General features: G+C 71.0%; 50 protein-coding genes and 1 riboswitch (1 of these 51 running past the window's edge). Of the genes, 21 read left to right on the top strand and 29 right to left on the bottom strand.

Annotated features, from left to right (window positions below; translation table 11 throughout):
* The 3 genes from BLQ63_RS13120 to BLQ63_RS13110 all read right to left on the bottom strand — a co-directional run.
* Positions 1-333 carry the 5' portion of a hypothetical protein gene (locus BLQ63_RS13120; protein ID WP_143014872.1) on the bottom strand. The gene continues 783 nt to the left of window position 1, outside the view, so 333 of the gene's 1,116 nt are visible here — the first part of the coding sequence; the start codon lies at positions 331-333; its stop codon lies off the left edge, out of view.
* Positions 312-1,439: a hypothetical protein gene (locus tag BLQ63_RS13115; RefSeq protein WP_091035120.1), complete on the bottom strand. Its 1,128-nt coding sequence runs from the start codon at positions 1,437-1,439 to the stop codon at positions 312-314. Before BLQ63_RS13115 ends, BLQ63_RS13120 begins: the two co-directional genes overlap by 22 nt.
* Positions 1,440-1,634: 195 nt before the next feature.
* Positions 1,635-2,855 carry an MFS transporter gene (locus tag BLQ63_RS13110; RefSeq protein ID WP_218125240.1) on the bottom strand — a complete coding sequence of 407 codons (1,221 nt, stop codon included), beginning with the start codon at positions 2,853-2,855 and terminating at the stop codon, positions 1,635-1,637.
* 255 nt (positions 2,856-3,110) lie between these two features.
* On the opposite strand from BLQ63_RS13110, the gene BLQ63_RS13105 reads away from it, so the two are divergent.
* From BLQ63_RS13105 to BLQ63_RS13090, 4 genes are all read left to right on the top strand, one after another.
* Positions 3,111-4,898, top strand: coding sequence for a serine/threonine-protein kinase (locus BLQ63_RS13105; protein ID WP_091035117.1), 1,788 nt, complete (start codon positions 3,111-3,113; stop codon positions 4,896-4,898).
* Positions 4,899-4,966: 68 nt separating this feature from the next.
* Entirely contained in the window at positions 4,967-5,761 is a 795-nt protein-coding gene (locus tag BLQ63_RS28435) for an FHA domain-containing protein (protein WP_091035114.1), read from the top strand.
* A 71-nt stretch (positions 5,762-5,832) separates the two neighbouring features.
* Positions 5,833-6,213 carry a DUF1304 domain-containing protein gene (locus tag BLQ63_RS13095; RefSeq protein ID WP_091035111.1) on the top strand — a complete coding sequence of 127 codons (381 nt, stop codon included), beginning with the start codon at positions 5,833-5,835 and terminating at the stop codon, positions 6,211-6,213.
* Between the two features lie 46 nt (positions 6,214-6,259).
* Positions 6,260-6,802, top strand: a complete 543-nt coding sequence (locus BLQ63_RS13090) for an RNA 2'-phosphotransferase (protein WP_091035108.1) — start codon at positions 6,260-6,262, stop codon at positions 6,800-6,802.
* A 50-nt stretch (positions 6,803-6,852) separates the two neighbouring features.
* Here BLQ63_RS13090 and BLQ63_RS13085 read toward each other — a convergent pair whose 3' ends face one another.
* On the bottom strand, positions 6,853-8,316 hold the full coding sequence (locus BLQ63_RS13085) for an MFS transporter (RefSeq protein ID WP_091035944.1): 1,464 nt from the start codon (positions 8,314-8,316) through the stop codon (positions 6,853-6,855).
* Between the two features lie 200 nt (positions 8,317-8,516).
* Here BLQ63_RS13085 and BLQ63_RS13080 point away from each other — a divergent pair, with 200 nt between their 5' ends.
* Complete coding sequence (locus tag BLQ63_RS13080) at positions 8,517-8,906, top strand: winged helix-turn-helix transcriptional regulator (protein WP_091035104.1); 390 nt, start codon at positions 8,517-8,519, stop codon at positions 8,904-8,906.
* Between the two features lie 78 nt (positions 8,907-8,984).
* Here BLQ63_RS13080 and BLQ63_RS13075 read toward each other — a convergent pair whose 3' ends face one another.
* Both BLQ63_RS13075 and BLQ63_RS27820 read right to left on the bottom strand, forming a co-directional pair.
* On the bottom strand, positions 8,985-9,311 hold the full coding sequence (locus tag BLQ63_RS13075) for a hypothetical protein (protein ID WP_091035100.1): 327 nt from the start codon (positions 9,309-9,311) through the stop codon (positions 8,985-8,987).
* Positions 9,304-9,633, bottom strand: a complete 330-nt coding sequence (locus BLQ63_RS27820; RefSeq protein ID WP_143014871.1) for a hypothetical protein — start codon at positions 9,631-9,633, stop codon at positions 9,304-9,306. The genes BLQ63_RS13075 and BLQ63_RS27820 overlap by 8 nt, the downstream gene beginning before the upstream one ends.
* 335 nt (positions 9,634-9,968) lie before the next feature.
* On the opposite strand from BLQ63_RS27820, the gene BLQ63_RS13065 reads away from it, so the two are divergent.
* Positions 9,969-10,811, top strand: coding sequence for a Scr1 family TA system antitoxin-like transcriptional regulator (locus BLQ63_RS13065; RefSeq protein ID WP_091035092.1), 843 nt, complete (start codon positions 9,969-9,971; stop codon positions 10,809-10,811).
* Entirely contained in the window at positions 10,783-11,037 is a 255-nt protein-coding gene (locus tag BLQ63_RS13060; protein WP_091035088.1) for a DUF397 domain-containing protein, read from the top strand. The genes BLQ63_RS13065 and BLQ63_RS13060 overlap by 29 nt, the downstream gene beginning before the upstream one ends.
* 345 nt (positions 11,038-11,382) lie before the next feature.
* On the opposite strand, the gene BLQ63_RS13055 is transcribed toward BLQ63_RS13060, so the two are convergent.
* The 11 genes from BLQ63_RS13055 to BLQ63_RS29650 form a co-directional block, all read right to left on the bottom strand.
* Positions 11,383-11,706 carry a hypothetical protein gene (locus BLQ63_RS13055; RefSeq protein ID WP_091035085.1) on the bottom strand — a complete coding sequence of 108 codons (324 nt, stop codon included), beginning with the start codon at positions 11,704-11,706 and terminating at the stop codon, positions 11,383-11,385.
* Between the two features lie 306 nt (positions 11,707-12,012).
* Positions 12,013-12,966 (bottom strand): phosphotransferase enzyme family protein, encoded by a 954-nt coding sequence (locus BLQ63_RS13050; protein WP_177154921.1) that lies wholly within the window; start codon positions 12,964-12,966, stop codon positions 12,013-12,015.
* 200 nt (positions 12,967-13,166) lie between these two features.
* A complete protein-coding gene (locus BLQ63_RS13045; RefSeq protein WP_091035075.1) occupies positions 13,167-13,856 on the bottom strand; it encodes a hypothetical protein in 690 nt (229 codons plus the stop codon).
* Between the two features lie 81 nt (positions 13,857-13,937).
* The gene (locus BLQ63_RS13040) at positions 13,938-14,735 is read right to left on the bottom strand and encodes an inositol monophosphatase family protein (protein ID WP_091035072.1); all 798 of its coding nucleotides are present in this window, start codon (positions 14,733-14,735) and stop codon (positions 13,938-13,940) included.
* Positions 14,736-14,900: 165 nt separating this feature from the next.
* Positions 14,901-16,781, bottom strand: a complete 1,881-nt coding sequence (locus BLQ63_RS13035; protein ID WP_091035067.1) for a glycoside hydrolase family 127 protein — start codon at positions 16,779-16,781, stop codon at positions 14,901-14,903.
* On the bottom strand, positions 16,778-17,596 hold the full coding sequence (locus tag BLQ63_RS13030; RefSeq protein WP_091035062.1) for a carbohydrate ABC transporter permease: 819 nt from the start codon (positions 17,594-17,596) through the stop codon (positions 16,778-16,780). The genes BLQ63_RS13035 and BLQ63_RS13030 overlap by 4 nt, the downstream gene beginning before the upstream one ends.
* A 3-nt stretch (positions 17,597-17,599) precedes the next feature.
* A complete protein-coding gene (locus tag BLQ63_RS13025) occupies positions 17,600-18,463 on the bottom strand; it encodes a carbohydrate ABC transporter permease (RefSeq protein WP_091035057.1) in 864 nt (287 codons plus the stop codon).
* A 14-nt stretch (positions 18,464-18,477) separates the two neighbouring features.
* Positions 18,478-19,782 carry an ABC transporter substrate-binding protein gene (locus BLQ63_RS13020; protein WP_091035053.1) on the bottom strand — a complete coding sequence of 435 codons (1,305 nt, stop codon included), beginning with the start codon at positions 19,780-19,782 and terminating at the stop codon, positions 18,478-18,480.
* A 108-nt stretch (positions 19,783-19,890) separates the two neighbouring features.
* Positions 19,891-22,536 carry a beta-L-arabinofuranosidase domain-containing protein gene (locus BLQ63_RS13015; RefSeq protein ID WP_143014870.1) on the bottom strand — a complete coding sequence of 882 codons (2,646 nt, stop codon included), beginning with the start codon at positions 22,534-22,536 and terminating at the stop codon, positions 19,891-19,893.
* Entirely contained in the window at positions 22,536-23,996 is a 1,461-nt protein-coding gene (locus BLQ63_RS13010) for a family 43 glycosylhydrolase (protein WP_091035050.1), read from the bottom strand. Before BLQ63_RS13010 ends, BLQ63_RS13015 begins: the two co-directional genes overlap by 1 nt.
* A 25-nt stretch (positions 23,997-24,021) precedes the next feature.
* On the bottom strand, positions 24,022-28,098 hold the full coding sequence (locus tag BLQ63_RS29650; RefSeq protein WP_091035047.1) for an Ig-like domain-containing protein: 4,077 nt from the start codon (positions 28,096-28,098) through the stop codon (positions 24,022-24,024).
* 289 nt (positions 28,099-28,387) lie between these two features.
* On the opposite strand from BLQ63_RS29650, the gene BLQ63_RS13000 reads away from it, so the two are divergent.
* The 3 genes from BLQ63_RS13000 (at position 28,388) to BLQ63_RS12990 (ending at position 34,013) form a co-directional block, all read left to right on the top strand.
* Entirely contained in the window at positions 28,388-29,416 is a 1,029-nt protein-coding gene (locus tag BLQ63_RS13000) for a LacI family DNA-binding transcriptional regulator (RefSeq protein WP_218125238.1), read from the top strand.
* Between the two features lie 62 nt (positions 29,417-29,478).
* Positions 29,479-30,618, top strand: coding sequence for a low temperature requirement protein A (locus BLQ63_RS12995; protein ID WP_177154920.1), 1,140 nt, complete (start codon positions 29,479-29,481; stop codon positions 30,616-30,618).
* Positions 30,619-30,740: 122 nt separating this feature from the next.
* Positions 30,741-34,013, top strand: a complete 3,273-nt coding sequence (locus tag BLQ63_RS12990) for a phosphodiester glycosidase family protein (RefSeq protein ID WP_091035039.1) — start codon at positions 30,741-30,743, stop codon at positions 34,011-34,013.
* 40 nt (positions 34,014-34,053) lie between these two features.
* On the opposite strand, the gene BLQ63_RS12985 is transcribed toward BLQ63_RS12990, so the two are convergent.
* Positions 34,054-34,629 carry a DNA-3-methyladenine glycosylase I gene (locus tag BLQ63_RS12985; RefSeq protein ID WP_091035034.1) on the bottom strand — a complete coding sequence of 192 codons (576 nt, stop codon included), beginning with the start codon at positions 34,627-34,629 and terminating at the stop codon, positions 34,054-34,056.
* A gap of 142 nt (positions 34,630-34,771) precedes the next feature.
* Here BLQ63_RS12985 and BLQ63_RS12980 point away from each other — a divergent pair, with 142 nt between their 5' ends.
* Entirely contained in the window at positions 34,772-35,428 is a 657-nt protein-coding gene (locus BLQ63_RS12980) for a GNAT family N-acetyltransferase (RefSeq protein ID WP_143014869.1), read from the top strand.
* A gap of 59 nt (positions 35,429-35,487) precedes the next feature.
* Positions 35,488-36,312: a class I SAM-dependent methyltransferase gene (locus BLQ63_RS12975; protein WP_091035025.1), complete on the top strand. Its 825-nt coding sequence runs from the start codon at positions 35,488-35,490 to the stop codon at positions 36,310-36,312.
* 8 nt (positions 36,313-36,320) lie between these two features.
* On the opposite strand, the gene BLQ63_RS12970 is transcribed toward BLQ63_RS12975, so the two are convergent.
* Both BLQ63_RS12970 and BLQ63_RS12965 read right to left on the bottom strand, forming a co-directional pair.
* Entirely contained in the window at positions 36,321-36,941 is a 621-nt protein-coding gene (locus BLQ63_RS12970; RefSeq protein WP_091035021.1) for a VOC family protein, read from the bottom strand.
* 63 nt (positions 36,942-37,004) lie between these two features.
* On the bottom strand, positions 37,005-37,793 hold the full coding sequence (locus tag BLQ63_RS12965) for a TetR/AcrR family transcriptional regulator (protein WP_091035009.1): 789 nt from the start codon (positions 37,791-37,793) through the stop codon (positions 37,005-37,007).
* Positions 37,794-37,872: 79 nt separating this feature from the next.
* On the opposite strand from BLQ63_RS12965, the gene BLQ63_RS12960 reads away from it, so the two are divergent.
* The 4 genes from BLQ63_RS12960 (at position 37,873) to BLQ63_RS12945 (ending at position 43,459) form a co-directional block, all read left to right on the top strand.
* Positions 37,873-39,768, top strand: coding sequence for an ABC transporter ATP-binding protein (locus tag BLQ63_RS12960; protein ID WP_091035936.1), 1,896 nt, complete (start codon positions 37,873-37,875; stop codon positions 39,766-39,768).
* A 2-nt stretch (positions 39,769-39,770) separates the two neighbouring features.
* Positions 39,771-41,609: an ABC transporter ATP-binding protein gene (locus BLQ63_RS12955; RefSeq protein WP_245680969.1), complete on the top strand. Its 1,839-nt coding sequence runs from the start codon at positions 39,771-39,773 to the stop codon at positions 41,607-41,609.
* 220 nt (positions 41,610-41,829) lie between these two features.
* Positions 41,830-42,240 carry a YciI family protein gene (locus BLQ63_RS12950; protein WP_091035004.1) on the top strand — a complete coding sequence of 137 codons (411 nt, stop codon included), beginning with the start codon at positions 41,830-41,832 and terminating at the stop codon, positions 42,238-42,240.
* 13 nt (positions 42,241-42,253) lie between these two features.
* On the top strand, positions 42,254-43,459 hold the full coding sequence (locus BLQ63_RS12945; protein ID WP_091035929.1) for a DUF6596 domain-containing protein: 1,206 nt from the start codon (positions 42,254-42,256) through the stop codon (positions 43,457-43,459).
* A gap of 135 nt (positions 43,460-43,594) precedes the next feature.
* On the opposite strand, the gene BLQ63_RS12940 is transcribed toward BLQ63_RS12945, so the two are convergent.
* From BLQ63_RS12940 to BLQ63_RS12920, 5 genes are all read right to left on the bottom strand, one after another.
* Complete coding sequence (locus BLQ63_RS12940; protein ID WP_091035000.1) at positions 43,595-44,215, bottom strand: MBL fold metallo-hydrolase; 621 nt, start codon at positions 44,213-44,215, stop codon at positions 43,595-43,597.
* Between the two features lie 79 nt (positions 44,216-44,294).
* On the bottom strand, positions 44,295-44,855 hold the full coding sequence (locus tag BLQ63_RS12935; protein WP_091034996.1) for a riboflavin biosynthesis intermediates N-glycosidase: 561 nt from the start codon (positions 44,853-44,855) through the stop codon (positions 44,295-44,297).
* A 46-nt stretch (positions 44,856-44,901) separates the two neighbouring features.
* Complete coding sequence (locus BLQ63_RS12930; RefSeq protein ID WP_091034992.1) at positions 44,902-45,699, bottom strand: energy-coupling factor transporter transmembrane component T family protein; 798 nt, start codon at positions 45,697-45,699, stop codon at positions 44,902-44,904.
* A 58-nt stretch (positions 45,700-45,757) separates the two neighbouring features.
* On the bottom strand, positions 45,758-47,197 hold the full coding sequence (locus BLQ63_RS12925; protein WP_091034988.1) for an ABC transporter ATP-binding protein: 1,440 nt from the start codon (positions 47,195-47,197) through the stop codon (positions 45,758-45,760).
* 4 nt (positions 47,198-47,201) lie between these two features.
* Positions 47,202-47,804, bottom strand: a complete 603-nt coding sequence (locus BLQ63_RS12920; protein WP_091034984.1) for an ECF transporter S component — start codon at positions 47,802-47,804, stop codon at positions 47,202-47,204.
* A 37-nt stretch (positions 47,805-47,841) separates the two neighbouring features.
* Positions 47,842-47,944, bottom strand: a riboswitch (TPP riboswitch).
* A gap of 108 nt (positions 47,945-48,052) precedes the next feature.
* On the opposite strand from BLQ63_RS12920, the gene BLQ63_RS12915 reads away from it, so the two are divergent.
* Positions 48,053-48,457, top strand: a complete 405-nt coding sequence (locus BLQ63_RS12915) for an MGMT family protein (RefSeq protein WP_091034980.1) — start codon at positions 48,053-48,055, stop codon at positions 48,455-48,457.
* A gap of 99 nt (positions 48,458-48,556) precedes the next feature.
* Here BLQ63_RS12915 and BLQ63_RS12910 read toward each other — a convergent pair whose 3' ends face one another.
* The gene (locus tag BLQ63_RS12910) at positions 48,557-49,153 is read right to left on the bottom strand and encodes a DUF1349 domain-containing protein (RefSeq protein WP_091034975.1); all 597 of its coding nucleotides are present in this window, start codon (positions 49,151-49,153) and stop codon (positions 48,557-48,559) included.
* A 56-nt stretch (positions 49,154-49,209) separates the two neighbouring features.
* On the opposite strand from BLQ63_RS12910, the gene BLQ63_RS12905 reads away from it, so the two are divergent.
* The gene (locus BLQ63_RS12905) at positions 49,210-51,339 is read left to right on the top strand and encodes a RecQ family ATP-dependent DNA helicase (protein ID WP_091034970.1); all 2,130 of its coding nucleotides are present in this window, start codon (positions 49,210-49,212) and stop codon (positions 51,337-51,339) included.
* A 173-nt stretch (positions 51,340-51,512) separates the two neighbouring features.
* Here the strand turns inward: BLQ63_RS12905 and BLQ63_RS12900 are convergent, their stop codons facing one another.
* A complete protein-coding gene (locus tag BLQ63_RS12900; protein WP_177154919.1) occupies positions 51,513-52,298 on the bottom strand; it encodes an SGNH/GDSL hydrolase family protein in 786 nt (261 codons plus the stop codon).
* Positions 52,299-52,480: 182 nt separating this feature from the next.
* Positions 52,481-53,266, bottom strand: a complete 786-nt coding sequence (locus BLQ63_RS12895) for an SGNH/GDSL hydrolase family protein (protein WP_091034960.1) — start codon at positions 53,264-53,266, stop codon at positions 52,481-52,483.
* Between the two features lie 179 nt (positions 53,267-53,445).
* On the opposite strand from BLQ63_RS12895, the gene BLQ63_RS12890 reads away from it, so the two are divergent.
* A complete protein-coding gene (locus BLQ63_RS12890; RefSeq protein WP_143014868.1) occupies positions 53,446-54,006 on the top strand; it encodes a hypothetical protein in 561 nt (186 codons plus the stop codon).
* A gap of 28 nt (positions 54,007-54,034) precedes the next feature.
* Here BLQ63_RS12890 and BLQ63_RS12885 read toward each other — a convergent pair whose 3' ends face one another.
* A complete protein-coding gene (locus BLQ63_RS12885) occupies positions 54,035-54,973 on the bottom strand; it encodes a DMT family transporter (protein ID WP_091034953.1) in 939 nt (312 codons plus the stop codon).
* A gap of 183 nt (positions 54,974-55,156) precedes the next feature.
* Between BLQ63_RS12885 and BLQ63_RS12880 the strand changes: the two genes are divergently transcribed.
* Together BLQ63_RS12880 and BLQ63_RS12875 are read left to right on the top strand one after the other, a co-directional pair.
* Positions 55,157-55,822: a hypothetical protein gene (locus tag BLQ63_RS12880; RefSeq protein ID WP_091034948.1), complete on the top strand. Its 666-nt coding sequence runs from the start codon at positions 55,157-55,159 to the stop codon at positions 55,820-55,822.
* Positions 55,823-56,085: 263 nt separating this feature from the next.
* Positions 56,086-56,705 (top strand): sugar-binding domain-containing protein (locus BLQ63_RS12875; RefSeq protein ID WP_342673937.1); only part of this gene is annotated, 620 nt, incomplete at its 3' end.

Here is a 56,705-nt window from a genome sequence, read left to right as displayed (position 1 = left end):
GAACTCGCGGGTCCGGCGCAGGTCGCCGCCGCTGAGTTCGGGGAGGCCGAGCCGGTGGTGGGAGTGCCAGAGCCCGACGGCCTGGACGCCGAAGTGGTGCAGGACCAGCTGCTCTATCTGCCAGTGGAACTCGGGGTCCTGGGCGAACAGCGTGACGTGCCGTTCGGCGTTCGGGCCGGGTCGCGTGGCGAGGTGGATGGTGGGGTTCCCGCGGTCGGACCACAGGCCGAAGAGGCTGCCTCCGGTCTCGATCTCGGGATGGTCGGCGGTCTCGTCGGCGATGCAGTCGATCTCGGAGCCGTAGATCCGGATCAACGCCCGTTGCTGTTCCACACTGCCTCCACGATGTCGATGATTGAGCATTCGGGCGACCAGTCCTTCTCGGCGATCTCGATCTCCACGCCGTCGACCGCGACGGCGAGGGGCGCCGTGCGCGGATAGTCGGCGGCGAGCACGAATCTGACGTCGAGGGGGCCGGAGGCGTGCAGGCCGATGAGGCCGTTGGGGAGTTCTTCGGCCTCGACGCCGAAGCCCTTGACGACGAGGCGGCCGGACTCGGATTCGATGCGCCGCCAGGCCGCGCCGTTCGCGGCGGCGGGCGGCTCCGAGGCGACCGGGGCGGCGCCGTCGAGGCCTTCGAGGAGCGTTCCGACGCCGCTGCGGGCGAACAGGTTGGGCGACAACCCGGTTCGCAGGTGCCAGTAGGCGTCGACCGTGGCGAGGAGGAACGCGCTGACGGTGGTCGCGATGACCTCTGCGGGATCGCGGTCGGGCAGTGCGTCGAGGTCGATGCCCTGCCACGACGGCAGGTGGCCGCCGAGCGGCGCCGTGCCGCCCCCGTCGCGGTGGTAGCGGGCGATGGGGAACACCAGTGAGGGCGAGCCGTCGGCCGCGTTGAAGACGGTGGAGAGGACGGCGTTGGCGGTGACCGCCCCGCCGGAGACGTCGAAGAAGACGATGATCGCGGGCTTTCGCGTGAATTCCATGGCCGCAATCGATTTCGCGCCCAGTGCGCCGTCGACGATTCTCCCCCGCGCGACATTGCCCGGCGACAATCCGGACTGCAATTGCAGATACTCGGAGAGATCACTCAATCCGGTGAGCAATTGTCCGACTCGCCGGGGTACGTCCGGGCCCGCCGGCTCGCCGCCGGGCGGCATTGCGGAGACCAGGGCGATCGGGACCTCGGAGCCGTGCAGGGGCACCGACACCTCGGCCGCGCGCACGGGGGCGGCCGGCGAGGCGACCCGGCCTTCGAGCCGGAGGCGGTGCATTCGCAGCTCATGCTGGTACTCGCTGTCCCGGTCAGTGTGCGCGAGCTGGACGCGGGCGGACTCCACCCGAGACACCATGCGGGCCTCGGCCCAGACGCCGACCATCTTGGCGACGGCGCCGGCGAGTCCGCCGATGAAAGGACCGAGAACGACTTCGATGACCAATTGCAGTCCAAAGGGGGGCGACAATGCGGACACACTGGAAAATGATCTTGAGGAGGGATGAGCGCGGGCGGTCGAATGGGCGCCGACCCATTCAAGGCATTCGGCTCATGGTAACACCGGCACCCCGGTAGGAGGCGACCTCAATTAGCGCCCCGCATTGGACGGGCCGATGCGGCGCGAATGGATCGGAGTCGACTACCGGGGTCGCTGATGCGCCGAGCGGCGTTCGATCACGGTCGAGACGGCGGCGACGGCGAGCGCCGCCGCTCCCAGCGCCACGCCGATCCACACCGGGGCGACGAGCCCGTGCCCGCCGTCGATCGCCACGCCGCCCAGCCAGGCCGACAGCGCGATGCCGACGTTGAAGGCCGAGGCGTTCGTCGAGGACGCGAGCAGCGGAGCCTCCTTCGCCGCGTCCATGATGCGGGTCTGGAAGACCGGGACCATCGCGAAGCTCGCGGCGCCCAGGACGAACACCATGATTACAGCCGGAACCTGGTGGTGCACGGCGAAGGCGAACACGATCAGCGCACCGATCGCGGCGGTCATGGTCCCGAACATCGCGGGCGTGAACGCGCGGTCGGCGAGGCGGCCGCCGAGCAGGTTGCCGATGGTCAGGCCGATCCCGAAGAGCACCAGCAGCCACGGCACGACCGACGCGTCGAAGCCGGAGACGCGGGTCAGCATCGGCTCCAGGAAGGTGATGGCCGCGTAGGCCGCGCCCCAGCCGAGCATCGTGGTCGTCAGGGTCAGCCACACCTGCGGGCGGCGGAAGACGGCGAGTTCGCCGCGGAGCCCGCCGCCGGGCTCGTTCGCCCGTGCGGGCACGAACGCGACGATCGCGAGCAGCGCGACCGCGCCGATCACCACGATCGCCCAGAACGCGGCCTGCCAGCCGAGCCCCTGGCCCAGCGCCGTCCCGAACGGCACGCCGGCCACGGTGGAGACGGTCAGGCCGGTCATCATGAGCGCGATGGCGCGCGAGCGCTGCTCGGGGGCGACCAGGCTCGCGGCCATGATCGGGGCGACGCCCATGTACGCGCCGTGGCACAGGGCCGCGACGACCCGTCCGGCCATGAGCACGCCGTAGGTCTGCGCGACGGCGGCCAGCACGTTGCCGAGGAGGAACAGGCTCATGAGCACGATGAGCAGGGTCTTGCGCGGCAGGCGAATCCCGGCGGCGGTCATGAGCGGCGCGCTGATCGCGATCGAGGCCGCGTACCCGGTGACCAGGAGCCCGGCGGTCGGGATGGACACGTCGAGGTCGGCGCCGATCGGGCCGAGCAGGCCGACGACGACGAATTCGCTCAGCCCGATGCCGAACGCGCCCAAGGCGAGTGCACCGATGGCCAGCGCCCTGCGCCGCTTCGGATACGCGGCCTGGGTGGGCGGGGCCGGGGTGGTCTGGGTGGACACGCGGGGGTCCTCTCGGCGGAGCGGTCGTCCTGTGGCTTCGGGCGCCTCCGGGAAGGCGCGCCCGGTCAATACTCGCCCGTCCGGACACTTACGTCCAAGTCTTTTACGAATGGTCAGCGAGAGTCCCGTGCGCCGCAAGGGCCCGGTGCGACGGGCCGGGCCCTCACGCTCGGAGATGAACCGGTTCGCTTCGGTGCATTAAGGTGGAGGCCGTCACACGGGGATGATTCGGGTTTTCGGTGAGCGGAGAGTCGGTTGCGCGCTGGGCAGGTCGTGGGCGATCGGTATCGGTTGGAAGAACGCCTGGGCTCGGGAAGCCAAGGCGAGGTCTGGCGTGCGGTCGACCTCCGGCTGAGCCACCGGTCCGTCGCGCTCAAACGCGCACTGGTCGGCGGCGACCCGGCCGCGGCTGCGAAGGTCAGGCGCGAGGCCGAGACGCTCGCGCACATCAGCCACCCCAACGTCGTCACGGTCTACGACACCGTGGACGAGGACGGCGACTGCTGGATCGTCATGGAGTTCGTCCAGGGCCACACCCTCGCCGAGCTGGGAACGGTCTCGGGCGAGACGGCGGCCCGGTACGGGGCCCAGCTCGCCGGCGGCCTGGCCGCCGCGCACGCCGCGGGCATCCTCCACCGGGACATCAAGCCCGCCAACGTGCTGGTCACCGACCAGGGCCACGCCAAGCTCGCCGACTTCGGGATCGCGCGGCGCCTCCACGCCGAGCCGACGCTCACGGGCACCGGCGCGGTCACCGGCACTCCCGGATACGTGGCCCCCGAAGTCGCCCGGGGCGGGAAGTTCACGGCCGCGGCCGACACGTTCTCCCTGGGCGCCACCCTGTTCCACGCCGTCGAAGGGACCTCGCCGTTCGGGGAGGGCAACCCGCACGCGCTGCTGTGGCGCACCGCCCAAGGCGAACGCATCCCGCCGAAGCGGGCCGGGGCGCTCGCCCCGGTGCTCGACCGGCTGCTCCAGACCGAGCCGAAGCGCCGGCCGCGACTCGACGAGGCGAGCCGCGCGCTCGGCGAACTGTGCGGCGATCCGACCATCGGGGCCGTGCCGCGGGCGAGGCGCCCGCGGCGGTGGGTGTGGGCCGGCGCCGCCGCGGCGGCGCTCGTGGTCCTTGCCGCCGCGGGGTGGATCGCGCTGCGTCCCAGTGAGGCGGCGACCGACCCGCCCGCCGACGGGGTCGCGGTGAACCTGATCGGCGACGAGGCCGGTGCCGACCCCTGCGCGCTGCTCGACGCCGAGGCGCTGAGCGCCCACGGCGAGACCCGGTTCAACACGGACAACGGCAACTTCAACCGCTGCGACCTCATCATCGACAACCCCGCCGGCGACGTCGACGTCATCGCGTACTTCTACGAGACCACCGCCGACCCCGAGTCGGGAATTGCGGAGATGGTCGGGTCGATCGGCGTCCTGCGCCATGAGCCCGTGCACGAGGAGTGCGACCGGACCCTGGTGCTGCCGGACGGGAACTACCGGGTCGCTATCTCGGCGGAGCAGGAGTCCAGCGGCGAGAACGACCTGTGCGCGGTGGCCGAGACCGCGGTCGACGGCGCCCTCGCCGTGCTCCAGGAGAACCAGGTACCTCGTCGGGAAAGCGAGCCGGAGGCCGATTCGCTGTTCCACACGGACGTCTGCGGACTGCTCGACGACGAGGCGCTCGAACACTTCCCCGGCGTGGACGCGGACCATCCGGCGCGGGGCTTCGCGGGCTGGGAGTGCTTCTGGTCCAGCACCACCAGCGAGATCGACGTGAAGGTGGAGTTCGACCGCGACGAGCCGCCGAGCATGGACGACGGGGAGTACTTCTCGTTCTACGGGCGCGACGCGTTCAACGAAGAGGACCACTGGGGCGATGACACCTGTCTGGTGAGCGTCGTCCACCGGCAGTTCGCGAGCCCCGACCAGGACGGCACCATCACCGCCGAGTACGTGCGCATTCAGGCCAGGGGCCCCGAGCCGCTCGATGAGCTCTGCGCGGTGGCGCTCGGCCTCGCCGAGCCGCTGGCGATGGCGCTGCCGGACGTGTAGGACGCGTTCGGGACCACTCCCGAGCGGCCGTGCCAGGCTTGGCGCGTGGAAGCTCAACGGAGGTCGACATGAGTGACATCCCCCAGGTCGAAGGCCTGGAGCCGCTGCCGCCGAGCCATGCGAGCCTGGCGTTCGGCGTCCCCGACTCCGCCCCGGGGACGATCTACGCGCTCTCGGTCTCGGGCGGTGTCCGGTTCCGCCCCAAGGAGGAGCGGGAGATCCTGTTCGGCCGCAACCGGCCCGACGTGCACGTGTGCGTGGGCGAGGACGACCGGCGCGTCAGCCGCTGCCACGGGCGCCTCGCGCGCCTCGGGGACCACTGGTGGCTGGCGAACACCGGGCACCTGCCGTTCCAGCTGCCGGGCTCGCGGACGCTGTTCCCCGAGGACGAGCCGTTCCCGCTCCAGACGGGGTACACGCCGGTGTTCATCAGCGGGACGGCGCGGCGCCGGCACCTGGTCGAGCTGTACGTGGCGGGCGCCGACGGCCGGCTCCCCACGCCCGCACCGGACTCGGCGACGCTCAAGGACCGGCCGTGGAAGCTCAACACCGCCGAGCGGCTGGCGCTGGTGTGCCTGGCGCAGCGGTACCTGATGCACGAGGCGTATCCGCAGCCCGGCTCGTGGAAGCAGGTCGCCGACGAGCTCACCCGGCTGGAGGTCGAGGGGGCCTGGCGGCCGAAGAAGGTCGAGCACCTGGTGGTGGGGGTGCGCAAGCGCCTGTCGGCGGCGGGCGTGCCGGGCCTGACCCGCGAGGAGGTCGGCGAGCCGGTCGGGAACATGCTGAACCACAACCTCATCGGCGAGCTGCTGCGCACGCGGACGCTGGTGCCGCCGGATCTGCGCATCCTCGGCGAGGACTGAAGCTGAGCTGAAGCGCGGGCTGAATCCGGGACGGCCCGACGCCGCGCCCGCGGATCGGGAAGACTGCTTCCATGCTGATCGCAGTTCAAATCACGGCCGGGCTCGCCGGCCTCCTGCACGTGTACATCTGGGTGATGGAGAGCCTGCGCTTCCACGATCCGAAGGTGCACCGCAAGGTGTTCCGCGTGGAGACCGCGTCGGTCGAGACCGTGGCGCCGTGGGCGTACAACCAGGGCTGGTACAACCTGTTCCTGGCGGTCGGGGCGCTCGTGGGCGTCGCGGTGGTCCGCGCCGAACCCGCCGTGGGGTGGACCTTGATCGTCGCCTCCTGCGGTTCGATGCTGGCCGCCGCGCTGGTGCTGGTCCTGCGGGACCGCGCCATGGCGCCGTCCGCCCTCAAGCAGGGGCTGTTCCCCCTGCTGGCGCTGCTGCTGTCGTTGACGCAGTTGTAGACACCCGTTGCTACGCTGGCGATCCCCCTCGCAATTGGAGTTCGATGTGGACGATAAGCGGATCGTCAAGGTCTCGAAGTACCTCTCGCGGCATCTGCGCCACGATCCGGGCCGGATCGGGATCACCCTCGACGAGCAGGGCTGGGTCGACGTCGACGTCCTGCTGAAGGCCCTCGAGGACCGGAACTTCCGCGTCTCCCGGGAAGAACTCCAGGAGGTCGTGGACCGCAACGACAAGCAGCGCTTCGCGTTGCGGGACGGGCGCATCCGGGCGAGCCAGGGGCACACGATCGACGTGGACCTCGGCCTGGAGGCGGTGGAGCCGCCGGCGGTGCTCTTCCACGGGACGACCGCCGGCTACGTCGAGGCCATCCGCGAGGAGGGCATCAAGGCGATGGACCGGCACGACGTGCACCTGTCCCCCGACCGCGAGACCGCGGTGAGGGTCGGGTCGCGGCGCGGCAAGCCCGTGGTGCTGGTGGTCGACGCCTACCGGATGTCGCAGGCGGGGCACGAGTTCCGCCGCTCGGAGAACGGCGTCTGGCTGACCGGGCACGTCCCGGCCTGGGCCGTCATGTTCCCCGGATAGCACGCCGAGAGCCGCCGTCCACTGCGGACGGCGGCTCTCGGCGTACTCGGCTAGAGGACGGCGGCCGGGACGGCCTCGACGTTCTCGGCGTCGGCCGCTTCGGGCTTGCGGGCCTTGATGACCGTGATGACGATGACCAGCGCGATCAACGCGAACGCGGTGCCGACCAGGTACCCGGCGCGGAAGCCTCCGGTCAGCGCCTCGGCGGTCGAGGCGCCCTGGTCCTGGAGCGCGCCGCTGCGGGCGGCGACCACGGTGCTCGCGACCGCCAGGCCCACCGCGCCGCCGACCTGCTGCGCGGTGTTGAACAGCCCGGAGGTCACCCCCGCGTCCTCGGGCCGGGAGTCGGCCATGCCGAGGGTCATGAGCGCGGGCATCGCCAGACCGAAGCCGAGCGGCGCGGTGACCATGCCGGGCAGGACGTCCACGAGGAACGAGCCGTCGGCGCGCATCTGGGCGAACAGCAGGAAGCCCGCGGCCATGAGCGACAGGCCGACCAGCAGCATCGGGCGGGCGCCGAAGCGCGTCAGGAGCCGCGGCGAGACGGCCATGGAGACCACCGCGATGACCACCGGCGCGGGCAGGAACGCCAGGCCCGCCGCCAGCGGCTCGAAGCCGAGGACCTGCTGGAGGTACAGGACGGTGAAGAACATGAACCCGAACGCCGAGCCGACCATGAGCGCCTGGGCGATGTTGGCACCGGAGACGTTGCGCGAGCGCAGGATGCGCGGCGGGATGAGCGGCGCGGCGGCCTTGGCCTGGCGCACGGCGAACCCGGCGAGGAGCAGGGCCGCCAGGGCCCCGAGGCCGATCGTGCGGGCCGAGGTCCAGCCGTAGCGCTCGGTCTCGACCAGCGTGTACACGGCGAGCATGAGGCCGGCGGTCACCAGGGCGGCGCCGAGGACGTCGGCACCGGCGCGCAGGCCGACCCCGCGTTCGGCGGGCAGGAGTTTCCAGGCGAGGACCGCGACGAAGATCCCGAGCGGGAGGTTGACGTAGAAGACCGACTCCCAGCCCAGGGTCTCGGTGAGGACGCCGCCGATGACGCTGCCCAAGGCGCCGCCCCCGGCCGAGGCGAAGCCGTACACGCCGATGGCCTTCACCTGGTGGTGCGGTTCGGGGAAGATCGTCACGATCATGCCCAGCAGTCCGGCGGCCGTGATCGCCCCGCCGATGCCCTGGACGAACCGGGCGCCGAGCAGGAGGCTCTGGGAGTCGGCCAGCGCGGCCGCCACGGAGGCGGCGACGAAGAGGGCGAGGCCCGCCAGGAACACCTGCTTGCGGCTGATGAGGTCGCCGAGCCTGCCGGCGAGGAGCAGCAGGCCGCCGAAGGGGATCACGTAGGCGTTGACGGTCCATACGAGGTTCGCCTGGCTGAACGCGAGGTCCTCGCGGATGGCCGGGAGGGCGATGGTCACGATGTTCTGGTCCAGGACGATCATGACCTGGGCGGCTGACAGCGCGATCACCGCGAGCCAGCGGGATCGGAGACTGCGGACGGGTGCGGTCGACATGACGGTTCCTTCGGGAGCGGTCTTCATGGGGAACTATTTGTTCCTGGGACCATCATGTGTTCCAATTGAACGATCCGTAAGAAGGCACTTTCATGTGCCAGGGGGGACATCGATGTTCCTGTCCAGGTCAGTCGGCCTGGAGCTGGGGTGTGAGCTGCGACACCGGTCCGTTTCGGCGGCCGACGAAGGGAAGCGGAGCGATGAGCGACGACTGCGTCATGCCCCTGTCGGACGTGCAGGCCGAGGCCTGCCCGATCGTCCAGATCATCGACCGCGTCGCGGGCAAGTGGTCGGTGTCGATCCTGGTGGCGGCCACGAGGGGGCCGGTGCGCTACACCGAGTTGGAGCGCAGCATCCCCGGGATCAGCCGCCGGATGCTCACGCTGACCCTGCGCAACCTGGAGCGCGACGGCCTGCTCGAGCGCACCGTCTACCCGACCGTGCCGCCGAAGGTCGAGTACCGCGCGACCGAGTCGGCGCGCGGACTGTACGGCCACCTCACGGGCCTGCTGGAGTGGGCCGAGCAGCACCGGCCCGACATCATCGAGGCGCGGATGGAATACGACCGGGCCCAGGCGCTCGCGGCGTAGCAGTGCCGGACGATCCACCACCCTGGATCGCCCGGCACTGTTCTTCGGGGGGAGTTCAGCGGCCGCTGCCCTGCCGAGTCAAGCGGTGTCGGGGTTCGCGATGAGCGCCTGGCACTGGTCCATGATCCAGGGGCACCACTCGTCCCCGTTCCATCTGCCGTTCCACTCCGGGGAGTCCTCGGGGTCGTCGGTGAACCGGCAGCACTCGCGAGGTCCCGCGCCGTCCTCGACGTCGAGCAGGTACTCCGTGACCTTGAACGCGCGGGCCGGGAAAGGATCGAGCCGGTACAGCGTGAATACCGCCGGGCCCCTGTGGAAGCTGCCGAGATGGCCGTCTATGCCGGGCTTGCCGTCGGAGCGCAGGTTGTAAGGGCCCTCCTCTGCCGGGATCGCGGTGCTAGCCATCGCAGAACCGAACCGTTCCGGGCGCCGGGTCGAAGATGTGGTGGCCGGAGTAGAAGGCCCGGAAGGCCTGCTCCTCGATCCAGATCTTCGTCTGCGGTTTGAGACCGCGCCAGAACCGGCCCCAAGTCGCTTTCAGCGCACCGGAGTTGAGGCCGGAGACGACCAGTACGACGTCGTCGCCCTGCGCTCCGGTGATCACCTGAAACGAATCGGGCGCGTCGACGCTGGAGGCGCGGACCGTGTAGGACCGGTACTCGTCGCGGAACGTCCCCCGATCGAGTGAACCGAAATCGGGCTGACGAGCCCTCTGTTGACTATTCATTGGCTTTGCTCCCCTATGGACTCTGTCGGGTTGCCGACAGTTCGGAACCCGAAGATCGTGCGAAAAATCGGGAAGCACGACCCCCGGGCTCCCTCACCTCACCGGAAGACTCCAGAACCATTCCCGGCATCCATGAATCTAGGGGGTATTTCCGCAGGTCACAAGAAGAGACTCGGTCACCCAGAGAGGGAAGCGGAGCCGGGGTAGTGGAGTTTTTGGTATCCATTTCCTCCACTATCCCCACTCCCCCAGCGACTCTCCGCAAGTTCCTTCGTTGATCGAGTTGTGCCATAGTGATTGTCCGACTACGCCGAATAGAGCCGGGGGCAGACAAGATGATCGAGGATTCTGGTAGGTGGTTCCTGAGGACGATGGCTCGACAGGGCCGCATCGCCATAGGGAAATCACAGCGGGAAGTCGGCATCAATGTCGATCGGTCGAAGGACACGATCCTCGACTGGGAGAAGGGAACGACCGACATCCCGCCATCTTCGATCGACGCCCTTGCCGAGGCCTGCGGCTTGAGCAAGGAGACCGGCGGCTACATGAAGGAGGTGGCACGGGCCCGCAAGGCCGGTGTCCCAATCGAGGCAGATATGCGCTTCAATGCCATATTCCTCGCACTGGCTGAGGCGAACGCAGGGTACATCTTCAAGGCCGATGCACTGCTCATCCCGGGACCTCTCCAAACTCGGGACTACTACTACCTAGTGGTCAGCCGAACCGAGCCTGGCGCCACCCAGGAGTGGCTCGACGGCGGATGGGTTTACAAGGACGCGCGAGCAGAAATGCTTGAACAGCGAATGAAATTCGCCGTCCGCCCCCGAGCACACTTCCTGATCGGAGAAGCGGCACTACTTCACATCCTGCGGATCTCAAAGGAGCTGTACCAGGCGGTAATGGCACACCTGCGCCGGTGGGCCCGCAAGCCGGGCGTCTCCATACGCATCCTTCGCGAACCCGTGCCCCCGCGAAACGGAAACTTCAGCATCTACACAGAGGGGAACATCCCGCTCTCCTGCCCGCCGACCGTATATACCGAAATCGCAGACTCCAGCTGGCTCATCAACGATCCCGAACGCATCGCGAGCTACGATGGCATCCGCAAACTCCTGTGGAACTTGGCGATACGGATCGAGGACTACCAAGATGACGACTGGCGTTACCATCTGGCGTAAGAGCACTCGCAGCGGTGTCGGCAACAACAACGACTGCGTCGAGGTTCGCCGGGCGTGGCGCAAGAGCACCCGCAGCGGTGCCAACAATGACACCGCCTGCGTCGAGGTCGCGTTCTGCGCCGACGATGCCGGCTTCCACCTGCGGGACTCGAAGCTCGACACCGACTCCCCGGTGTTCGACCTGACGCCCTCCGACTTCACCGCCCTGGTCAAGGCCGCGGGCTGACCCCAACGACGAACGAGAGGAGGGGCCACCGCCGAGCGGTGGCCCCTCCTCTCGTGTTGGGGCACTGCGAGGTCGGGAGGATCAGGCGAACTTCCACTGGCAAGTACTCCGGTCGCGGTTGCCGCAGATCGGATAACGGACTTGCCGAAGGCTGCGCAGTGCCTCGCAGTGACGCCTCATCCTCATCGCCGTCGACCTCTGCCAACGCCAGCGCACTGCCGCGCATCTCCTCGCCTGGAGCCGGTGGCGACGGCGGAAGAACAAGGCCGCCAGACAAAACCACTACCGCCGCCGCAACCGGCCAGAACCATGACCCTCCCGAATCACGAACGGAGAATCAACGCATCACTCGATCCCGAGCCACAGTTCGTAGACCGTGCGGTTGTTGCGCTCCGCCGTCCGGCACTGATAGAGATAGCCCTCGGCCTCGTAGATCTCGCCCTGAGTCAGGCAGTTTGTGCGGACGATGTAGTAGGCCTCGTAGAACCACCGCACCTGGGTCGTGTAGTCGCCGGTGACAGACGAAGACGTTTCGGCTTGCTCGACGGCGGGGGCCGCCGAAGCGGTGCCGGCGACGGTGAATCCCGTGAGGGTCGCCGCCATCGCGAGTCCGGCGAGCGTCGCCGAGACCCGTCGCACGCTTTCCTTGAGGACGCTGTTCGTTGACATCGTATTCCTTCCGCTGCAAGCGTTATGCATGCTGCTGTTTCAGGAGAAGGGCCGTATTGGAGATTCGGCCGATCTCCCGGAGCGCGACCACCGAGACGGGCCGCCGCCACTGCGATCATTCTGGTGGCGGGAGGAGGCGTGAACAAGGTGGAATACCGGCGGGACAAAGGCAGGAACTTCCGGACGAACCACTCCTACGCGTCGAACTCTCCGGCAGGACTCACACGACCCCCGGAGCCGCAACGAAACAGACCCTCACTCTCCGCGAAGATCAACTTTCACGATGGAGCACTGGGCGACCGACCGCTAGAGCGCCTCGGCGACGCCGATCGCGAGTTCGCGGTGGGACCGCGCCATGTCGGTCAGCTTCGCCCGCAGGTCCGCCATCCACTCGGCTTCGTCTTCTCCAGCGGTGCCGAGCGCGTTGTCGATGCGGAGGATCGAGCAGGCCGCGTGCGCTCCGGCGAACAGCCGCAGGTTCGCCAGATCAGCGCCGTCGAGCGGCCATACGCTGCGGTAACCGGCGATGAACTCCTCGGACAGCTGCCGGTGCTCCGCTGCGGGGAGCCCGTCCGGTCCGGTCAGGTCGCGCAGGGCATAGGCGATGTCGGCGGCGTACCAGGAATGGGCGGCCTCGTCGAAGTCGAACGCGGTCGCTCTTCCCTCATCCCAGGCCAGGTTGTCGAGTTCGAAATCGCCGTGGACGACCCCGAACCGGGAGCCGTCGCGAGGCAGCTCGGCGATCCGGTCGGCCAGGTGCGAGGCGGCCTTCACCAGTGCCGGGTCATGGGCGAACCGGTCGGGGAACTCGGCCAGTTCGGCGAACGCCTCGGGCAGGTCGGCATCGATCCCGGCCATGCTCGCGTGGACGGCCGCGAGGGCGGCGCCCCAGGACCGGGCGCGGTCCACGTCCAAGTCCTCGGCGTCGAACTCCTCGCCGGGGGCGGTCTCGACCACCATGGCGTGCATCGGCCCCAACGCCGTCGGCACCGTCGCGGTCAGGGCCCCAGTCCGGGCGGGGACCGGACGCACCACGGCCGCGCCGCCCGCAGCGAGCCGGTCCATCAGCGAGCTCACCGCCGCGACCGGGCCGGCGCCCAGGTAGGCGTCGGGCACGAACCGCAGGTAGCGCTTCCCTTCCGGGTCGGGCAGGACGAACACGTGCGAAGCGCTGGAGCGCCACCACTTCGCGGTTCCGGCCGGGTATCCCCATGCGGCGGCGACCTGGTCGGCGACCGGGCTCTCCCACGCAGGCGTCACGGTTCTCTTCAGGCGATCGATCTCAGTCAATGGCATCATCACTCGCCAGTCTGGCCACGCAAGCCCACCCGCGCAACTCGATTCCGAGCCGCCGACCCGGAAGCCGCTCATGTCCGCCTTCTCCGAACCCGGCCCGCGCTCGGCCCTCACCGCCGCAGCTGCGGTCGTCTTCGCGCTCACCACCGCCGCACCGGCGCCGATCAGGCGACGGTTCCCGGGTCTTCTTCGGAGTCTTGTCGCTCGGCGTCCCTGGCCTCTTCAGCCTCCTTGGCTTTCTCGGCGTCCTCCTTGAGGATCTGCTCGTGCGCGTCCGGGTGATGCACGCGCAGGAACTCAAGGTGCACCTCGGCCTGCTCGAGGTCGCCGTAGTGCCTCGACAGCATGACTCCGGAGATGTGCGGCCCGTCGCCCGCAGGGTCGAGCTCGAGGGCCTGTCTCAGGTGGAACCGGGCCGCGCTCTCCGTGACCTCGTCCAGGCACCACCAGGCCAGGAGCGCGTGGAACACCGCCCCCTCGGGATGGTGCACCAGCGCCTCGCGCAGCAGCACCGCGCACTCGGCGTTGCGCTCCTGACCATGGAGAATGCCGGCGTGGATGAACAATTTCATCTCGTCGGCCGGGGCATCGGCCCGCACCGCCTCGATCAGCGCGATCGCCTCGTCGCCCCGATCGCTCTGCCCGTAAGCGAAGGCGACCAGCTCAGGGTCGACCACCCCGGGCCCGTGCTCGGCGATGGCGGCGTCGACGAATTCGGCGAGGTCGGTCCCGTCCTCGGGGTCGGCCGACAGCAACCGCTTCTCGATCGTGCGCCGGATCTGCTCCGGCGGGGTTCGACGGGCGGCCCGCTTGAACGGGTCGCCGCGTCCGCGGCGTGAGCGTCGCGTGGTCATGCGCGGGACTCCTCAACTGATGCAAGGGCGTACAAGTCCCCACAACATAACCTCAGCGCGTGGCTCAGCGCGACCCCAACATCACCCGCGGGCGGTGATCTCGTCCAGCAGGGCGCGGTGGATGCCGGGTCCCGCCGCGACCACGGAGACGGCCCCGAGGCCGTAGTCGACGCCGTCCATGTCGGTGACCAGCAGACCCGCCTCGCGGGCGATCACGGTCCCGGCGGCGACGTCCCAGAGGTTGATGCGGTCGTGCCACACCCCGTCGAGGCGCCCGGCGGCGAGCCAGCACAGGTCGAGCGCGGCGGTGCCGAGCATCCGGATGCGCTGGACCTTCGGCACGAGCTTCTGGAGGACGACCAGGCGGCGCTGGTTGCGCCGGTCGGCGTCGGGCCCGACCGCGAAGTCCCCCAAGGCGACCACGGCCGAGGAGAGCTCGATGGGTCCCGTCTCGGCGAGCGGCTGCTTGTTCAGGGCGGCGCCGTGGCCGAGGGCGGCGCTGAAGCGCTCCTCGGACATCGGGGCCTGGACGACGCCGACGACCGGCATCCCGTTGCGCGTCAGCGCGAGCGAGACGCCGAACATGGGCGAGCCGTGGGCGAAGTTGATGGTCCCGTCGATGGGGTCGAGCACCCATTCGTAGTGGGAGTCCTCGTCACCGGTGCGGCCGCGCTCCTCCCCCAGCAGCGGGATGTCGGGGGTCTCGCGGGCCAGGAACTCGCGGACGGCGTCCTCGGCCGCGTAGTCGAGGTCGGTGGCGAAGTCGCGGTCGCCCTTGCCGCTGATGGCGCGCTCGCGGCCCAGTCCGGCCCGGATCGCCTCGACCGCCGTCTCGGCCGCGCGCTCGGCCGTGCCCAGGAAATCCAGCAGCTCGCTCATTATTCGGTTCCTCGTCTCCGTCTGACCCACCCGACGGACCTCATACTAAGGGTGCAAGACCAAGCAGCCCTTGGACTCCCGGTGCGACTTGCGCACCGGTCATTTCGGCGGGACCGGAACGGACCGCCGGTGCGCCCCGAAATGGGGCGCACCGGCGCAAACGACTCAGCCCAACGGGAGCCAGACTCGCATCGAGGCGGGTCCGCGAGTGGCCCGCAGCCGGAACGGGACGAGCGGGATGTCGGCGGTCTTGCCCTCGTCGTCCGGGGCCGCCGGGCCGTAGGGCCAGCCTGCCGCGTCGCGGTCGTGGACGCGGGCCGACACGTGGACGCGGCCGTCGCGCACGACCGGCGCGGCCGCGGCGTCGACGGTCAGCTCGGCGACGTCGGCCCCGCCGGGCAGGTCCACCGATTCGGCGCACAGGACCAGCGGCCCCTGCTCGACCGCGGCGCAGCCGCGCACGCCGTCGATCCGCGGGTCCGGCAGCGTCCACCGCGGTTCGACCGGCAGTTCGAGCCGGATCTCGTCGCCGGCGGCGAAGTCGGCGGTCACGACGGCGGGCCGGCCGGCCTCGACGTCGCGGACGGTCCCGTCCGGTCCGGTGAGGCGCGCGCCCTCGGCCCAGGGCGGCACCCGCAGCGAGAGCGCGCGCTCGCCGCCGTCGTTCGCCTCGATGCGCACGATCACGTCGCCGTCCTCGGGATAGACCGTGGCGACGGAGAGCGCGAACCGCGCGCCGTCCACCACCGTGTCGATCACGGCCGGGGTGAACTGGTGCAGCTGCACCCCCGCGTCGTCGACCGTGGCCACATAGGACGCGAACTGGGCGAAGGTGCGGGCCAGGTTCGTCGGGCAGCAGGAGACGTCGAACCACGGCGCGCGCTGCCCGCCGGCGGCGCGGTGCGACAGCTCCCCCGCGACCGGCGGCTCGTCGGCGGTGCGCTGGTGGAGCGGGTTGGCGTAGAAGAACGCCCTGCCGCCGGGGTCGACCGCGCCGGACAGCACGTTCCAGGCGATGCGCTCGATCATGTCCGCGCAGGAGGCGTCGCCGGTGGCGAGCAGGAGCCGCCACGCGGCCTGGACCGCCGCGACCCCGGCGCAGGACTCGGCGTAGGCCCGGTCGGGCGTCAGCGCGAAGTCGGCGCCGAACGCCTCGTCGGTGTACTGCGAGCCCATGCCGCCGGTCAGGTGGGTGCGGCGCGACACGGCCCGGTCCCATTGGCGCCGAACGGCTCCCAGCAGCATGTCGTCGCCGGTGGCGACGGCGACGTCGATCGCGCCCGAGGCGAGGTACAGCGCCCGCACGGCGTGGCCGCGCAGGACCTCGGCGTCGCGGACCGGCACGTCGTCCTGGAAGTAGACGCGGCCGAAGCCGCCGTCGGCGAGCGTGTGCGTGCCGCGCCGCTCGATGAACAGCCGCGCCTGCTCCAGGTACCTCGCCTCGCCGGTGGCGCGGCCGAACTCGGCCAGCGCGACCTCGATCTCCGCGTGGCCGCAGACCTTCTCGATGCCGCCGGGCCCGAAGGCCTCGCAGACGTGGTCGGCGGCGCGGCGGCACAGGCGCGTGAAGTCGTCCTCGCCGTGGCAGCGCAGCCGCGCCACCCCGGCCTGGAGCAGGTGCCCGTAGCAGTACAGCTCGTGGCCCTCCTCCAGATCGGTGTAGCGCGGCCGCCGGCCGGGGTGGCCGAACATGGTGTTGAGGTAGCCGTCCTCCTCTTGGGCGGCGGCGATGCGCGCGGTCAGGGCCCTGAAGCGCTCCTCCAGGCCGGGGTCGCCGGTGCGGCCGATCTCCCAGGCCATGGCCTCGGCGAGCTTGTAGACCTCGGAGTCGGAGAACTCGCGCCCGGACCGCTCGAACGGCCCGCCCGCGGCGGCCTTGTCGAAGTTGGCGATCCAGCCGAGCTCCTCGAGCCAGTGCAGGCAGTGCCTGATGGTGTGCTCGGCGTTGACCGCCTGGCGTTCGGCCCAGTGGCCTGCGGTGAGGCGGACCTCGTCGAGGCCCAGCGGGCGCAGCGTCCCGCGTTCGGGCACCACGGGTGTCTTCATCCTTTGATGGCTCCTGACATGAATCCTCGGACATAGTGGCGTTGGAGCAGTGCGAACAGCACCAGGCACGGCAATGCCATCACGACCACGCCCGCCTGCGTGGCGCCGAAGTCGACGGCGCCCATGGACTGCTGGCGGAGGTTGGCGACGGCCACCGGCAGCACGGCCTTGTCGGCCTCGCTGACGAGGATGAGCGGGGCGATGAAGTCGTTCCACGCCGCGAGGAACGAGAACAGGCCCACGGTGATCAGGCCCGGCCGGACCGCGAAGAGCATGATGCGGGTGAGGACGCCGAAGGTGCCGGCGCCGTCGCACATGGCGGACTCCTCGATCTCCTTGGGCACGGCCTCGAAGGAGATGCGCATCATGAACACCGCGAACGGCAGCTGGTAGAGGGTCAGGACGAGGGCGAGTCCGATGAGGGTGCCGCGCAGGCCCATGTCGCCGAGCATCGAGTAGAGCGGGATCAGCAGGGTCGAGTAGGGGACCATGAGGATCGCGAGGGTGAGCAGGAAGAGCGTGTCGCGGCCCTTGAAGGTGAAGCGCGCGAACGCGTAGCCGCCGAGGATCGACAGGGCGAGGGTGAAGGCGACGGTCAGGACCGAGACGTAGGTGCTGTTCCACAGGTACCGCAGGAGTCCGGCGTCGTAGTCGAGCAGGGCGGTGTAGTTGCCGAAGCCGTAGCCGTCCTGCTGGCCGGTGGCCCCGTGCGGGGCGACCGAGGCGTAGCCGGTCCAGACGAGCGGGAACAGGAACAGGACCGACAGGCCTCCGGCGAGGACGTAGTAGGAGGTGGTCCATGCGCGGGATCGCATCGGCTAGTGGTCCTTTCGCAGGGCTCGGAACTGGGCGAGGTTGAGCACCAGGAGCGCGGCGAGCACGACGACGGAGATCGCCGCGGCCGCGCCGAGGTCGAAGCGCTGGAACGCCTCCCGGTAGATCAGCTGCACCACCGTGACCGTGGAGTTGTCGGGGCCGCCCTTGGTGAGGATGAAGAACTGGTCGAAGGCCAGGAGCGAGCCGGTGACCGAGAGGATGAGCACCAGGCCGAGCGCGGGGCGCAGCAGCGGGACGGTGATGTGCGCGAAGGACTGCCAGCGGCTCGCGCCGTCGAGGCGGGCGGCCTCGTAGACGTCCGGGGGGATCGACTGGAGGCCCACGAGCAGGATGATCATGAAGAACCCGGCGAACTTCCAGACGATGAGGACCACTGTGGACCACAGTGCGGCGGTGGGCGTGCCGAGCCACGAGACCGGCTCCAGGCCGAAGAACTCCATGAGCGGGTCGAGCGGGCCGATCGCCGGGCTGTAGAACCCGAAGAACAGCAGCGAGGCCGAGGCGAGCCCGAGGGTGGTCGGCAGGAAGTAGGCGCTGCGGAAGAACCCGCTGCCCTTGCGGCGGTCGGCGACGATGAGCGCCAGCAGGAGCGACAGTCCGATGAGGAGGACGACGACGATCCCGGTGTACTTCAGGGTGAAGCCGACGGCGGGCCAGAACAGCGGGTTGTCCGCTATGGCCTCGTAGTTCGCGGGCATGTTGAGGCCCATGTCGCCGGACAGCAGCGGCCAGTCGGACGCGGACATGCGTCCGACCAGCAGCAGCGGCGCGACGAAGAAGACCAGCACGAACAGTGCCACGGGGGCGGCGTAGGCCGCGCCGGCCAGCTTGCGCGAGTATCGCATCGAGTTGTGGTTCCTTAGCTCGCGAGGGAGGCCGTGACGTCCTCGTTGAGGGCGGCCAGGTCGGCGTTCGCGTCGCCGTAGACCGCCTCGCGGACCAGCGGGAGCCAGGGCCCCTGCGGGTCGTTGAAGGTCTGCCCGAAGTTGAGCGAGTACGGGGTGCGCCCGACCTGGACGAGGTCGTTCATGACGACCGCGTTGGGGTTGGTCGCGTAGTACTCGTTGTCGGCCAGGTCGGTCCGGGCCATGACGTCGCCGTTGGCGGCCAGGAGTTCGACCTGCTGCTCCTCCTCGAGGCTCCAGCGCAGGAAGTCCCAGGCCTGGTTGGCGTGCTCGGAGTTGGCGCTGATGCCGATCGAGTCGCCGCCGACGAACGTGGACTGGCCGCCGGTGAGGCCCGGGATCGGCGCGACGCCGATGTTCATGTCCTCGGGCATGAGGCCGAGCATGGTGGAGGGCATGGGCATGACGCCGATGTTCCCTTCGGGGAAGCGGCCGGTCCAGGTCGCGCCGGTCTCCTCGTTGTGCCCGGCGGCCACGATCCCGTCCTCGACGAGGCCGCGGTAGGTCGCGTAGACCTCTTGGGCCTCAGGCGAGTTCAGGAGGGATTCGGTGCCGTCCTCGTTCATGACCTCGGCGCCCTCGGCCCAGATCGTGGGCCACCAGGTGAAGACGAAGCAGCCGCCGCAGTTGCCGCCGAAGAAGGTGCCTTCGACGTCGCCGCCGAGGGCGTCCACCGCGCGCGCGTGCTCGGCGAACTCGGCCAGGGTGGTCGGGGGCTGCTCGGGGTCGAGCCCGGCCTGCGCGTAGAGGTCCTTGTTGTAGAACAGGACCGAGAGGTCGAGGGTGTGCGGCACGAGGTACCGGCGGCCGTCCGCGGTGCCCACGTCGAGGTGCGAGGGCGCGAGGGTGTCCTTGAATTCGAGCGAGTCGATGCGGTCGGTGATGTCGAGGTAGGCCCCGGCGGTGGTGAAGGTCGGGGCGAACACCACGTCGAGGGCGAACAGGTCGGGCAGCTCCTGGTTGCCGGCGGCGGTGCCCACGCGGGTCTGGTAGTCGTCGGTGGGGATGACGGTGAGTTCGATCTGGTTCTCGTGGCTCGCGTTGTAGGCGTCCACGAGGGCCTGGGACTGGGCTTCGGTGGCGGCGCGGGTCCACATGGTCAGGGTGGTGCCGTCGTCCACGCCTTCGAGGACGACCTCCTGGTCGGGCGCGCCGCCGCCCTTGCCGCTGCAGGAGGCGGCCAGCAGCGCGGCGGCGCTGAGGACGGCGACGGCCGAGGCCGCTCGCCTCACCCGGTTCGGGCGGTTCGGGAATCTCATTGCCTGCTCCTTACGGATCGAGGGGTTCGGGGCGCGGGCTCAGCGCCGGCGCCGTCTGTCACCGCGATCTGGTCACGCTCATGGTCGCGGTGGGGTCGGGGCGCCGCTTCAGCGTCGGCGCCAGTAAAGGTGGTAGGGCTCGCGGTTCCCGAGGTGGAAGGGCGCGAACGTGTAGCCGTCGGCGGTGAAGTGGAGCGGTTCGCCCGTCGGCTCGAAGGCCTCCAGGTCGTCGCCGACGGCGAGGTCCACGAGGCCGGTGGCGAGGTCGTCGCCGACCGCCTCGTGCTGGAGTGCGAGCAGGGTCGGCCCGCAGTAGACGGACTGGACGCCCGGGTCGTCAAGGGCGGCTTCGGTGTGGAGGCGCAGCGGGATCGCGATGTCGACCTCGTCGCCGCCGCGCCAGTCGCGGTCGAGCACCGCGTAGGTGCCCGGCGCCGCGTCGAGGTCCTGTTCGCGGCCGTTGACCTCGACGCGGAACTCCTCGGCCCAGGACGGGACGCGGAGCTTCAGGGCGAAGCGGGTGCGGCGGCGGGCGCGGACCGTGAGGCGGACGGCGCCGTCGAAGGGGTAGTCCGTGCGCTGCTCGACGGTGACGTTCTTCTCCGACCAGTCGAGAGTGGACGGCATGTAGAGGTTCACGAAGAGCGCCTTGCCGTCCGCAGCGGCGAAGTAGACCGAGTCCTGGTATTTGGTGTGGTTCTCCATGCCCGTGCCGCCGCAGCAGGTCCCGGTGTTGCCGAAGTCGCGCCACCGGCCGGGGCGGACCGGCGCGAAGTAGGTGACCTCGGGGTCCTCGGTGCTGTCGGTGTCGCGCCGGGACCCGAGGATCTGGTTGTACAGGGCCCGTTCGTAGTACTCCATGTACTTCGCGTCGCCGGTGTGGAAGAACAGGTTCCGGGCGAGCTTGAGCAGGTTGTACACGCAGCAGGTCTCGGCGTGGTTCGCGTCGTTCGGGTACTGGTAGAACGACCCGGCGATGACGCCTCTGGCGCGGAAGATCTCGCCGACCCCGGTGCCGCCGTGGGCATAGGCGCGGTGGGGCACGACCATGTCCCAGAAGTTCGCGGCGGCCGTGCGGTAGCCCTCGCCCGCGCCCTGCTCGTGCATCCGCAGATACCCGGTGAACTGCGGGATGTGCTGGTTGGCGTGCTTGCCGTCGAGGAGGTCGGTGCCCCGGGCGGTGGCCTCCAGGAGGGCGGTGTTGTCGAACAGCCTCGCGGTCTCGAGGAACTCGGGCCGGTCGGGGTGCAGGGCGGCCAGCGCCGCCATGGACTCGTTCATGCCGCCGTACTCGCCCGCGATGTAGATCGACCACATGCGGTCCAGGCGTTCGCGGGGCAGGGCGACGAGTCGCGAGTGGACCCATTCGCCCATGCCGGTGGCAAGGTCGAGGGCGTCATCGCTGCCCGCGAGGCGGTGGGCGTCGAGGAGGCCGGCCATGATCTTGTGGCAGGTGTAGTAGGGCGCCCAGATCCCGGCGTTGCCGCCGTAGGTCGCGAACTCCTCCAGGCGCAGGAACTGCGTCTCGGGGTAGGCGGCGAGGAAGCCGGGGTGGCGGCCTTCGGGGCCGATGAGGCGGGCGTCGTTGCCGTTGCCGGAGGCGTCGGCGCACACCGGTCCGGGTTCGTCGTCGAATCGGTAGGCGGCGAGGTCGCCGCTCCCGCCCTCCAGGAGCGCGGCGACGTCTTCGGCTCCGAGCGCGGTGCCGAAGACGTGGAACTCGTCCACGTCGGCGGCGAGGTACTGGACGCTCCCCTGCGGGTACTGGCCGCGGCCGATCCAGTGGTGCGCAAGGGTGCCGAGGTCGGCGGGGGTGAGCGAGGCCGGGCCCGAGGCGGCGAGCGCGCCGTCGACGTACAGGGCCGCGGTGGTGCCGTCGAGCGTCACCGCGAGGTGGGTCCACTCTCCCGCCGGGATCGGCGAGGTCGCGGTGACGCGCTGCTCGGCGCCGGGTCCGCCGGTGGTGATGGCGAAGCGCGGGAACGGGTTCGCGTTGTCGGCGCGGAGGGTGAGGTAGAGGTGGCGGTCGGCGTCGGCTCCGAAGTCGAAGACCTTGACGTCGTTGAGGAGCGGCGCGGGGTCGGCGTTCGGGTCGGGCAGTTTCGTGCGGTCGACGGTGCCGGGTTTGAGCCGGACGGCGACGGTGAGGGCGCTGTGGCCCTCGACGAGTCCGGCCGGGAGCGCGAGGTGTTCGGCGTGGCCCAGGGGCGAGCCGGTGAGGCGCACGGCGGTGCCGGTGTGGCCTTCGACGCGGGGCGTCGGTTCGGCCGCCGCGGCGGCGAAGGCGTCGCGGGCGTCGGTGAGGCCCTTGACGAGGTGGTCGAGTTTGCGTTTGTAGACGCGTTTGCCGGTGCTCGCCCAGGCTTGGGCGAGCATGGACAGGAAGTGGCCGCTGTAGTGGCCTCGCAGGTAGCCGGTCTCGTTGTCCCAGCTGCCGGGCGGTTCGGCGCCGTCGGGGTTGGGGAGGCCGGCGGCGGCGCGGAAGTTGTAGAGCATCCGGTCGGGGCCGGCGAGTTCGCCGCGGTCGGCTTCGTAGCCGCGCGCGTAGGCGAGCATGCGGTCGCGTTTGGCGGTGAAGATCGAGTCGTCGAGTGCGACCTGGTCGAGGCCGAAGGGCCGGGCGGTCCACGAGTCGGGGGTTGCGGGATCGGCGGCCGCCGGGGCGGCCCCCGCCGGGCCCTGGTGGAGGAACCCGGCGGGGGCCGTGGACGCCAGGGCGCCCAGGCGAAGTGCGTTGCGGCGGTTCAGGTTCATCAAGCGGCTCCCCTGGTCTGCACGACCTTCTGGATCGTGCCGTCGGCGTTGAAGGACAGTTGGTCCATCGCGACCGAGCGGCGGAAGTTCCCGCCGCCGGGCGCGTCCGCGGTGTGGTAGACCATCCACCACTGGCCGTTGAACTGCATGATCGCGGGATGGTTGGTCGTGGAGGTGACCTGTCCGAGGACGACGCCGCGGTGCGTCCACGGGCCGGCCGGGTTGGTGGCGGTCGCGTACCGGATGCACGCGTAGGAGGAGCTCGTGACGCAGTCCGAGCCCGCGTTCGAGGCGTAGGCCATGTAATACGTGCCGTTGCGCTCGAACATCCAAGGGGCCTCCCAGAAGTCGGTCAGGCCCTGCGGGGTGGTGACGGCGCTCGCGAGGGAGGTCATGTTCTGGTTGAGCTTCGCCATGCGCGGCTGCCAATACGAGCCCCAGTAGAGGTAGATCTGGCCGTCGGAGGCGCGGAAGACCGTCGGGTCGATGTTGAGCGCCGAGGAGTTCGGGGTCGAGTCGGAGATGAGCGGGGCGCCGATGGCGTCCTCGTACGGGCCGAGCGGGTCGTCCGCCACGGCCACGCCGATGTTCATCCAGCCGTTGTCGGTGTTGCCGTCGACCGAGACGAACCAGTAGTAGCGGCCGTCCGGCCCCTGCTCCACTTCGGAGGCCCAGGCGTTGGCTCCCGCCCAGTCGAAGACGTCGAGTGAGAGCCGCGCGCCGTGGGCGGTCCAGGCGGAGGCGCTGTTGGTCGGCGCGGTCGAGGAGAAGGCGTGCCACTCGTCCATGACGAAGGACTGCTGTCCGGCGGCGGCCTCGTCCCGCCCGGTGAAGAGGTAGGCGGTGTCGCCGACGACGAGCGTGGCCGGGTCGGCGGTGTAGATGTTCGTGACGATCGGGTTGCCCGTCTGGGCGGCCGAGCCCTGGCCCCAGACCTTCCATTCGAGGACGCCGACGGACCCGGCGCCGCTCTGGAGGACCGCGCGGACGGCCGTGGTGGTGACGGCGTTGAAGTTCGTGTGGTTGTACTGGTTCGCGTTGAGGCCGTAGGCGCTCGCGCCGCCGACGGGTGTCCAGGCGCCGTTGTTGAGGTATTCGATCCGCCAGCTGGAGGGGAGCCGGACGCCGCCGGGGCCGCCGTTCACGGAGTCGTCGAAGAAGTACAGGTCCGAAGAGGACACGGTGACGGGGCTCGTCCAGGTCAGCTGCACCCATTGGGATCCGGTCTGGGGCCAGGTGCCCCAGCGCGGGTTCTGGGTGTCGTTGGAGCCGGGCGGCTCGATCCCGTCGTTGATCGCCGCCAAGGACTCCCACGAGGAGGTGTACGAGGCGGAGGGGGTCGCCGATCGGGCGACGTTCACGGCCTGGGCTTGGGCCGGGGTCGCGATCTGGAACAGGCTCCAGGCCAGGGCCGCGGCCAGCGCGGCGGCGAAGGTTCTTCGGATGGCGGTGCGGTGCATGGTGTTCTCCTTGTGCCGGTGGAGATCAGGTGACGGTGACGGTGGCCTGGGCGCGCAGTGAGGTGCCCGCGACCGCGCCCTGGACGGTGAAGGTGCCGGGCGCGCCGTACTGCGAGGGGTCGATGTCCTCCCAGGTGACGGCCGTCGAGACGTTGTCCTTGGAGCCGTCGTTGTAGACGGCGGTGACGGTGGGCGGCAGGGAGGGCGCGGTTCCGGCGGTGGTGGTGACCGCCTCGGTCTCCAGCGCGGTGACCTCGACCTGGTCGTGGAGTCTGACGTGGACGGTGGCCTGGGCGGGGAGCACGAGGCCGGTCACGAGGCCGCCGACGTCGAAGGCGGTGGCGGGCTGGGCCACGTCCTCGTCGGTGATCGGCCCCCACACGACGGGGAGGTCGACGCGGGTGCCGTCGGCGTACACGCACGTGGCGGTGGCCGGCAGTGTCGGCACGGTCCCGGCGGTGGTGGGCTGGTGGACCGGGCGGACGCTCTCGGGTGCCTCGGCGAAGGCCTTCCATTCGAGGACGCCGACGCTGGCGCCGCCGCTCTGGAGCACGGCCCGCAGCGCGGTGGTGGTGACGGGGTCGAAGGCGACCTGGTTGTACTGGTCGGTCGCGGTCCCGTAGGCGCCTTCGGGTTCGACGTCGGCCCACTGGTCGCCGTCGCGGTACTGGAGGCGCCATTCGGCGGGGGCGAGCACGCCGCCGCCGTCGTCGAAGAAGTACATGTCTGAGGCGTCGAGGCGGACGGGCGCAGCCCATTCGAGCTGGACCCACTGCTCGCCGGTCTCGGGCCAGGTGCCCCAGCGGGGGTTGGTGCCGTCGTTGGAGCGCGGCGGGTCGATCCCGTCGTTGACGGCGGCGGCGTTCTCCCACGGCGAGGTGTAGGAGGCGGTGGCGGTCGCGAAGAGGGCCGCGTTGGTGCGGTCGTCGGGTTCGGCGATCTCGACGGTCACTGTGGACTCCGAGTCGGCCGCGCCGTCGCCTGCATCGAGCTTGAGCGCGTATGTGCCCGGCTCGGTGAACGTGGCGATGGTGCTCGACGCGGCCGAGTCCTCGAAGACGACGTCGCCGGGGCCGTCGACCTGCGACCACTGCGCGGTGAGCGAGCCTTCGAGCGGCAGGCCGTCGTCCTTGACGGTGCCGGTGAGCAGCGCCTGCATGGGCTGGCGGAACGCGAGGTCTTGGCGGGCCAGGGCGTAGGGCGCGGTGTTGTCCGGCGGGTCGGCGTCGTGCCCGGTGCTCATGACCTGGACTTCCTTGAGGCCCGTGGCGTGGGCGTCCTGGTGGTCGACCAGGACCCTGATGCGGTCGGTGCTGACGCCGGGGAACTGGACGAGGTTGTAGTTGGCCTGCGGTATCGCCGGGGTCTTGGCCTGGTCCTCGACGGTGACCCAGCCGGTGCCGTCGTGGTACTGGATCTGGTAGACCGCCGGTTCGGCCAGGCCCGTGGCGGATCTGTCGCGGTAGAAGTAGAGCCGGACTTCGTCCACTTCGGTCGCCTGGTCGAGTTCGACTTCGTACCAGTCGGTCTCGTTGCCGGAGCCTTCGCTGCTCCAGATCGGGTCGCTCCAGGTGGCGCCGTCGACGGCGGCCGCGGTGGCGCTTCCCGCGGCGGTGTGGGAGGCGGTCGCGGTCTGTCCCGCGGCGAGGTTGGGGGCGTCGCCTTCGAGGTCGGCGCCGGCCTTGGCGAAGACGTCCACGACGCGGCCGTCGAGGGCGACGTCCTCGGGCGCGGAGAGGTCTTTCATCTTGTAGGACTTGAGGACTCGGCCGCCTTCGGTGAACTTGACCTTGCCCGTGTCGGGGTCCCAGACCGCCGGGACGAGGCTGTCGAGGGTGAAGGCGCGGCTGCCGTCGATGTAGACGGAGTAGCCCTCGGGGACGCCGGGGTAGTGGACGGTGCCGTCGCCGGGCTCGTCCCAGACGATCGTGAGGTCCGCGTCGCGGTAGCGGAGGTTGTTGACGGTGAAGTGGTCCCAGCCGATGTCGATCGGCGAGAGCTCGATCCTGTCGTCGGTGCGGGGGCGCAGTCCCGCCACGTCCTCCACATAGGTCCAGATGCTGGAGCCGAGGGTGGTGTGGTGGATCCAGGACCGGTAGTCGATGGACTCGGCGCCGGGGTTCCAGTCCGCCCAGAACTCGTTGGAGTCGGGCCAGGCGGTGTCGCCGTCGATGTAGGTGGACCAGGCGTTCCAGTACAGGAGCTTCTTGTAGTCCTCGGTGGTGATCGCGTCGGTGTCGTAGTCGCGCAGGACCGAGGAGAAGAGTCTGAACTGGACGGTCGAGTTGATCTGGGAGAAGTTGTTGGAGCCGGGGTTCCCCTGCTCGGCGGCCTCGGCCTTGTCGGCCTGGTTCGCGGTGTAGAAGGGGAAGACCGGGTACTCGGCCGGGTCGGCGAAGAGGCGCAGCGCCTCGGTGTAGGGCGCCTCGTTCGGGACGGCGCCGACGGAGAACGGGTAGTAGTTGTTGATCTCCTTCCACGGCACGTGGTCGCCGGACTCGACGTGGACGTGCTCGAACAGCTCGGTCTCGGGGTTCCACAGGACGTCGGTGATGGCGTCGGCGATGGTCTGCGCGAGCCCGCGCATCTCCTCGGCCTTGGCGGTGTCGCCGGCGAGTTCGTAGGCCTCGGCGGCGGCCAGGGCCCCGGAGTACTGGTAGGCGGACTCGGCGCGGTCGAGGTTCCCGTCCCTCCAGTGGAAGGACACGGCATCGGCGTCGTTGCCGGTCATGGCGCCCCAGTCGTACTCGATGAGGCCGTTGTCGTCGGAGTCGAAGGTCTCCAGCTGCCCCTTGACGTCGCCTTCGGCGTAGCGGGCGAGGTTCTCGGCGATGTCGACCGGTCCGCCGTGGATCTGGTAGGAGCGCCAGGCGGCCTCGGAGATGTACTGGGTGTAGGAGTTCGACCAGTTCTCGGGGTCGCCGGGGTTGTCCATGAAGCGCCCGCCGCCGGAGGACTCGCCGGTGGAGACCCAGGGCCCGTAGGAGTAGGCGGGGTCGCGCAGGTACTTCAGGTCGTCGATGAACATCGGGACGGTGAGGGCGATGGCGTTGTTGTAGCCGGTGACGCCCTCGATGGAGGTGGGGAACTGGAAGTCGTTGCCGGGGATGTCCGCGTCGAGGTAGTTGTAGCGCATCAGCCACCAGCGGTAGTAGACGAACTTCTTGTGCGCCTCGTCGGGGAAGTCGAAGTAGGGCAGGTTGTCGGCCCACCACTGGTTGTACGTCTGGACGTGCTCGGCGAACGCGTCGCCAGCCGCGACGGCGCGGTAGTGGTCGTACTCGGTGCGCGAGGCCGGGATCTCCTCGGCGATCATGCCGAGCTGGACCTTGAAGGTCGCCGATTCGCCTTGGGCGAGTTGGAGTTCGCCGGTGAGGGCGCCGTCCTCGGGGGCGAGGCCGGTGCCCGAGAGGCGCGGGAAGACGGTGGTGAGGCGCTCGGACCTGGAGTTCTGCACGTCGAGGACGCCGGTGAGCTCGTCGCCTTCGGCCTGCCAGGCGAAGTCGGACTCGACGCGCAGCGGCACGGTCGCGGTCGGGCCGTCGTTCGTGACGGTCACGTTGGCGACCGCGACGTTGGCGTCGGTGATGAACTTCTGGACCTCGGCGGTGAGGTCGCCGCCCTCGTGGACGCTGGTCCAGTGGCTGGGGGTCTGGCGGCGCTCGGCCGCGACCTCGGTGAAGTCGCCGTCGCCGATGTTCACGGTAAAACCGTCAGTGTTCGAGGCGCGGTCGAAATACGGGTCGTAGTAGGCGAACTCGCCGCCGAAGCCGATCACGTCGGGGTCGTGGACGCGCATGAGCAGGGCCCGGCCGCGGGTCATGAGCCACTGGTCGCCGGCGGGGTCGGCGCCTTCGCGGGCGAGGAGGCGGTCCATCCAGAAGTCGGTGCCGTCGGCCTCGGCCGCGAACATGACCGGCATCATGCCGTCGACGGTGTAGGGGGCCGGCTCCGGCGGGACGGCGTCGCCGCCGGTGAACTCGGGGTAGCCGATCGTCTGCTGGGCCGCGGCGGGGGCCTGGACGGTGAGCGCGCCGGCGAGTCCCGCGGCGAGCGCGACCGAGGCGGCGAGGATTCGGGTGGTCGGGGGGCGTTGCGACATTGCGAGCCTCCGAGTCGTTCGGGTGCGCGGGGGTGCGCCGAAGTGCCGGGATCCGAAAGCATCCGAAAACCTTTTCGGTACGGCCGTCGCCAACGATGCTAGAGGTCGCGGACACGAGATGTCAATGCATCGATGTCATTCAATTCCGAGCGAGGCACAGACCTGCGACGTCATCACCGAAAGCCGGTGCAGCGGCATTTCGGCTCGTCGGATACAGTCGACCCGCGGCCCGCCGAAACTGCTTTCGGCCGTCATTTCGCACCGGGCCCAGCCGACGAAGGAGGACGACGTGGCCAGATCCCCGGCACCGCGCGGCACCCGCACCGCCACACTGTCCGATGTGGCCCGGCTGGCGGGCGTCTCCGTGGCCACCGCCTCCAAGGCCCTCAACGGCCGCAACCACGTCCACGCCCAGACCCGCGAGCGGGTCTTCGAGGCGGCCGCGCAGTTGTCGTTCTCCCCCAATTCACTGGCCCGCGGGCTCCTCGCCGGCAAGACCGGGACCGTGGGCCTCCTGACCTCGGACCTGGTGGGGCGCTTCAGCCTCCCGATCCTCATGGGCGCCGAGGACGCCTTCGGTGCGGGACAGGTCTCGGTGTTCCTGTGCGACGCCAGGGGCGACGCGATCCGCGAGCGCCACCACGTGCGGGCCCTGCTCAGCCGCCGGGTCGACGGCCTCATCGTGGTCGGCTCCTCCACCGACCCACGGCCGCCTCTGGCCGACTCGGTGGACGTGCCGGTCGTCTACGCCTACGCGCCCTCGGAGAATCCCGAGGACCTCTCCATCGTCCCCGACAACGTCGGCGCCGGCCGCATGGCCGTGGAGCACCTCATCGCGTGCGGGCGCACCAGGATCGCCCACATCAGCGGCGACCGGCAGTACAGCGCCGCGCGCGACCGCGTCGACGGCGTGCGGGCCGCGCTCGACGAGGCCGGCATCCCGCTGGTGGGCCAGGTCGCTTACGGCACCTGGGAAGAGGGCTGGGGCCGCGCCGCGGCCGGGATGCTCCTGGACCGCGAGCCGGACGTCGACGCGGTGCTGTGCGGCTCCGACCAAGTGGCCAGGGGCGTGCTCGACACGCTGCGCGAACGGGGCCGCCGCGTACCCGACGACGTCGCCGTGATGGGCTTCGACAACTGGCAGGTCATGACCTCGGGAGCCCGCCCGCAACTGACCAGCGTGGACATGAACCTCGAAGAACTGGGCCGAGCCGCGGCCAGGGCCCTCTTCGAATCGATAGACGCCGAACACGGCAAGGGCATCAGAACGGTCCAATGCCGAGTGGTCCCCAGAGGCTCCACCGCCCCCGACGCCTGACGGGGTCTCAGCTTCGCCGACCCGGCCCCGTCCACGAGGCGGGAGGAGTAGGTTGTCCGTTCGTGACCGTACAGATGACCTCACCGCGCCATGCGACGTGGCTCGAGCTGTTCTTCGACCTCGTGGTCGTCGCCGCGGTGTCCCAGTTGACGCACCTGCTGGTCCATCCCGGCGGATTGAACCTCGCGGCGTTCTTCACGCTCTACACCGCGATCTGGCTCATCTGGACCTCGTTCACCGTCTACTCCAACGTCGCCTCGGAGCGGACCCGCACGCGCACCATGCTGCTGGGCATGGTCGGCCTCGCGGCCATGGCCGCCGCCGTGCCCGAGGCGACCGGCGCACACGCGGCCGTGTTCGCCGCCGCGTACCTCTACACCAGCGGCGTCGCCTCCAAGGGCCTGAACCGGTCCGGCAAGATGGTGATGAACTGGTCTGCGGCGCAGCGGAACGCGGGGCTCCTGCCGTGGATCGCCGCGTTCTGGGCCGACGACCCCCGCTACCAGCTCGGCCTGTGGGCGCTCGGCGTCGCGATGACCCTCGCGGGGGCCATGGTCGTCGAGGCCGACCCCGAGCGGATGGAGCAGTTCCAGGAGCGGATGCGCCAGCGCGCCGAGCGCAGCAGGCGCCCCGTGCAGGACTTCGAGCCGTCGGACCTGCACGGCTCGCACCTGGGCGAGCGTCTCGGGCTGTTCGTCATCATCGTGCTCGGCGAGGCGGTGCTGCAACTGGTGACGGCCATGGGCGAGGTCGAGTGGGGTTGGCACCAAGTTGCGGTCGGGCTCACCGGGTTCGCGCTCCTCATCGGGCTGTGGTGGCTCAACTTCCGGTTCGGCTTCGACGAGGAGAACACCGCGCAGCCGCGGTTCCTGCTCGTCGCGCACCTGGTGGTGGTCGTGTCGATCACGCTCGTCGCGTTCGGCCTGGGCAGGGCCGCCGAGCACGCCGCCGATCCGCTGCCCGCGCTCGAGCGGTGGCTGCTGTGCGCCGCGCTGGCGCTGTGCCTGCTGTTGTGCGCGTTGTCGAACCGCCGCTGGTGGGGCTCGGTCGCCGCCGCGGCGGCGCTGGCGCTCGCGGCCTTCGGCGGGTCGATCCCCGCTTCGGTGGTCGTGGTCGGGCTCGCCGCGGCGACCGCGGCGTTCGTCGCCTACTTCGGGCGGCCCGAGGAGTTCGGGACGGCCGCTGGACCCGAACCTGTGTGACGGGTGTGGTTCGCACAGAATTTGGCGATTATTTTCGTACACGGGACTTCCCGTGTAGCTGATTTTCATGGGATCTTGGGTGGGACCGAGAACCGCGACTCCCCCGAAGGCCAGGTCCCATCGTGCGCAAGACCCCATGGATCCTCGCGGCCCTGCTGGCCGCCGGCGCCGTCGCACCGCCCGCGAGCGCCCAGGATGCGGACGGCGACGCCATCACCGTCGACGCCGGCACCACCCTGCTCGCCCCCGGCGTGATGCTCGAGTCCTCCGACCGCTGGGAGGACCAGGGCTGGCTGCGCGCCGACGCGGTCACCGTGGACCTGACCGCCGACGTGCACCCCGCGTACCTCTCGCCCGGAACGGTCGCCGACGCCGCGCCGGTCCGCGAACAGGCTGCGGGCCTTGAGGACACGGTCCTGGCCTTCAACGCCGACTTCTTCGACATCAACGACACCGGCGGGGCCGAAGGCGTCGCCATCAGCGGCGGCGAACTCGTCAAGTCCGCCGACACCGGCACCGCCAACGTGATCGGCTTCGACGCCGACGGGCGCGGGGCCATCGAGTCGGTCGGCTTCACCGGCACCGCGGTCAGCGGGTCGGCGACGTTCGATCTCCACGGCCTCAACACGACCGAGCTGCCCGCGGGCGGCATCGGCGTGTACGACGCGAACTGGGGCGAGGCGAGCCGGGCCCGCGTCACCGAAGGCGCCGCCGACATCCTCGAGGTGACCATCGTGGACGGTGTCGTCGCGTCGGTCACCGACGCGCCCGCGGCCGGGCCGATCGCCGAGAACGCGGTCACACTCGTCGGCCGCGACGCCGGGGCGACGGCCCTGGGCGCCCTCGCGATCGGCGACGCGGTCGAGGTCGACTACGCGCCCGTGGTCGACGGCGAAGTCCCGCAGACGGCGGTCTCGGGCCGCCAGATCCTGGTCGAGGACGGCGGGATCGTCACGCACACCGACCAGACCCGCCACCCGCGCACCGCCGTCGGCCTCTCCGAGGACGGCACCACCCTGTACGCGGTCACCGTGGACGGCCGCCAGGCCGCCAGCGGCGGGTACACCCTCGACGAACTCGCCGAACAGCTCCTGGCCATGGGCGCCCACAGCGCGCTCAACCTCGACGGCGGCGGCTCCTCCACGCTCCTCGCGCGCTCCCCCGGCACCGATGATCTGATCGCCGTCAACAGCCCCTCGGACGGCACCGAGCGGGCCGTGGGCAACGGCCTGGCGTTCACCGTCCCGGCCGGGGACGGCGAGGTCGACGGGTTCGCGGTCGCCCCACAGGCGCCGTTCACGCCCGGCGCGATCGACGGCGCCGACTACGACCGGGTCTTCCCCGGGCTGAGCCGGCCGCTCTCGTGGGCCGCGCACGACGAGACGCTCGCCCCGGCCGAGGCGACGCCGCGCTGGCGGACCTCGCCGTCATGGGCGGGCCAGGTGGACGATGACGCGGTCTTCCATGCCGGGTACCGGTCCGGGGAGGTCACCGCGACGGCCAAGTCCCGAAGCTCCAGCGGCGCAACGACACTGACGGTCCTCGGCCCACTCGACGCGATCGAGCCGTCGCAGCGGCTCCTGTCGCTGCCCGAGGCCGGAGCCGAGACGGCGTTCCAGCTCATCGGGACGGACGCGGACGGCTTCACCGCGCCGATCGACCCGGCCGACATCGCGCTCGACTACGACGAGGACCTGTTCGCGATCGCCCCCGACGGCCTCGGCGGCTTCACCCTCACCGCGAACACCGCGAGCGGGTCCGGCACGGTGGCGCTCACCGTCGCCGGGAAGACCACGGCGCTCGCCGTCACCGTCGGGCTCACCGAGCAGCCGGTGGCCGACTTCGCCGACGCGTCGCAGTGGATCTTCTCGGCCGCGCGGGCGACCGGATCCATCACGCCCGCAACGGGACACGACGGCGACGGCCTGAAGATCACCTACGACTTCTCGCAGTCCACCGCCACCCGCGCCGCCTACGTCCGCCCGCCGGCGAACATCGCCGTCGAGGGCCAGCCGCAGCGGTTCGGGATGTGGATCGACTCCCAGGGCGACGGCGAATGGCCGTCCCTCAACCTCAAGGACGCGGCCGGCACCGACGTGGTGCTGCGCGGCGACTACCTCACCGAGCCGGGCTGGCAGTGGGTCGAGTTCGCCGTCCCCGAGGGCGTGAACTACCCGGTCTCGGTCTACCGCTTCTACGTCGCCGAGACCCGGCCCGACGCCGCCTACCAGGGCGAGATCACCATCTCCGACCTCGTGGCGTACACCGCGCCCGACGTCGAGGTCCCGGCCGACGAGGCGCTGCCCGACCCGATGGTGGCCGGCGACCTCGACGGCGCCGACTGGACCTTCGCGGTCATGTCCGACGCGCAGTTCACCGCCGAGAACCCCGACAGCGCCATCGTCGCCTCGGCCCGCCGCACCCTCCAGGAGATCAAGGCCTCCGACGCGGAGTTCCTGATCATCAACGGGGACTTGGTGGACGAGTGCGAGAGCGACGACCTCGCGCTCGCCGAGCGGATCCTCGACGAAGAACTCGGCGACGACCTCGACTGGGTCTACGTGCCGGGCAACCACGAGGCGATGGGCTGCGACGTGGACGACTGGTCGGCGGTGTTCGGCCCGGCGTACCAGACCTTCGACCGCGGCGGCACCAGGTTCGTCACGCTCGACACCTCGGGGCTCACCATCGCCGACGGCGGCTGGGACCAGATCGCCATGCTCCGCGAGACGCTGGACGAGGCGGCCGACGATCCCGACGTCGACTCGGTCGCGGTGGTCGCCCACGTGCCGACGAACGACAAGAGCCCGCAGGCGGCGAGCCAGCTCGGCGACCGCCTGGAGGCCGAGGTCGTGGAGCGCTGGCTCACCGGGTTCGAGGCCGACAGCGGCAAGGAGGCGGCCTACATCGGCGCCCACGCCGGCTACTTCGACGCCGCCCGCGTCGACGGGGTCTCCTACTGGGTGAACGGCAACTCCGGGAAGGCGCCGTCGAGCACCCCGGGCGAAGGCGGGTTCGTCGGCTGGACCGAGTTCGGCGTCGACGGGACGCCGCACTGGGGCGGGAGCGAATGGCTCTCGGCGCTGGTCAGGCCCCAGCTGGACGAGCTGAGCGTCGCTTCGGCGGACCTCAAGGTCGGCGAGGCGGTCACGGTCGGGGCCGAACTGGTCCAGGGCGGCACGGCGATGCCGGTCGCCTACCCGATGGGCGCCGACTGGAGCTCCGACGAGGTCTACGTGAGCGAGCGGGCGCCCGGGCCGCTGCACTGGTGGCGCTACGACGCGTGGTTCGACCCCGGCACGGGTGAACTCGTCGCCTGGCGCTCCGGCACGGTCGAACTCCACCTCACGGTGAACGGGGTCGACGCCACCGGCGCGTTCACCGTCACCAGATGATCAGTGCGCGTCGGCGAACCGAGGGGTTCGCCGACGCGCCTCATGGAAGTTCGGGCACGTGGCAGTCGGCGAGGTGGTCGTCGACCATCCCGATCGCCTGCATCATCGCGTAGGCCGTGGTCGGCCCGACGAACCGCAAGCCCTGCTTCTTGAGCGCCTTCGACAGCGCGGTGGACTCCGGGGTCACCGCGGGGATGTCCGCGAGCAGTTTCGGGCGCCGGCGCCGCTCGGGCGCGAAGGACCACACGAACGCGCTCAGCCCGCCGTCGAGTTCCCTTGCGGCCTTGGCGTTCGCGATGGTGGCGGCGATCTTGGCGCGGTTGCGGACGATCCCGGGGTCCTGGAGCAGCCGCTCGGCGTCGTCGTCGGTGAACTCGGCGACCTTCGCGATCCGGAAGTCCGCGAACGCCTTGCGGAAGGCGTCCCGCTTGCGCAGGATCACCAGCCACGACAGGCCCGACTGGAAGGCCTCCAGGCTGACGCGCTCGAACAGGGCGTCGTCGCCGCGGATCGGCCGCCCCCACTCGCCGTCGTGGTACTCCCGGTAGATCTCCGGATCGGTCCCCCACGGGCACCTCGCCAGACCGTCTTCACTCGACTTCACGGCATCGCCCACTGCTGCCTCCCCCGCCTCGCGATCGTCGCGCCGAGCCTACGCGAGGGCACCGACAATCCCGATCACACTCCACGACGCCGATCGACTATTGCAAGATACTTGCAATAAGATGGGGCGACTCGATTCCCTCGAAGGAGCCCTCATGTCGACCGACAACCCCGCCGGCCACTCGATCCCCGACCTCGTCATGGCCTGGGGCCGCGGCCGCGCCGTCTCGCGCGTCACCCCGCAGCCGGTCCCCGTGCCCGGCGGCTTCGCGGTCCCCGTCGGTGCGCCCGGCACCGACCTGCGCCAGGTCTTCCACACCTACACCGCCGCGTCCCTCGCCGAGGCCGCCGAGCGCATGGCGGCGCCGGGCCACCAGATCATGATCGCCGGGCCCACCGACGACCTGCGCGACGCCGTCCCCTCGACCTGGACGATGGACGACGCCGGACACCTCATGACCACCGCTTTCAACCCGACCGCCTACGCCGCCCCCGAGGGCTGCCGGCTGAACGTCGAGACCGAAGGGGAGCTCACCGTCGCCCGGGCCTTCCACTTCAACGGCGACCTGGCCGCCTCCGCGAGACTGGGCCGCACCGGCGAGATCGGCGTCTTCGACAAGGTCGTCACCGCCCCTAACCACCAGCGCCGAGGCCTCGGCTCGACCCTCATGCGGGCGCTGTCCACCACCGCGTACCACCTCGGGATGCGGCAGGGTCTCCTGGTCGGCAGCGACGAGGGCCGAGCCCTGTACGAGCACCTGGGCTGGACCTACGTCTCGGACTTCCCCGGAGCACGCAGCAAGAGCGCCTGACCGCGAAAGAGCGGTTAAACCGCTTGCCGCCCAGGCGCCCCGATGCGATCGTGGTGCCCATGAGCACCGCATCCGAGCCCGCTTGGCGCGAGGCCAACCGGGCCATGTGGGACGAGCGCGTCCCCATCCACGCCGCCAGCGCCTTCTACGACCACGACGCCTTCCTCGCCGGGAAGGACACCGTCGCCGGCTTCCAGGCCGACGAGGTCGGCGACGTGACCGGCAAGCGCCTGGTCCACCTCCAGTGCCACATGGGCCAGGACACGCTCTCGTGGGCGCGCCGCGGCGCCGCCCGCGTCGTCGGGCTGGACTTCTCCGCACCGGCGGTCGAGGTCGCCCGGGGCCTGGCCGGCAAGCTCGGCTACGCCGCCGAGCAGGCCGCGTTCGTCGCCGCCGACGTCTACGACGCCCGCACCGCGCTCGGCGGCGAGACCTTCGACGTCGTCTACACCGGCATCGGCGCGCTGTGCTGGCTCCCGGACATCGAGCGCTGGGCCGAGGTCGTCGCCTCGCTCGTCGCACCCGGCGGGTTCCTGTACCTGGCCGAGTTCCACCCGCTGGCGAACGTCCTGGACTGGGGCACCGGCACCCGGTTCGAACGCGACTACCTCAGCCGCGAGCCCGTGGTCTTGGACGAGCCGGGCACCTACGTCGACTTCGCGGCCGAGACCGAGCACAACCTCAGCCACGAGTGGAACCACGCGATCGGCGCGGTGGTCTCGGCGCTGGCCGCGAACGGCCTGCGGATCGAGTTCCTGCACGAGTTCGACTGGACCCTCTTCCAGCATTTCGGGACCCTGGAGCGCGACGGCGGGGCCTTCCGGCAGCCGGAGGGCACGCCGCGGGCGCCGCTGATGTACTCGCTGAAGGCGAGCCGGGCCTGAGCGTCGGTTCAGTGCAGGACGACCAGGCCGGTCTCGCCGAAGAGCGTGGCCGCCAGTGAAGGGCGGTTGCCGGCCTTGACCGGGAGCTTCGCGCCGATCGCGGCGATGGGGCCTTCGACGCGCGCGGGGTCGGGGTGGACCGCTTCGAGGCCGACGAGCGGCACGACCGGCAGGTTCGCGGCCGGGTGCGGGGCCTGGGCCCAGTCGATGAGGAACGGGACGAGTCCGGAGTGGCCCCGTTCGCGGTCGAGGGTGAGCCGCCAGGAGAGGTGGTCGCCCGAGGGGGTCCGCCGCGACATCTCCCAGGGCTCGCCGGGGTCGTAGCCGGCCTCGCGGGCGGCGTCGACCGCGGCGTCGATGCCCTCGACGCGCACCGCCCAGGTGACGAGGCGGGCCTCGGTGAGGACGTCGATCCCGAAGGGCCGCGGGGCCTCCGGGGTGCCCTGTTCGGGGTCGGGTCCGACGATCTCGAGGTAGGCGCCGTCGCCGAGGCCCAGCAGGAAGTTCCTGGTGCCGAGTCCGGTGTGGACGCCGCCGGGGACGGGTCGCGTCCCGGTGAGGCGCTGGACTTCGGCCACGGTGGCCGCGAGGTCGGGCGTGGCGAGGACGAGGTGGTCGAGTGAGGACATGTGGCGCAGTCTAGTCACGCTGGGCCACAGTAGTAACGGGCATCCCTGTTCACGCAGGTCGCGTCAGCGCCTCGGGTCGGTCAGGTCCTGGAGGAGTTCGTTCTCGGTGTCGTTGAGCACCCGCTCGGCGGCCTCGCGCGCTTCGCTCCCGCCCGGCTCGTAGTCGACGCGGCACCCGTCGGGAGTGTAGGAGGCGTCCGGCGCGGGCGGCTCGGTGTCGCGGCGCATCAGGTCGCCGATGCCGTTCTCCAGCAGGCCGAAGGCGTGGTGGGCGGCGGCGAACGCCTGCCGGCGGATGTCCTCGATCGGGTCGCCGTTGAGCATCCGCCTGACGTTGAGCTCGACGAGGATGTACTGGGTGTGCAGCAATTGGGCGCCGACCAGCCGCGAGGTCAGCTGCGAGTACCCCTCGGCCATGAGTTCCTCGGAGAGTTCGATCGAGGAGCGGCGGCGGTAGTCCATGGCGCTGATCATGAGGACGGGCGTGGCGATGAGGAGGCGCTGGATCTGAAGGAACAGCGGACTGTCGCTCATGCCGACCTGCGGGGCGTGGCGTTCGAGCAGGTGGAGGAAGTGTTCACGCAGGGCGTCGTGCGGAGTCTGGCCGACGGGGCGCTCGCGCACGATGCGGGCGGCGTCCCCGGTGTGCTGCTTCATGCCGCCGATGACGAGGTCTTCCTTGCTGGGGAAGTAGTTGAAGACCGTGGCCTTGGAGACTTCGGCGGCGGCGGCGATCTCGGCGACGGAGACGTTCTCGTAGCCGCGCTCCTCGAACATCGCGAGCGCGGTCGTCTTCAAGAGGTCCCAGGTCGCGTTCTTCTTGCGGGCTCGCAGGCCGGTGTGTTGCTCCACACCTATAACTATACCAGATCAAAATCTGAACCGAGAAAAACTTTGTACTCGGTCCAAGAGTACTGCTATGCTCGTCCGCATGACAGGAAAACCGCCCTCACCCGTCACCCCACCCGACCGGTTCGGTGCGCCCACCTCTCCCCAGACCGGAGGGCGCTCCGCGCCCGCCACTCCGACCGAACCCCCGACCCCCAAGGGCGCCGGCTCGGAGGCCGACCCCGAGGAGTCCTCGCCCGAAGGACACGTCTTCCGGCTCATCGGCGAATACCTGCGCCCGCACCGCCGCCCCCTGGTCCTCACCGTCGTCTTCCAGATCGTCCAGACGATGGCCACCCTTTACGTGCCCACCCTCAACGCCGACCTCATCAACAACGGCGTCGCCCAAGGCGACACCGACTACGTGCTGCGCCACGGCGGCTTCATGCTCGCCGTCACCCTCGTCCAGATCACCGCCGCCGGCCTCGCCGTCTACTTCGGCGCCAAGGCCGCCATGGCCGTCGGCCGCGACCTCAGGGCCGACCTCTTCGCCCAGGTGCAGCGGTTCTCGGCCGCCGAGATGGACCGCTTCGGCGCCCCCTCGCTCATCACCCGCACCACCAACGACGTCACCCAGATCGTCACGATGCTGGTCATGGCCCTCACGATGCTCCTGACCGCGCCGATCGCCGCCGTCGGCGGCCTCGCGCTCGCCCTGAGCCTCGACGTCCCGATGGCAGGCGTGCTCCTGGCCGCCATGCCCGTCGTCGCCGTCGTCATCTACGGCATCGTCCGCGCGATGATCCCCGCCAGCCGCATCATGCAGCGGTGCATCGACGGCATCAACCAGGTCATGCGCGAGCACATCACCGGCATCCGCGTCATCCGCGCCTTCGTGCGCGACGACCACGAGCAGCGCCGCTTCTCCGATGCCAACGCCGAACTGACCGACGCCTCACTGCGCGTCGGCCGCGTCCAGGCCTTCTTCGGCGCCACCGCCATGGTCTTCGGCAACATCACCGCGATCGCCATCGTCTGGATCGGCGCCGGCCGCATCGCCGACGGCACCCTCCAGATCGGCGACCTCATCGCCTTCCTGACCTACGCCGGACAGATCCTCGGCGCCGTCATGATGTCCATGGGCGTGTTCATGATGCTGCCGCGCGCGAAGGTCGCCGCAGGCCGCATCCGCGAAGTCCTCGACACCGAGCCCGGCATCGCGAACCCGGCCGAACCCGTCACCGAACTCGTCGGCCTCGGCGAACTCGACGTCAAGGGCGTCACCTTCCGCTACGCGGGCGCCGAAGAGGCCGTCCTGCGCGACGTCGACCTGGTCGCGAGGCCGGGCCAGACCACCGCCGTCATCGGCTCCACCGGCTCGGGCAAGACCACCCTGCTCCACCTCATCCCCCGCCTGTTCGACGTCGACGCCGGAGCGATCCGCGTCGACGGCGTCGACCTCCGCGACATGGACCGGGCCCTCATCGCCCGCACCATCGGACTCGTCCCCCAACGGGCCTACCTGTTCTCCGGCACCGTCGGCTCCAACCTCCGCTACGGCGACCCCGACGCGAGCGACGAAGACCTCTGGCACGCACTCGAAGTCGCCCAGGCGGCCGACTTCGTCCACGCCATGGCCGACGGCCTGGACACCGTCATCGGCCAAGGCGGCACCACCGTCTCCGGCGGCCAGCGCCAGCGCCTCGCCATCGCCCGGACCCTCGTGGCCCGGCCCAAGGTCTACCTCTTCGACGACTCGTTCTCCGCGCTCGACACCGCCACCGACGCCGCCCTGAGGGCCGCGCTCGCCACCGAGATCGCCGACGCCGCCCAGGTCATCGTCGCCCAGCGCGTCTCGACCATCCGCGACGCGGACCGCATCGTCGTCCTCGACGCCGGGCGCGTGGTCGGCACCGGCACCCACGAGGAGCTCCTGGCGACCAACCCGGTGTACCACGAGATCGTCACTTCCCAACTCACCCTTCAGGAGGCGCTGTGACCATGCGCGGACCCGCCGGCATGGGAGTGCCGGCGCTCAAGAAAGCCGACGACTTCCGCGGCACCGTGCGGCGCATCCTCGAACTGCTGCGGCGCGACGGCTTCCGCCTGGCCTCGGTGATCGGCTTCGGCGTCCTCATGGTGTGCGGGATGCTCTCGATCCCCACCGTCCTCGGGCGCGCCACCGACCTCGTCATCGAAGGCGCGAGCGCGGGCGACCTCGACTTCGCGGCGCTCGCCCGGATGCTCGGGCTGGCCGTCGTGCTGGCGCTGGCGACCTTCGTGATCACCGTCTCCAACGGGCGCACGATTGCGAAGATGGCCCAGCAGATGGCCTTCGACCTGCGCGCCGAGGCCGACCGGAAGGTGTCCTCGCTCCCGCTGCGCTACTTCGACTCCCGGTCGCGCGGCGAGGTGCTCTCGCGGGTCACCAACGACATCGACAACCTGACGCAGACGGTGGGCCAGGTGACCCAGCGGGTCGTGCAGGGCCTGCTGTTCCTCGTCGGCGTCCCGATCATCATGCTCACGATCTCGCCGCTGCTCACGCTCGTCGTGGTCCTGACGCTGCCGCTGACGGTGCTGGCGACCAGGATGATCGGCAAGCGCAGCCAGCCGCGGTTCGCCGAGCAGTGGGCGACCACGGGCAAGCTCAACGGGCACGTCGAAGAGATGATCACCGGCCATCAGCTGGTGACGCTGTTCGGGCGCCAGGCCCAGGGCGCCGCGACGTTCAAGCGGCACAACGAGGAGCTGTACGACAACACCGTGCGCGCGCAGTGGGTGGCGGGCCTGCTCGGCCCGGCGATGGCGTTCCTCGGCTCGGTGACCTATGTGCTGGTGGCCGTGGTCGGCGGGCTCCAGGTGGCCGCCGCGGTGCTCACCTTCGGCCAGATCCAGGCGTTCATCCAGTACACGGGCCAGTTCTCGAACCCGCTGAACATGCTCGCGGCGATGTTCGGGCAGATCCAGTCGGCCGTCGCCTCGGGCGAGCGCGTCTTCGAGTTCCTCGACGCCGAGGAGCAGTCCCCGGACCCGCTGCCGGCCGGCGACGGCGCCTTCGCGGCCGTCGACGGCCGGGTCGCGTTCGAGGACGTGTCGTTCCGCTACCTGGAGGACGAGCCGCTGATCGAGCACCTGTGGCTGTCGGCCGAGCCGGGCCAGTCGGTCGCGATCGTCGGTCCCACGGGCGCGGGCAAGACGACCCTGGTGAACCTGCTCATGCGGTTCTACGACCTCGACGCGGGGCGCATCACCGTGGACGGCGTCGACGTCTCCACCGTGGAGCGCGAGCGCCTGCGCCGGCGCATCGGCATGGTCCTCCAGGACACGTGGCTCTTCGACGGCACCATCGCGGAGAACATCGCCTACGGCAGGCCCGAGGCGACCCGCGAGGAAGTGGTGGCCGCGGCCTCGGCGGCCCACGCCGACCACTTCATCCGCACCCTCCCCGACGGCTACGACACCGTCGTCGGCGCCGAGGAGGGCAGCCTGAGCGCGGGCGAGCGCCAGTTGGTGACGATCGCGCGGGCGTTCCTGATCGACCCGTCGATCCTGATCCTCGACGAGGCGACCAGCTCGGTGGACACCCGCACCGAGATGCTGGTCCAGCAGGGCATGATCGCCCTGCGCCAGGGCCGCACGAGCTTCGTGATCGCCCACCGCCTCTCCACGATCCGCGACGCCGACCTGATCGTGGTGATGGAGCACGGCCACGTGGTCGAGCAGGGCGACCACGAGGCGCTGCTGACCTCCGGGGGCGCCTACGCGCGCCTCTACGAGGCCCAGTTCGCCCAGCCGGCGGTCGAAGAGGAGGACCCGGCCGCCCCGACCCGACCCTGACCCGGGAAGCCCTGAAGAGGAAACCAGGCCCCGTGAACGCAGGTCCGCCAGGACGACGCCCCCTGGCGGACCTGCGCTTTTACGCGCTTCCAGCGCAGCCCGGAAAATTCTTCGAAGAAATCTGCGAATCTGGTGCCGCACGATGTCGAGAACCGGGGACCGGCGCCGTCCCAGGCATGTCGGCGGCGCAACGAGCCGCCCGAACACGGAGGAAGTCATCATGGCGAAGTACCTGTTGCTCAAGCACTACCGCGGCGGACCGAAGCCGCACCCCAACGCCGAGGCGTTCATGGACCAGTGGACTCCCGAGGAGATCGCGGCCCACATCGCGTTCATGGGCAAGGTCGCCGACGACCTGAGCGCCAGGGGCGAATACGTGGACGGGCAGGCGCTCGCCCCCGACGGCGAGTTCGTGCGCTACGACGGCGAAGGCCGGCCGCCGGTCACCGACGGGCCGTTCGCCGAGACCAAGGACCTCATCGCGGGGTGGATGATCATCGACGTCGACTCGAAGGAGCGGGCCTACGAGGCCGCCGCGTACCTGTCCTCGGCGCCCGGCAAGGACGGCAAGCCGCTGCACGAGTGGCTGGAGGTCCGGCCGTTCCTGACCGAGCCGCCGGTCGTGGAGTAGTCCGGTCCCGATGATCGGCGAACACCTCTTGCGGGATCTGAGCCCGCAGGTCCTGAGCGTCCTCGTCCGCCGCGGAGCCGACTTCGCGGCGGCCGAGGACGCCGTGCAGGACGCGCTCATGGAGGCCGTGCGGCGCTGGGAGGGCGGGATGCCCGACGAGCCCAAGGGGTGGCTGGTCACCGTGGCCTGGCGCAAGTTCCTGGACGCGCGCCGATCGGCGTCGGCCCGGGCGATGCGCGAGGTCGCGGTGACGCACGAACCGGCCCCCGGTCCTGCCGGGCAGGCGGACGACACGCTGCTGCTCCTGAGCCGCTGCTGCCATCCCGCGCTCAGTCCGGCCTCCGCGATCGCGTTGACGCTCCGCGCGGTCGGCGGCCTGACGACGGCGCAGATCGCCAGGGCGTTCCTCGTCCCCGAATCGACCATGGCCCAACGCATCTCGCGCGCCAAGCGGACCCTTGCCGGGGAGCGGTTCGAGCGGCCCGGCGACGTGCGGGCCGTGCTGCGCGTGCTGTACCTGATGTTCGATCACGGCTTCGGCGGCGCCACCGACCTCGCCGCCGAGGCGATCCGACTGACCCGGCAGCTCACCGCTTCGGTCCCGCACGATCCCGAGGCGGCGGGCCTGCTCGCCCTGATGCTGCTGCACCACGCGCGCCGGGCGGCGCGGCTCGACGCGTCGGGCGATCTGGTGCCGCTGGCGCTCCAGGACCGGTCCCGCTGGGACACGGCGATGATCACCGAAGGCGTGGAGCTGCTCCAGGACGCGCTCGCGCGCGATGCGCTCGGCGAGTACCAGGTCCAGGCCGCGATCGCGGCGCTGCACGACGACGCGGCGTCGGCCGATGAGACCGACTGGTCGCAGATCCTGGAGTGGTACGACGAGCTCGTGCGGATCGTCCCGGGCAACCCGGTCGTGGAACTCAACCGCGCGGTCGCCGTCGGCTACGTCGACGGGCCGCTCGCCGGGCTGCGGCAGGTCGAGAAGTTGGACGCGGGGCTGCCGAGGCGCGACGCCGTGGCCGCCTACCTGCACGAGCAGGCCGGGAACGACGGCGAGGCGGCGCGGCTGTACGCGGCCGCGGCCCAGGCCGCGACGAGCAGTGCCGAGATGGCGCACCTGCTCAAGCAGGCGGCGCGCCTGAACCGGCGCGCGCGGCCCGGCGGCGGCCCGTCCGGTACGGGATCAGACGGGCCGGTCGACCGCGACGGGTCCTGAGCCGATGCGCGCCAAGGCCGTGGAGGCCGTCACCGGTGGCCGGTCCGTCTCCGGCGGCCGCCGCGCGTGGTTGGTTGCGGTTGCCGCCCATGGCGTTCGCCGGTCCGGCGGCGACGCCCGGCGGCAGGCGTGGGTTCAGATGGTGGCGGTGTGCCCGTCCGCGATGCGTTCATAGGAGTCGCCGACGAGGTTGGCGAGCATCCGGTCGACCATGGTCAGGCCGGTGTCGCTGAGGATGGCGTCGTGGATGGGGTGGACCATCGGGGCGTCCACGGCCCGGATGTAGTCGACCGCCTCGGCGAGCTTCAGCCACGGCGCGGCGATCGGCGCGAGGAGGAGTCGGACCGGCTCGTCGGGGACCGTGAGGGCGTCGCCGGGGTGGAAGACGCCGTCCACGAGGTAGCCGACGTTCGGGACCACGGGGATGTCGGCGTGGATCTGGGCGTGGTGCCTGCCGATCACCTTCACCTCGGTGCCCGCCGCGGGGATCGCGTCGCCGGCGCTCACCGTCGTGAACGGGAGGCTCCCGAGCACCTCGGACAGCGATGACGGCCCGTAGAGGCGCACCTCGGGCCGGTCCTCGAGGAGGCGCCGCAGCTCGGGGTCGTTGCAGTGGTCGGGGTGCTGGTGGGTGATGAACACGGCGTCGGCGCCGTCGAGGGCCGCGGGGTCGGAGAAGACGCCCGGGTCGATGACGATGACGCCCTCGCCGGTGTCGAAGCGGACGCATGAGTGGCCGAATCTGGTCAGTCGCATGCCTTCCACCGTATGACGCACTGCGGGGTCGGGGCGACGCATCCCGGGATTCACCGGTCCCTTCACGCGCCGTTCGCGGTCAGAGCCGGTCCCTCGCCGCCATGAGGGCGAAGCCGAGGAGGTTCAGGCCCCGCCAGGCGGCCGGGGACGCCGCCCGCGGGTCGCCGGCGGCCAGGCCGATGCCCCAGATTCGGTCGCGCGGGCTGGCCTCGACCAGGACGCGACCGGCGGTGGCGACCAGATAGGCGCGCAGGTCGGGGTGCTGTCCGAACTTCAACTCGTTGCCGCGGGCCACGATGGCGGACCGCTCGGCCTCCCAGACCGCGTGGTCGAAGCCCCGCACCTTCCGGCCGAGCTTCTGGGCCTCGGCCGGGTGCGACGAGGCGAGGATCCGCTCCTCGGCTTCGGCGTCGCCGAACAGGCGGGCCTTGCGCGCCATCATGTAGTGCTCGGCGGAGGCGAACCGGTGCCCGTCCTCGGTGAACGCGACCGGCCACCACTGGCTCAGGCAGCCGCGCCCGATGGTGCCGTCCGCTTCGCGGTCGTGGCCCCAGAAGTGCAGGTACCGCAATGCTCGATCGGCACGTTCGAAGGCCACGGCCTCTTCGACGTCGCGAGGCAGCACAAGGGAATCGGACATGGGGCCACCTTCGCACGGCCGTCCCGGCGGCGCAAGCCGGTTGCGGTCAGAGGAAGACCGTGAAGGTGCCGTAGGCGACGCTGGCGGCGACCGCCCCGGCGCACACCGCGACGGCCAGCGCGGTGAGCGCCCAGTCCCCCGCCGCCATGCGCTGCGTTCTGGCGTGGGTCCTGGGGATCTCGGAGTCGAAGCCGCGCGCGTCCATGGCGGCGGCGAGGCGTCCGGCCCGGCGGATCGCGCCGACCAGGAGCGTGAACATGGTCGAGGCGAACAGGCGGGCGCGCCGCAGCGGGTTCCAGCCGGCTTCGAGGCCGCGGGCGCGGCGCGCGGTGGTGATCTGCTGCCATTCGGCGCCCAGGAGCGGCAGGAGCCGCAGGGCCGCGAGCGCGCCGAGGGTGAAGCGCGCAGGGGCTTTGAGCTGCTGGGTGAGGGCGTCGGCGAGGTCGGTCGGGTCGGTGGTGGCGAAGCCGAGGACGCCGGCGGTGGCGGCGACGCAGACCCTGAGGCCGATGGCGGTGCCGTCGAGGAGGGCGCCGGAGCTGATCTCGACGGGTCCGAACGCGAGAAGGGTGCGGCCGGTCTGCTCGGCGGCGAAGAGGGCGTTGACGACGACGACCGTGCCGGCGGCGAGCCACAGCCAGGCGAGGTGGCGCGCGAGGGCGCGGATGCGGATGCCGCTGAAAGGGATCGCGGCGGCGAGGACGGCGAGGAGGAGCAGCGGGGTCAGCCAGTCGGCGGCCACGAGCGCGGTGGTCGAGACGGCGGCGACCGCGGCGAGTTTCGCGACGGGGTTGACGCGCGCGATGGGCGCGTCGGCGTCGCAGACGGGCGCGAGGGTCAGCACGGGCCCCTCCGGTGGGACAGGGCCGGTACACGGAACGCGGCATTCTGGTGCCCGGTGATCATTCGGCCGCTCCTTCCGCGAGGCGGCCGCCGCGGAGGACGAGTTCGCGTCCGGCGAGGGCCGCGGCGAAGTCGCGGTCGTGCGTGACCGCCAGGAGCGCGGTGCCCTCGTCGCGGATGTCGGCGGTGAGGTCGACCAGTTCACCCCAGGTGCGGCGGTCCTGGCCGAAGGTCGGCTCGTCCAGGAGCAGCACGTCAGGGGCGGCGGCGAGGGCGCCCGCGACGGACAGTCGCCGGGCTTCGCCGCCCGAGAGCGTGTGTGGATTCGCTTCGGCCAAGGGCGCCAAGCGGAGTCGGTCGAGCAGTTCGGCGACGCGGGCGGCGGTCCGGTCGGCGGGCCAGCCGGCCTGGCGGGGTCCGAAGGCGAGTTCGTCGCGGACCGTGGGCGTCACGAACTGGTGTTCGGGGTCCTGGAACACCGAGCCGACGCGGGTGGCCAGGCGCCGCGCCGGGAGCCGGTGGAGGGGGCGCGCCTCGCCGGGGACGGTGGCCACGCCGCTCGTGGGTCTGGCGAGGCCGCCCGCGAGGAGCGCGAGGGTGGACTTGCCCGAGCCGTTGGGTCCGGTGACGGCGACGAGTTCGCCTCGGCGCAGCGCGAAGGTGACGTCGTCGAGGGCGGGGCGGTCGGCCCCGGGGTAGGCGAGGGTGAGTCCGTCGCCGCGCAGGGCGACGTCGCCTGCCGTCCCGGCCGGCCGTGACGGCAGCGGCACCCCGGGCACCCAGACGCCCTGGGCGGCAAGGCTCTCGCCGTGCTCGGCCAGGACCGCCGCCGCGGGCCCGTCGGCGATGAGGGTGCCGCCGGGGCCGAGGGCGATGACGCGGTCGACCAGGTCGAGGATGTCGGCGACGCGGTGCTCGACCACGATCATGGTCGCCTCGGAGTCCGCCAGCGCGTACCGCAGCGCCTCGCGGACGTCTTGGGCGCCTTCGGGGTCGAGGTTCGCGGTCGGCTCGTCCAGGAGGATCAGGTCGGGGCGGCGGGCGAGGACCCCGGCGAGGGCGAGGCGCTGCTGCTCGCCGCCGGAGAGCGCGTGCGTGGGGCGGTCGGGGCCGTAGGGGAAGCCGACCGCTTCGAGGGCGGCGTGGACGCGCGGCCAGATCTCGCCGGGGGGCACGGCCTGGTTCTCCAGGCCGAACGCGACGTCGTCGCCGCTGCGGGCCATGACCAGCTGCGACTCGGGGTCCTGGAAGAGGAGGCCGACGCGGGCCCGCTGGTCGGCGGCGGGCTTGCCGTCGATGAGGACCTCGCCGTCCTGCTCGCCGGAGTCGTCGGTGAGGAGCCCGGCGAGCGCGGCGAGCAGGGTGGACTTGCCCGACCCCGAAGGGCCGAGCAGGAGCACCCGCTCGCCGGGCTCGACGCGCAGGTCGACGCCCGCGACCGCCTGGGCTCGGCGTCCGGCGTGGCGCCAGGCGAAGCCGCGGAACTCGACCGGGACCATCGGGTCAGATCCGGGCCCGTTCGCGCCCGGCCGGGAACCGGTCGAGGGCGCCGGTGGGAAGCATGGCCTTGACCAGGGCTTTCGAGCCGAGGCCGGCGACGATCGCGCCCGAGAGCATCGCGAAACCGATGTAGGGGACCTTGAAGGCCCACAGGTCGTAGGTGGGGTAGTAGGCGAAGACGTCGAAGAGGGTGGCGCCGACGCAGGCGAGGGCGCCCGCGGCGACGGCGGTGAGGGTGCCGTAGCGGCGGTACCGTCCGGCCGCGAAGGCGAGTTCGCCGCCGAGACCCTGGATCAGGCCCTGGTAGATGACGAAGAAGCCCCAGAGGGAGCCGAGGAGGGCCGAGACCGTCGCCGCGAGGGCTTCGGTAAGCAGGCCGGCGCCGGCGCGGCGGACGATGAGCGGGGCGAGGACTGCGGGGATGAGCCAGACGCCGTAGAGGATGCCGTTGAGCGGGGGCAGGAACTCGAGGGCGGGCGAGAGTCCGGCCCAGACGAAGTTCCAGGCCCAGAAGACGACGCCGAAGGCGACGGCGAGGACGGCGCAGGTGAGGATGTCGACGGTGCGCCAGCGGCCGGGGGCGTTGAGGGAGGTGCTGTCGGGCATGGGCATGCCTTTCACGAAATCGGGGACACGTCGCGACAGCGGTCGACGAACGACTTCCTACGCCGGTATTACCCGGATCAGGTGTGAGGGTCTGCGGTCGGTTCCGCACTCTCAGCCAATCGGCTCCCCTGTCTGGTTCGACGTTAACACCAAGTGGTGCGCCGGTAGCCGCTGCGCGGGGCCGGAGGTGGCCGGGAACGCGCGGGAGCGGGCGCGGGCGGGGCCGGCGCTGGCCGTAGATTTCCGGGATGACCACTGAACGGGATTGGGAGCTGGTGCGCCGGGTCGTGGACGCGCTGCCGGAGGGCACCTGGACGTCGTACGGGGATCTGGCCGAGTTGATCGGGACCGGGCCGCGGCAGGTGGGGGCGTTCATGAAGGACGACGGCGGGGTGGCGAAGGCGTACCGGGTGCTGACGGCGGGCGGGACGGTGTCGGAGGGTTTCCGCTGGTCCGACGGGCGCAGCGGCCGGGACGTGCCCGACCTGCTGCGCGACGACGGCGTCACGGTGAGCGCCAAGGGCAGGGCCGACCGGAGCCAGCGCATGTCGGTCTACGACCTGAAGCTCCTGGCGGCCGAGCTCGACGACGGTCCGGGAGTCGAAGGCGACGACTTCGAGGATGAATTCGAAGGCGACTTCGACCGGGACTGAGCGTCACACCGCGACAGTGATCACCGGAGATATCCACAAATATCGTGATATTCCCGGTCTAAGGGACCCCTGGTGCAAAAATACCCGCCGGGTACGACATCAGTGCAGATCCGAGTCCGGCTCAGTATGCCGCCAGGCGGTGAACGCGACCGTCAGGCCCGCCCGGCTCGGGGCGCAGCAGTAGGGCCCGGCCTTGGCGGCGGCGTCCGGGTCGAGCGGGGCCAGGCGCACCAGGCGCCACGGCTCCTCCTCGACGCGGGCGCGGATGACGACCGCGTCGCGCATCCGGGTGACCCGGATGGTGACCTCGCGCCCGGCCCACTCGGGCACCGGCGCCGTCGACCAGTCGGACTTGCCGTCGGTCACCACGGCGCCCAGTTGCAGTGCGCCGTCGGCGAACTCGACGCCGGTCTTGATCCAGTGCTCGGCGTCGACGCGGACCACCAGCCCGGCCTGGTCGAACTGGGCGTCGAGTGCGGCGACGAAGCTCACCTCGATCGCCCGCTCGGGGTTCCAGGCCTCCAGGAGCGCGTGCTCGTCGTCGTGCACGAAGCCGTAGCAGGTGTGCCGCCACGCGTCGCTGCCTTCGGCCGCGGTCACGAGCAGGCGTCCGTCCTGCTCCTCCTCCGCCGCGACGGGCAGGGTGGTCCAGGCGCCTGACTTCCAGGGGATGTCGATCGGTGCGTCAATGTCCATCGTTCCGAGCGTAGCGGTGTCGGCACCTGTCACACCAGTGCGGTAGAACGGTGCATATGTCACCGAGCACCGAGCAGACGCCGCCAGAAGCTTCCGGGACGCTCCGCGAGGAGGCCGAGGCCCTGCTGCGGGCCCTCGCGGGCGAGCACGCGCGGCTGCGCGAGGACCAGTGGCGGGCCATCGAGGCCCTCTGCGATGCCGACGACGCGGGCCGCCGCGTGCTCCTGGTGCAGCGCACCGGCTTCGGCAAGTCCGCCGTCTACTTCACCGCCACCGCGCTGCTGCGCCGCCGCGGCGCCGGCCCCACCGTGATCGTCTCCCCGCTCCTGGCGCTCATGCGCAACCAGATCGACGCCGCCCGGCGCGCGGGCGTGCGCGCCCGCACCATCAACTCCGCCAACCCCGAGGACTGGGACGCCACCGCCGAGGCCATCGCCGAGGACGCCGTCGACGTGCTGCTCATCAGCCCCGAGCGGCTCAACAACCCGGCGTTCCGCGACTACCAGCTGCCGAAGCTCGCCGCCGGGTGCGGGATGCTCGTGGTCGACGAGGCCCACTGCATCTCCGACTGGGGGCACGACTTCCGCCCCGACTACCGGCGCATCGCCACCTTCATCGAGGACCTGCCCGGTACCGTCCCGGTCCTGGCCACCACGGCCACCGCGAACGCCCGCGTCTCCGACGACATCGCCGAGCAGCTCGACAAGCCGGGAGCCTCCACGCTGGTGCTGCGCGGCAGCCTCGACCGCGAGTCGCTGCGCCTGTCCGTCGCCGACCTGCCCGACAACGCCCACCGGCTCGCCTGGCTCGACGAGCAGCTGCCGCGCTTCGACGGTTCGGGGATCGTCTACACGCTCACCGTCGCCGCCGCCGAGGAGGTCAGCGACTACCTCGGCTCGCGGGGCCACGCGGTCGCCTCCTACACCGGCCGCACCGAGGGCGCCGACCGCCTCGAACGCGAGGAGGCCCTGCTCGGCAACAAGCTCAAGGCGCTCGTGGCGACCAGCGCCCTGGGCATGGGCTTCGACAAGCCCGACCTCGGCTTCGTCGTCCACTTGGGGGCGCCGTCGTCGCCGGTGGCGTACTACCAGCAGATCGGCCGCGCCGGGCGCGCCAGGGACCGCGCCGAGGTGGTGCTGCTGCCCGGCAGCGAGGACCGGGCGATCTGGGACTACTTCGGGTCGCTGTCGTTCCCCGCCGAGGAGGCGGTGCGCCGCACGCTCGACGTGCTCGCGGCCGAGGGCCGGGCCCTGTCGACCGCGGCACTGGAGACGCGGGTCGACCTGCGCCGCACCAGGCTCGAGATGATGCTGAAGGTCTTGGACGTGGACGGCGCGGTCCGCCGCGTCAAGGGCGGCTGGGAGTCCACGGGGCAGCCGTGGGTCTACGACGCGGAGCGGTACGCGAAGGTGGCCACGGCGCGGCAGCACGAGCAGCGGCGGATGCTCGCGTACGAGGCGACCGACCGGTGCCGCCTGGAGTTCCTGCGCACCGAGCTCGACGACGCCGAGGCCGTGCCGTGCGGGCGCTGCGACAACTGCACCGGCACCCGCGCCGCGGCCGGCGTCTCGTCCGAGGCGGCCGAGGGCGCGGCGGCGGCGCTGTCGAAGCCGGGCGTCGCGGTCGAGGCGAAGCGCATGTGGCCCACGGGGTTGCAGGCGATCGGGATCGACTTGAAGGGGAAGATCCCGGCCGATCGCAGCGCCGAGCCGGGCCGGGCGCTGGCGCGGCTGTCGGACATCGGCTGGGGCGGGCCGCTGCGCGCGCTCCTGTCCGACGGGTCCGACCGGGAGGTCCCCGGCGACGTGTTCGCGGCGGTGGTGAAGGTCCTGGCGTCCTGGGACTGGACCGAGCGGCCCTCGGCGGTGGTGTCGATGGGGTCGACGACGCGTCCGCGCCTGGTGAACGGGCTGGCCGAGCGCATCGCGGGCCTGGGCCGGATGGAGTACCTGGGGGCGCTGGGCCGCGCGCCCGGCGCGGTGGCGGGCGCGCACCGGGCCAACAGCGCGCAGCGGCTCCAGCAGGTCCTGGGCGCGTTCACCGTGGACTTCCCGGTGCCTGCGGCGAGCATCCTGCTGGTGGACGACGTGCGCGACTCGGGATGGTCGACGACGGTGGCCGCCATGCGGTTGCGCGAAGCGGGGGCCACGGCGGTCCACCCGCTCACGCTCGCGCTGCAGGCGTGAAGCCCGTCTGGGGACGGAACGCCGTGGTCGACCCGGCGTTCGCTGTCCTGCCGGACCGCTGGTCCTGACCGGCGAACGCCGACGGGCCCGACCGTGATGCGGTCGGGCCCGTCGGCGTCGTGTCCACGGTTTCGGACCCGAACCGTCGTGTTCGGCCGGCTCGGCGTCCGCGCCTACAGTGCCGCGAGCAGGGTCGGGAAGTAGCCGTCGCGGTGGCCGAGGGCGTTGGGGTGGTAGGGCACTTCGAGGACGGTGAAGCCGTGGAGCCACGGCGTCCTCGCGCAGATCCCGTGGTCGGCGAAGGCGTCCCGCACATCCACATAGGTGAACCCGTGGTTCTCGGCGGCCGCCTCGATGACCGAGGAGAGCAGGTCGGCGCCCTCGTTCATGGCCCGCTGCTCGGCGATGCTGATCTGCCCGAAGGCGTCGCAGGTGTTCCTCGCAGCGAACAGGCGCGGGTAACCGGTCACGTAGACCTCGGCGTCGGGCGCGCGGTCGCTGATCGCGTCGTAGACGGCCGCGAGCTTCGCGGGCAGCTCCTCGGTGGCCTTGCGCTCGGCCTCCTCGATCTGAGGGGTGCAGTTCTTGAACGGGGTGATGCACGCGGTGATGGCGCCGGTCCAGCCGATGTCGTTGCCGCCGATGCCGATCGTGACCAGGTCGGTGTCCTCGTCGAGGGCGTCGACCTGGTCGGCGAGCACGTCGTCGGTGGTCGCGCCGCCGCACGCGGCGAACGTGAGCTCGGCGTCCAGCTCCTCGGCGAGCAGCGAGGGGTGCGCCTTCTCGGAGCGCTGGCACAGCAGGTCGGTGTAGGGGCCGGCACCTGAACCCGAGGAGTAGGAGTCGCCGAGGGCGACGTAGTCGAGGGGCTCGGATTGGGCCTGGGCCGCCGCGGGGACGAGGAGGAGCGCGGCGAGTGGGGCGACGGCGAGGGTCGCTGCTCTGCGGAGTCGGCGCATGGGGGGAGTCCTTTGCGTGTCGTCGTTGACTTGCCCCATATTGTGAACTCGCCGGTAACTTATGGGGAACCCCTACACCATCACAAATCGGGAACTTTACATATATCGTTCCCCGTTCGCCGCGTTCGACTCCGGGCGGCGGCGTCGGCGGGGCGGACCCGCCGCCCCGCCGCGAGCCGGGTCTAGAGCGCCCTGGAGATCGCCGGGAAGTAGCCGTCGGAGTGGCCCAGAGCGTTCGGGTGGTAGGACTCCGCGAACGGGTGCCGCAGGCCGTGGACGTACTCGACGTCGTCGCACACCGCGTGCCCGGCGAAGTCCTCCCGGACGTCCACATAGGTGAACCCGTGCTCGGCCGCCTCGGCCGCGATCGTCTCGCCCAGCAGGTCGGCGGCCCGGTTCATGCGCCGCTGCTCGCTCACCGAGGTCTGGCCGAAGGCGTCGCACTCGTCGGTCTCGTTGAACAGCCGCGGGTAGCCGAGCACGAAGACCTCGGCGGCGGGGGCGCGGTCGCCGATCGCGCCGTAGACGCCGTCGAGCAGGCCGGGCAGCTCGGTGCGGGCGCGGGCCTCGGCGGCCTCGATGTCGTCGGTGCACTTCGTGAACGGCGTGATGCAGGCCCTCACGGCCTCGGCCCAGTCGATGTCGTTGCCGCCGATGGTGACCGTGACCAGGTCCGTCTCCTCGTCGAGCGATCCGAGCTGCTGGGCGAGCAGGTCCGCCCCGGTGGCCCCGGAGCAGGCCGCGAAGGTCAGGTCCGCGCCGGTCCCGGCGGCGAGCAGCCGCGGGTAGGCCAGGTTCGAGCGCAGGCACTCCTGGTCGAAGTACTCCCCCGCGCCGGCCCCGGACGAGTACGAGTCGCCGAGCGCGACGTAGTCGAGCGGTGCCGGTGCCGCCTGGGCGGTCGCGGGGAGGAGGACGAGCGCGGCGGACGCGGCGAGAGCGGCGGCCGAAAGGCGGGCAGGGATCATGCGGGCTCCGTTCCGAATCGGTTCGTTGGGAACTGTAGGGCCCGATCAGGTACAGAGCGGCGAAATTCGCCATAGACGGTGAGAACTGTCGGTTACGCGACGAATCATGCGGCGGTGCAGAAGGCGCGCGGCAGGGGGAAAGCGGCGCGACCGCTGCGCGACTCCCCTAGTCTGAAGAGATGGCTGAACCCACGGCACCGCGGCGCCAGACCATGTCCGACCAGGCGCTCATCGAAGGCACGGGCGCGAACTGGCAGACCTGGCTGGAGCTCCTCGACGAGCGGGGCGCGGCCGGCCTCGGCCACACCGCCATCGCGCAGATGCTGGTGCGCGAGTTCGAGATCGACGGCTGGTGGGCCCAGTCCATCACCGTCGGGTACGAGCAGGAGCGCGGCCTGCGCGAGCCGGGCCAGCGCCCTGACGGCACCTTCAGCGCCAGCGCGTCCAAGACGCTGGACCTGTCGATCGGCGCGGCCTTCGAGCAGGTGGCCGACGCCGACGTGCGGGCCCGGTGGCTGCCCGATCTCGAACTGTCCCAGCGCAGCGCGTCGCCGCCGAAGTCGGTGCGGTTCGACGCCTCGGACGGCACCCGGATACTGGTGAACCTGTCCGCCAGGGGCGGCGAGAAGACCGCTGTGCAGGTCGAGGTCGCGAAGCTGGCGTCGGCCGAGGAGTCCGCGGCGGCCAAGGCCGCGTGGAAGACCCGCCTGGAGCGGCTGGCAGAGGCCGCGCGGGCCTGAGCGCAGCCGCCCTCGGCGGCAGTGGTGTCTAGGGTTTCACGGCCGGGGCCGCGGCGTCGGTGGCTTCCACCGGCGGAAGCGTCGCGTCCTTGTCGCGCCTGCCCCGCGAGCGGGAGACCGCCACGCCCGCCAGCGCCAGGGCGCCGCCCGCGATGGTCAGCCAGGTCGGGATCTCGCTGAGGAACAGCCAGGACATGCCGACGACGATCGCGGGCACCACGTAGGTGGTGGCGCCCATCTTCCCGGCCGAGGTGAACCTGAGGGCGTAACCCCAGGTGAGGAAGGCCAGCGCGGTCGGGAACAGGCCGAGGTAGAGCACGTGGAGCGTCGCGGAGGTCGGGGCGGAGCCCAACTGGGAGAACAGCAGCGGCGCGAACGGCAGGCACAGGACCGCGGCGATGAGGTTGCCGAAGGCGGTGAACTGGAGCGAGGTGCAGTGGCGCAGCGTGGGCTTCTGGACGACGACGCTGATGGCGTAGGTGATGGCCGAGACCAGGCACAGCAGGATGCCGGCGAGCGATCCGGCGCCGTGCTGGGACATCGAGAGGCTCACGACGGCGACGCCGGCGAAGGAGACGGTGATGCCGAGGAACAGGCGGGGAGGGAAGCCCTCCTTGAGGAACCAGCCGCCGAAGAGGGCGATGAGGATGGGGCCGATGTTGACGATGAGCGCGGCGGTGCCGGCGTCGACGAGCTGCTCGCCCCAGTTGAGGGCGACCATGTACACGCCGAACCACAGGACGCCGGAGGTGACGATGCCGGGCCAGGCCTGGCGCTTGGGGAGTCCTTCGCGGCGGACGGCCCAGACGGCGAGGAGGACGACGGCGGCGACGCCGGCGCGGCCGAGGGTGAGCGGTCCGGGGTCGAGGTGCTGCCCGGCGTCGCGGATGGACACGAAGGCGGAGGCCCAGCACAGGACGGTGACGCCGACGGCCAGCGCGGCACGGGTGTTGAATCGCTCGCTCATATCGGCGGACGCTCCTCGGGATGGGCGGCGGCCGTCGTCGGGTGGGCGAGGCGCGCCGCGGGCGGGTCGGCGGTCGGTGCCGTCGTCGGGCCCAACTTAGCACCGGTGTCCGGTTTCGGTTATCCGTTATTCGACTGGGAACCCGGTGGCGGTGTACGGCGTCAGAGGGAAATGATGGGACACATGACATTGAAACGGCTCATCCCGGTCGCGGCGCTGCTGATGCTGGCGGCGTGCGGCCAGGGGGCGGAGTCGGAGGACGCGGGCGGACAGCCCGACGGGGCGGCGTCCGGTGCCGACGACGCGCAGTCGGGCGAGTCGACGGCCCCGGCGGACGGGATCGTGTACCAGGGGGCGCTGACGGTGCTCCAGGGAGTCGAGCGCGACGCCGCGGAGCTGTGCGGGGTGGTCGCGGAGTCGTATCCGCCGCAGTGCGGGGGCCTGCCGGTGACCGGCTGGGACTGGGACGCGGTCGACCACGAGGAGGCCGAGGGGGTCCGCTGGGGCTCGTACATCGTGACGGGCACGTTCGACGGGAAGTCGCTGGTGCTCACCGAGGACCCGGTGCCGACCGAGGAGGTCGACATGGCCGACTACCCGGAGCTGCAGTACTCCGAGCCCGAGATCGGGGACCCGGCCGAGGAGCTGAGCGCGGAGGAGCTGCAGGCGATCGCCGACGAGCTGGTCGAGGAGTTCCCGGTGTACGTGAACGGCGGCTGGGCGGACGAGCAGAACGGGGTGGCGCTGGTGGACACGCTGCTGGTGACCCCTGAGCTGGAGGCTTATGCGGCCGAGCACTTCCCGGAGGACACGGTGGCGTTCGCGGCGATGCTGAAACCGGTAGGGTAGAAACCGGTATCTGCCCTCTCCGTGTGCGGATCGAGAAAGCCGGCGCCGAAGTTGGCATCGCGGTCGGGGTGTGACGCAGAATTGGCGGGCCCGAGCCGTCGACCGAGACGAGGCGGCCGCGCTGGAGCGCGGCAGTTCGGGTCGGAAGTCCGGCGGGCGGATGCCGCGGGCGGCCGCGGCTCGCGGGTGCACTGCGCCCGTCGGCGGCCTGTCGCGCGTCACCACCCGCCCGGCCGGACCGATCGCACACTGAAAGGGAACCTGTGAGCCGAACCGATTTCACCTATGTGGAAAGCGTTAGCCCCGGGAGCGGGCGACGCGATCCGCGGGCGACACCGGCCTCCGACGCCGCCGCGCTCAGCCTCGACGGCGACTGGCGCTTCCGCCTCGGAGCCGGCCTCCACGACACCACCGAGGGCTTCGAGGCCCCCGCCTTCGACGCCGGAGCCTGGGACACCCTCGCCGTGCCGTCGATGTGGCAGATGCACGACCTCAGCGGCGCAGCGCCGTACGGGAAGCCGCAGTACACCAACACGTACTACCCGTTTCCCGTCGACCCGCCCCGGGTCCCCGACGCGAACCCGACCGGCGAGTACCGGCGGACCTTCACCCTCCCCGCCGACTGGCCCGGCACCGGCACGACGCTCCTGCGCTTCGAGGGCGTCGACTCCGCGTTCGCCGTGTGGCTCAACGGGACCCTCCTCGGTGATGGGAAGGGTTCGCGTCTGCCGACCGAGTTCGACGCCACGCCGCTGCTTCGCGAGGGCGAGAACGTGCTCGCGGTGCGCGTGCATCAGTGGTCGGCGGCGTCGTATCTGGAGGACCAGGACATGTGGTGGCTGTCGGGGATCTTCCGACCGGTCACGCTCGTGCACCGCCCCGA

Source organism: Glycomyces harbinensis, assembly GCF_900101745.1.
Classification (GTDB): domain Bacteria; phylum Actinomycetota; class Actinomycetes; order Mycobacteriales; family Micromonosporaceae; genus Glycomyces; species Glycomyces harbinensis.
The sequence above is the reverse complement of the archived record's forward strand: the minus strand, read 5'-3'. Positions and strand labels throughout refer to the sequence as shown.

Excerpts from the sequence above, each read along its gene's own strand:
- BLQ63_RS28435 (WP_091035114.1), top strand. The coding sequence starts at position 4,967 with ATGAGTGACATCCCCCAGGTCGAAGGCCTGGAGCCGCTGCCGCCGAGC.
- BLQ63_RS13095 (WP_091035111.1), top strand. The coding sequence starts at position 5,833 with ATGCTGATCGCAGTTCAAATCACGGCCGGGCTCGCCGGCCTCCTGCAC.
- BLQ63_RS13085 (WP_091035944.1), bottom strand. The coding sequence starts at position 8,316 with ATGTCGACCGCACCCGTCCGCAGTCTCCGATCCCGCTGGCTCGCGGTG.
- BLQ63_RS13080 (WP_091035104.1), top strand. The coding sequence starts at position 8,517 with ATGAGCGACGACTGCGTCATGCCCCTGTCGGACGTGCAGGCCGAGGCC.
- BLQ63_RS13075 (WP_091035100.1), bottom strand. The coding sequence starts at position 9,311 with ATGGCTAGCACCGCGATCCCGGCAGAGGAGGGCCCTTACAACCTGCGC.
- BLQ63_RS27820 (WP_143014871.1), bottom strand. The coding sequence starts at position 9,633 with ATGAATAGTCAACAGAGGGCTCGTCAGCCCGATTTCGGTTCACTCGAT.
- BLQ63_RS13065 (WP_091035092.1), top strand. The coding sequence starts at position 9,969 with ATGATCGAGGATTCTGGTAGGTGGTTCCTGAGGACGATGGCTCGACAG.
- BLQ63_RS13060 (WP_091035088.1), top strand. The coding sequence starts at position 10,783 with ATGACGACTGGCGTTACCATCTGGCGTAAGAGCACTCGCAGCGGTGTC.
- BLQ63_RS13055 (WP_091035085.1), bottom strand. The coding sequence starts at position 11,706 with ATGTCAACGAACAGCGTCCTCAAGGAAAGCGTGCGACGGGTCTCGGCG.
- BLQ63_RS13045 (WP_091035075.1), bottom strand. The coding sequence starts at position 13,856 with ATGACCACGCGACGCTCACGCCGCGGACGCGGCGACCCGTTCAAGCGG.
- BLQ63_RS13040 (WP_091035072.1), bottom strand. The coding sequence starts at position 14,735 with ATGAGCGAGCTGCTGGATTTCCTGGGCACGGCCGAGCGCGCGGCCGAG.
- BLQ63_RS13035 (WP_091035067.1), bottom strand. The coding sequence starts at position 16,781 with ATGAAGACACCCGTGGTGCCCGAACGCGGGACGCTGCGCCCGCTGGGC.
- BLQ63_RS13030 (WP_091035062.1), bottom strand. The coding sequence starts at position 17,596 with ATGCGATCCCGCGCATGGACCACCTCCTACTACGTCCTCGCCGGAGGC.
- BLQ63_RS13025 (WP_091035057.1), bottom strand. The coding sequence starts at position 18,463 with ATGCGATACTCGCGCAAGCTGGCCGGCGCGGCCTACGCCGCCCCCGTG.
- BLQ63_RS13020 (WP_091035053.1), bottom strand. The coding sequence starts at position 19,782 with ATGAGATTCCCGAACCGCCCGAACCGGGTGAGGCGAGCGGCCTCGGCC.
- BLQ63_RS13015 (WP_143014870.1), bottom strand. The coding sequence starts at position 22,536 with ATGAACCTGAACCGCCGCAACGCACTTCGCCTGGGCGCCCTGGCGTCC.
- BLQ63_RS13010 (WP_091035050.1), bottom strand. The coding sequence starts at position 23,996 with ATGCACCGCACCGCCATCCGAAGAACCTTCGCCGCCGCGCTGGCCGCG.
- BLQ63_RS29650 (WP_091035047.1), bottom strand. The coding sequence starts at position 28,098 with ATGTCGCAACGCCCCCCGACCACCCGAATCCTCGCCGCCTCGGTCGCG.
- BLQ63_RS12980 (WP_143014869.1), top strand. The coding sequence starts at position 34,772 with ATGTCGACCGACAACCCCGCCGGCCACTCGATCCCCGACCTCGTCATG.
- BLQ63_RS12975 (WP_091035025.1), top strand. The coding sequence starts at position 35,488 with ATGAGCACCGCATCCGAGCCCGCTTGGCGCGAGGCCAACCGGGCCATG.
- BLQ63_RS12970 (WP_091035021.1), bottom strand. The coding sequence starts at position 36,941 with ATGTCCTCACTCGACCACCTCGTCCTCGCCACGCCCGACCTCGCGGCC.
- BLQ63_RS12960 (WP_091035936.1), top strand. The coding sequence starts at position 37,873 with ATGACAGGAAAACCGCCCTCACCCGTCACCCCACCCGACCGGTTCGGT.
- BLQ63_RS12955 (WP_245680969.1), top strand. The coding sequence starts at position 39,771 with ATGCGCGGACCCGCCGGCATGGGAGTGCCGGCGCTCAAGAAAGCCGAC.
- BLQ63_RS12950 (WP_091035004.1), top strand. The coding sequence starts at position 41,830 with ATGGCGAAGTACCTGTTGCTCAAGCACTACCGCGGCGGACCGAAGCCG.
- BLQ63_RS12940 (WP_091035000.1), bottom strand. The coding sequence starts at position 44,215 with ATGCGACTGACCAGATTCGGCCACTCATGCGTCCGCTTCGACACCGGC.
- BLQ63_RS12935 (WP_091034996.1), bottom strand. The coding sequence starts at position 44,855 with ATGTCCGATTCCCTTGTGCTGCCTCGCGACGTCGAAGAGGCCGTGGCC.
- BLQ63_RS12925 (WP_091034988.1), bottom strand. The coding sequence starts at position 47,197 with ATGGTCCCGGTCGAGTTCCGCGGCTTCGCCTGGCGCCACGCCGGACGC.
- BLQ63_RS12920 (WP_091034984.1), bottom strand. The coding sequence starts at position 47,804 with ATGCCCGACAGCACCTCCCTCAACGCCCCCGGCCGCTGGCGCACCGTC.
- BLQ63_RS12915 (WP_091034980.1), top strand. The coding sequence starts at position 48,053 with ATGACCACTGAACGGGATTGGGAGCTGGTGCGCCGGGTCGTGGACGCG.
- BLQ63_RS12910 (WP_091034975.1), bottom strand. The coding sequence starts at position 49,153 with ATGGACATTGACGCACCGATCGACATCCCCTGGAAGTCAGGCGCCTGG.
- BLQ63_RS12905 (WP_091034970.1), top strand. The coding sequence starts at position 49,210 with ATGTCACCGAGCACCGAGCAGACGCCGCCAGAAGCTTCCGGGACGCTC.
- BLQ63_RS12900 (WP_177154919.1), bottom strand. The coding sequence starts at position 52,298 with ATGCGCCGACTCCGCAGAGCAGCGACCCTCGCCGTCGCCCCACTCGCC.
- BLQ63_RS12895 (WP_091034960.1), bottom strand. The coding sequence starts at position 53,266 with ATGATCCCTGCCCGCCTTTCGGCCGCCGCTCTCGCCGCGTCCGCCGCG.
- BLQ63_RS12890 (WP_143014868.1), top strand. The coding sequence starts at position 53,446 with ATGGCTGAACCCACGGCACCGCGGCGCCAGACCATGTCCGACCAGGCG.
- BLQ63_RS12885 (WP_091034953.1), bottom strand. The coding sequence starts at position 54,973 with ATGAGCGAGCGATTCAACACCCGTGCCGCGCTGGCCGTCGGCGTCACC.
- BLQ63_RS12880 (WP_091034948.1), top strand. The coding sequence starts at position 55,157 with ATGACATTGAAACGGCTCATCCCGGTCGCGGCGCTGCTGATGCTGGCG.